Below are 57,671 nucleotides of genomic sequence, written 5' to 3' on the forward strand. Positions count from 1 at the left end.
TGATCGGTAAACACATAATCTTTAAGCGGTTTGTCTTTTAACATGGCTAAAATATTGCCATAACAACGACTTGCCATTTGATGTGCAGATTGTGCTCTTGGTGGAACAAAACCGCCATCTTTTCTTGGGCAAGAAGAACAGTCACCAATCGCAAAGATAGATTCATCTAAGGTTGTTTGTAAGGTAGGTTTAACAACCAGCTGATTAATACGGTTCGTCTCTAGGCCAGCAATCTCCTTCATAAAATCAGGTGCTTTAATACCTGCGGCCCACACCATTAAGTCGGCATCAATATGCTCGCCTTCTTTGGTGTTTAATCCACCTTCATCTGCGCTTGTGACCATAGTTTTAGTCATTACTCGCACACCTAATTTTGTTAATTCTTGATGTGCTGCACTCGAAATTCGTACCGGTAATGCAGGTAAAATGCGTTCTCCAGCTTCAACCAAAGTGATATTTAATGCTGAAGGTGCTAATTTTTTTAATCCATAACTATTAAGCTGACGTACTGCATTATGCAATTCAGCTGAAAGTTCAACGCCTGTCGCTCCCCCACCTACAATCGCAATATTTACCTTACGATTTTCTTCTTGTGCATTGGTATCTGCTGAATATTTTAAAAATAAATTCAACATTTCATTATGGAAACGATGTGCTTGTTGAGGACTGTCCAAGAAAATACAGTTCTCTTTAATACCTGGTGTGCCAAAATCGTTTGATTTACTGCCTAACGCCATCACTAAAATGTCGTAGTCTAATATGCGTTCAGGTACGAGTAGCTCTTGCTCTTCATTATAAATAGCAGCCAGTGTGATATTTTTTTGCTCACGATCAAGCCCTATCAATGAGCCTAATTGGAAATTGAAGTGATGGTTATAACCATGTGCGAGATAACTTAAAGCATCAACACCATCATCTAAAGAACCTGTTGCCACTTCATGTAGAAGGGGCTTCCAAAGATGACTATTGTTGCGATCCACTAAGGTGATTTCTGCTTTTTTGCTACGCCCTAATTTATTGCCTAACTTAGTCGCCAGTTCTAACCCACCAGCGCCACCACCGACAATAACAATTTTTTTTAATGACATTTAACGTCACTCCATAAAGATATTTACTGTTGTTATTTAAATAACCTTAGTGAAATCTACTTAAATAACGACAGTTAAATCGTTTCGGCTGTTATTTTTGTTCTTAAACAAGTTAGCTGGGAAGATGGTCATACCAAAGTTGATTTATATCAAAAATATTTGAATATTCATATCTATTTTTTGAAGAAAATAGTCGTTTTTTGCCATTCAGTGATAAATCAATCACCATTAAAAAACATAAGGATATTTTTTTATCAATTAATACAACGAACTAGAAAACAAGCATATAGAGAATGATTAAAATCAGTCGTGATAATTGAGATGATAAAAAATAAAGGAGCAAAACAAATGTTGAAAAGAGATAGATAGCAGAAGAGCATGCGCATTTTCGCTATGTTAGATAGAAAAATGGATGGAACAAACACCATCCATTTTAAACACATTACTTTAGTCTTACTCTTTACTATAAAACGCTTTAATTTTAAATAGATGCTCAGACAGGCTCTTAAATTTATGCGTTTGCACTTCATCCCAAATGACAGAGTAATAAGGCGATAACTCATCAGCAGAACGCTGGTTATCTAAAGCCTCATCATTACGAGATAAAATCACTAAAGCGTTATCTTTGTTTTTGGAACGAAAATCTTTAATACATTTCGTTGCAATATCTAAATATTCTTCAGGTCTGTCGATTTTGTCTGTCATGTTTTCGTAAGGGAAAAGATTAGGATTAATCATTACCTGACGAATATTACATAAGAAACCAATACGCTCTGCCCAATATCCACCTAATCCTACACCACAAATTAATACGGGTTCTTTCGTGGATTTAATCACTTTATCCGTTTCTTTCAGTAAGTGTTGCATGTCATGACGAGGATGCAACGTACTGTAGCTTAAAAAACGGACATCAGGATCAATAAACTGTAGCTGTAAAACTTTCTCATGATTTCCAGGACTTGTGGAATCAAAACCATGTAAATATATAATCATGCTCGCTCCTGCCATTGCTCCTGTAATTGAGTCAGCAACTGATTCGCTTTTTTCCAACGATCAGAAGTTTGTAGCTCACTCAATGTATAACGACCTCGGTGATGGTACAATGCGGAAATGCGTTCTGCTTTGACAGAGGACAGGTTATCTAACACACTCACTGCCCCTTTTCGGTTATTACACACTAAAATCATATCACAACCAGCATCTAGTGAACGTTGTGCTCTTTCTGCATAACTTCCCATAATGGCAGCACCTTCCATCGATAAATCATCAGAAAAGATAACACCTTGGAAGCCTAGTTGTTCACGTAAGATCGATTTCAGCCAATATGATGAACCACTTGCAGGACGCTCATCGACCTGAGAATAAATAACATGAGCTGGCATAATGGCATCTAATAGCTGACGTTGAATAAAATCTTTAAAAATAGACATATCACGTTGGCGGATATCATTTAAAGAGCGATCATCACGAGGTGTTTCTTTATGAGAGTCAGTCCTAACAGCACCATGTCCTGGGAAGTGTTTACCTGTTGTTTTCATACCTGCAGAGCGCATACCTTTAATAAAGCTCTCTGCCATTGCCATGGCAATCTCTGGCGAATCATGGAAAGAACGCTCACCAATGGCAATACAGTTATGACCTAAGTCGAGCACAGGTGCAAAACTGATATCAATATCCATAGCAATCATTTCTGATGCCATTAACCATCCAGCTTCTTGTGCTAAATGGCTCGCTTGATAACCTTCATTTAATGCCGCATAAGATTGAGCTGCCGGTATGCGTGTAAAGCCATTATGGAAACGCTGTACTCGTCCCCCTTCTTGGTCTACTGCAATCACAAGGCGCTCATGAGATGCATCACGAATTTGGCGAACCAATTCATTTAATTGTTCAGCATCGTGGAAGTTGCGGGTAAAAAGGATTAATCCACCGACAAGAGGATGTTTTAAAATTTCACGTTCTTCACTATCGAGTTCATATCCTTCAACATCAAGCATTACCGGACCCATAACATTCCTCTCTTTGTAATTGTGACAAGATAATATCTTTAATTCGTCAGACTAAAATAGTGACGTAAAGGTTCAGACATTACTAAAAATGATCCATCTTTTGTTTGTTGCCAACGGACTTCATACCACATTAGCATCATATAAAAAATGAATGGCTCTCTTGAAAAAATACGCTCTTTCAACTCCTTCACTGAATAAATGTCTGTCTCTTTGGGTTGAGTATAATGACTATGATACGAACAATAATAATCCAAAAACATATTTTGTTGCGCTTCATTAAGTTGGTTTGTCGCAAAAAACGTCATCAACGAATCCGCTGTATCGATATCGGCCGCATATTCCCAATCAATAAATTTTATACCGGAATCACTAAGAAGAATATTCTCAACATGTAAATCCATGTGAGCAGGCGCGTATTTTATGAGATTGCATCGCGGTTGGCGTAAAAAATGTTGTTGTAAACGTAACCATTTAGCAGATAAACGTTTTCTATCAATACACTGCCAATAGATTAATAATTCATGATTTAAGTTAAGAGGGAAGCCTAACGGTGTGTATTGATGAAGTATTGCTATTTTTTCAGCCAATGGCTTTAAATAAGTACTAAAAAGTGATTGATGAGTAAGATGTTCACCCTGTAACCAGTAAAGAAAAAACCACTCTTTATAACGTGTAGCAACTTTTGGCGATAAATTAGAGCCTGATAACTGTTTTAAAATAGCGTATTCTTTTCTTCCATGTACATAAAGCGCTTTTTTTTCATCACCATAATAGCGAGCAACCCAGTCAATATCTGCACATTGCACGCGAAAAGCACCACCGCCCGATCCTTCTAATGCAATAATTTTCCATTTGCTTAATGCCGTTGCAGGGAAAAGTGCTTGCAAGGCATTAAGCAAACTTGAGTAATGGGGATCACTCAACCTTATGGCGTCCATTCCAAAGAATTTCACCAGAAGAAACCGACATTAACTGCATACTGATCACACGATTATCTTTTTTACCATCAACAGTTGAGAATAAAATATAATCGGCTTTCAAATAGCGAGCTAAGCCAATCGCGGCACTACGAAGCCCTAAGCTATCTTCACCAGATAAACCAAGGGCTTTTCGTGCAGACATCATTTGCGTATAAGGCACAGTTTGCAATGCACTAATACTATTAACTGATTCGATGATAGTATTGGTTGCATTTACTGCTTGGATATTCCCACCTGAATTATTTTTAACATTATCAACAACGATAAGCTTACCCACTTCTAAATCACCAGTCACTGCCATTTCTCTAATTAAAGGGGTGACGGCTGCATTCCAATTAATACTTGTAATTTTAGGTGGCGTCGGCACAATTTCAATTGGTGGCTCTATTGGTTTAGGCGGCTCTACTGGCTCTGTAGGTGTCACTGGCTCTACAGGTACAGGCGGTTGTTGTGGCAACATTGATGGACAACCTGCTAATAAAAATACAGACATCGCCACAAATAAAACTCTTTTCATGCTCGTGTTACCTTATCCTAAGTAAAGAGATAAACTCTGACATAACTAATGGTTTTATCTGGTATATCACCGCTAATTTCGATATCACCATCACCAAGAATAGTCACATCATGTACATTCCCAGCAGGAGAAACTTCAAGTCCTTGTTCGTTATACCAATAAAAACGATAGCGAATAGAGACAGGGTAAGATTGTGTATTTGATAACATGACTGTCGCTTTTGTGCCATTAACATAATGTTCAATGGCTGGCTGACCAGCAACAACACCTACAGCTAATACCGAAGGCTCCATAATAATAGCCTGCTGACGATTGAAATAGAGTTTATTATCTGAATGAGATGAAAAACATCCTGAGAGTAATATCGTCATAAATACAGCAATAAGTAATGAACAAACCGCCTTACCTTGTCTTATCATCTATTATTTCCTATTATCCTGCTGTTAGCATCATATCCATTACAGGCTTAATAATGGCCCTAATGGTTTTCCGCCAAGCAAATGCATATGAATATGGAAAACTTCTTGTCCTCCATGTTTATTACAGTTCATCACTAAGCGATAGCCGTCTTCAGCAATACCTTCTTGTTGTGCAATTTTTGCCGCAACAACAAAAAGGTGTCCTAATACTTGCTCATCTTCTGCAGTAACATCATTTACAGTAGGAATAAGTTTATTAGGAATAATCAAGATATGAGTGGGTGCTTGAGGTGAAATATCACGAAATGCCGTCACTAAATCATCTTGAAAAACGATATTGGCTGGAATTTCACCACGAATAATTTTACTGAAAATTGTTTCTTCTGCCATTTCCATCACCTTATTATTTATTTTAATTCCTGATTAATTCTATTAAACAGGCAAGTTTTGAATATGAAAGAGCTTAGCAAAATTACGTGTTGTTTGTTGCGCTAACTCTTCAACACTCACCCCTTTTAAGACAGCCATATACTCTGCAACATCACGGACATATGCTGGTTGGTTTTCTTTTCCGCGATGAGGTACTGGCGCTAGATAAGGGGAGTCTGTTTCAATTAAAATTCGATCAAGAGGAACAATACGAGCGGCCTCTCTAATTTGTTCGGCATTTCTAAATGTCACAATACCAGAAAAAGAGATATACATTCCAAGATCAAGTAGTGTTGTTGCTGTCTCTTTATCTTCAGTAAAACAATGCAGAACACCACCACAATCTTGAACTTTCTCTTCTTTTAAAATAGATAATGTATCTTCGCGAGCACTGCGTGTATGCACAATAACGGGTTTATTAACTTGGCGTCCAATTCGTATATGCTCACGAAAAATTTCACGTTGCAGAACTGCATTTTCTTGTTGGTAATAGTAATCTAGCCCTGTTTCACCTAAAGCCACAACATCAGGTGCGGTAGCTAAACGTGCTAACGCTTCAACATCATGACCTTCATCTAAATTTAAAGGATGGATCCCACAAGAAAAGGCAATGTTGTCACGTTTACCGATTAACTCACGCATTCTATTAAAACCCGGTAATGTGGTTGCCACTGCTAACATATATTGAACATCACGCTGCTGTGCTTTTTCGACAACATCATCAATATTTTCATGTAATTTTTCATAATCTAAGCAGTCGAGATGGCAGTGTGAATCAACTAAAAACATAACTTACTCTCATTTATCTGGTACGACTTATATACTCGTCATCCTTCAAGTTACAGGGGGTGTTGGCTACGCTCAGCTACCCGGATCACATACATGAGTATGCTCATCCGGATATCTTTGCTTGCCGCCTACCTGCAACTCGAATGAGTTAGAGTATAGGTATTTTTTATTACAGCTAAATCATAATTAATAAATAGCTAATTAATTTTTTGTGGTTAGCTGATTTTCCCAATCTAGTAGCTGTTCTACTAGTAATAATTCTCTATTTAATGCTGGGATGGTCATTAACTGATAACGACACTGTTTCCATCCATCAATAGTGGATAATAAAATATCCGAAGGCCATTGTGATAACGCCATAATCAATGCTTGCTGGTCTTGATTCACACAATACCCTTGTGCATTGGTTTGGTATTTTAATGCATCAAGCAGTAATGATAATAACCAGTATAAGCGACGCTCGGCATTATCTTGATTTAATTGTGGCAAAAATGCATATAAATCATGTTGTTGTATACTTGCATATAAAGCTTGGCAAAAAATCTCTCTTTCTTTCCACTCATCTTTCAATAAGGACAGCGCTAAAACTGGAGCGTTCTGCGATAAATTTAATGCCGTTACACTATTTGCATAAGGTATGTTTGGTAATTGTTGCTGTAACCAGTGCGTTGCGTGTTGAAGATCAGGCGTTGCTAAATGGTAATAAAAACAACGACTACGCAATGTCGCTAATAAAACCTCTGGATGCTGACAATTCAGTAAAAAATAGGTATTTTTAGGCGGTTCTTCTAACGTTTTAAGCAATGCATTTGCCGCTGCTTCTGTTAATGCTTCAACGTCTTTTATCCAAACAACTCTAAAACCACTTTGCTGAGCATGATGCTCCAGCTTTTCAGTGATTTTTCTTACTGCTTCAATACCAATTGTGGATTTCCCCTTTTCACTCTGCAAAATATGCCAATCGGGGTGTGTTTCAGCAAGCATCAAACGACAACTATGGCATTCATTACAACTTTTTAATCCCTGTTTATTCTGGCACATTAACCAACGACTTAGCCCATAAGAGAGCGCTTCTCCTCCCATGCCATCTATCGCATGCAAAAGCAAAGCATGATGACCTCGCCCTTCTTGATACATGCTAATAAGTTGTCGATATGCCTGATTTAGCCAAGGATACCAATTCATAGTGATTTATTTTCCTGCTGAGCTAGCCACGCTGTTAAGATTTGACGGATATCTGCTTGTACTTTATCCATGGTTTGAGATGCATCTATCGTGATAATAGAATCATCCTCTTTAGCCAATGCTTGATAACGTTCACGAGTACGATAAAAGAAATCCATTGATTCTTTTTCAATCCGGTCTAACTCGCCTCTAGCACGCGCTCTGGTAAGCCCAATAACCGGATCTAAATCAAGATATAAAGTTAAATCAGGGCGAAAATTACCAAGCACCGTATTACGAAGTGACAACATAAGATCTTTATCTAAGCCACGCCCGCCACCTTGATAAGCTTGTGAAGAGAGATCATGTCTATCTCCAATAACCCATTTACCTTCAGCAAGTGCAGGCTTTATCACATTTTCTATCAGCTGAACACGCGCTGCATATAGCATCAACAATTCGGCTTTATCCGTAACTTTTTCACCTTCAATGCCTTGCTTGATAAGCTCACGTAATTTTTCGGCAAGAGGGGTGCCACCGGGTTCTCGAGTAAATGCCAGATTGGTGATACCTTTATCTTTAAGTGTATCGATAACCGTTTGGATCGCGCTGGTTTTTCCAGCACCTTCAAGTCCTTCAATTACAATAAATTTACTGTTGTTCATAATTATCTTTGTTGTAAGCGTCGATATTGCGCGACGGCTTTATTATGTTCATTGAGTGTGGTTGAAAACTTATGGCCACCCGTTCCATCCGCAACAAAATAGAAATAACGAGTATCTGCTGGATGTGCAGCTGCTCTAATTGAAGCAACACTTGGCATTGCTATTGGTGTAGGTGGTAGGCCATCAATTTGATACGTGTTATAAGGTGTATAGCCATTTAAATCACTACGATAAATCGTGCCTCTATATTTATCACCTAAACCATAAATAACCGTTGGATCAGTCTGTAATCGCATATTAGTTTTTAATCGATTGACAAACACAGACGCCACTTTTGTTCTTTCAGCATCAATACCTGTCTCTTTTTCAATAATTGATGCCATAATCAGCATTTCATAAGCCGATTTATACGGTAGATCACTATCGCGTTTAATCCATTCTTCTTCTAATGTTTTTTCCATTTGCTGGTAGGCGCGTTTTAAAATTGCGACGTCGGTCGTCCCCGCCGTGTAATGGTATGTATCTGGTGCAAACCAACCTTCCAGATTGCTGATCTCCGGTTTTATTCCTATTTCTTGACGTAATTTATCGCTATCCATCGTGTGTGCGATAGCAGTAAGCTGAGGCGCTTGCTCAAAAATCGCCTGCCAATCTTTTAAACGACTACCTTCAATAAAGCGGATAGAAAACTGAGCTTCTTTACCACTTTTAATAAGCAGTAAAACATCTCGCAGTGTCATTCCTTTTGTTAAGCGATAAGTTCCTGCTTTAAATTGACTTAGTTCTGGTTTGACTTTTAATAAAACCTGAAAATAATCCCCTTCATTAAGCAGATTATTTTTTATTAATAGTTGCTCCATGGCAACACGCCCTGTTCCTGCTGGCACAGTCAGTAACATTTCATCTTGTTTTACAACAATATTTTCCTCTAGGCCTCGAATATGTTGCATCATATACAATGCAACTGCACCAAGGCTAATCAATAAGGCAAAAAAAACTATCCATACTATTTTTTTTATCTTCATTTATGACTCATTAAATTCTATTTAAGTGACAAACTGTGTTGCAAAACAACATGATAATAATCCCTACTAGGATATTGATAGCACTTATCATCTGAAAAAGTGATTTGTGAAACGGGGATCACTGGCATCAACGCATTTGTTAACCATATTTCATCAGCCTGATAAAGTGTTTCTGTTTTTTCTCTCACAATATCAATTTGCCAACGATTTTTCTGAGCTAATTGAAAAATGGATTGACGCATAATGCCATTTACTCCTGAATTAGTCAGATCTGGTGTAAAAAGCCTATCTCCTTTACGCCAAAAAAGATTCGCCGCATTAGCTTCAACTAAATATCCTTCATTATCACACACTAAAACATCATCAAATTCTGTTTTTTCTAAATGATATTTAATAAGGACTTGTTCTAGACGATTGAGATGTTTGATCCCAGCCAATAAAGGATTTTGTCCTAAAGTAACAGGACTTATACCAAGCGATACACCTTCACTTTGCTGGTGGAGATAATGAGTAGGATAAGATGACAGAGATATGATTACCGTCGGTGTTACAAATCCATTGGAAGAGTATCCGCGTCCACCATAACCACGACTAATAATAATTTTAATCACACTTTTTATTTGAACTCGTGAAGCGATATCTATGATCTGCTGTTTAAGTTCAAACCAATTTGGATGCGGTATAAAGAGAGCGTTACAGCCTTGTTTTAAACGATTTATATGTGCAGATAATAAAATGGGATCACCTTGCTCGACAGCCAGTGTTGTGAAACAGCCATCGCCAAACTGTACCGCTCGATCACTGGCATCTACATTTTGTTGCTGTTGTCCATTTACCCAATACATCTAACACACCTTACATCTATGTTATTGATATCAATCTGCACATGATAAAACAACTGGCAGTAAAAGGACAAAATAAAAGACCCAGAATAATCCTGGGTCTTTAGGTATTTTTCAGCTTTCTACAAAAACGGCTTATACGCGTTTAAAGAGAATTGAACCGTTAGTACCACCAAAGCCAAATGAGTTACACAGAGCATACTCCATGTTCTCAACTTTACGGGCTTTATGAGGAACAAAATCAAGATGACAATTTTCGTCTTGATTATCTAGGTTAATTGTTGGAGGTACAATTTGATCTCGTAATGAAAGGATAGTAAAGATAGACTCAATAGCACCCGCAGCACCTAATAAGTGACCTGTCATAGATTTTGTTGAGCTAACTAATACATCAGTGCCTTTACCAAATACGTTTTCTACCGCTTGTGCTTCAGCAACATCGCCTGCATTCGTTGATGTACCGTGTGCGTTGATATAACCCACTTCTGATGAGGCAATACCTGCATCTTTCAGTGCATTTGTCATTGCTAGCGCGCCGCCTTCGCCATTTTCTGCTGGTGAAGTCATGTGATAAGCATCGCTGCTCATACCAAAACCAACCACTTCAGCATAAATTTTAGCGCCACGGTTTTTAGCGTGTTCGTACTCTTCAAGAACAAGAACACCCGCACCATCACCTAATACAAAACCATCACGATCTTTATCCCATGGGCGGCTAGCCGCTTGAGGATTGTCGTTACGTGTTGATAATGCACGAACAGCACCAAAGCCACCTAAACCTAATGGTGTGGTAGCTTTTTCAGCACCGCCTGCCAGCATTGCATCTGCATCACCATAAGCGATAATACGTGCAGCATGTCCAATATTATGAACACCTGAAGTACACGCTGTTGCGATAGAGATTGTAGGGCCACGAAGACCATACATAATGCTTAAATGCCCTGCAACCATATTAATAATGGTTGAAGGTACAAAGAATGGGCTAATTTTACGAGGACCACCATTCATCATAGATGTATGGTTTTCTTCGATAAGGCCTAAGCCACCAATACCAGAACCAATAGCAGCTCCGATACGACTTGCATTGGCTTCTGTTACTTCAAGACCTGAGTCCGCAATGGCCTGCACACCAGCTGCAATACCATATTGGATGAAAAGATCCATCTTACGCGCATCTTTACGCGAAAGATTATAATCTTCATGATTGAAATCTTTTACCAATCCAGCGAATTTAGTCGCATGAAGACTGGTGTCAAAATCTTCGATAAGGCCGATACCACTCTGTCCGGCACACACAGCTTTCCAAGAAGCTTCTGCGTTATTACCGACAGGAGATAACATGCCTAGTCCGGTCACAACTACACGACGCTTAGACACGCTTATCCTCCAAGGAGGGAAAAAGTTTAGGATTAAAAATATAGGCGGTCGAGTGACCGCCTAGATTAGCAAGCTTATTTACCTGCGTTTTCAACGTAATCAATAGCAGCTTGAACTGTAGTAATTTTTTCTGCTTCTTCGTCTGGGATTTCGATATCGAATTCTTCTTCCAGAGCCATTACCAGCTCAACTGTGTCAAGAGAATCAGCGCCTAAGTCATCAACAAATGAAGCTGAATTTACAACTTCTTCCTCTTTAACACCCAGTTGTTCAACAATGATTTTCTTAACGCGTTCGTCGATAGTGCTCATACTATTAAATTTCCTATCAAAACTCGCTTGCGCGATGATTTTCTTAGTTTATAAATACAGGAAAAGATCTAACCAATCCCGACTGTGTGGACTACTTTATTCGCTATATTTTGCATTATATTGTACGCAAAAAGCAAATATAAAGACGTCCCCATAATTAGATCATGTACATGCCACCATTGACATGCAATGTTTCACCCGTGATATAGCTCGCTTCATCAGAAGCTAAGAAAGCTACAGCACTGGCAATCTCTTTGGCATCACCTAAACGGTTAGCAGGGACTTGAGATAAAATACCTGCTCTTTGGTCGTCTGTTAAAGCTCTAGTCATATCAGTTTCAATAAAACCTGGAGCAACAACATTCACCGTAATGCCACGGGAAGCAACTTCGCGTGCTAATGATTTACTAAAACCAATCACACCCGCTTTTGCCGCCGCGTAGTTTGCCTGTCCTGCGTTACCCATGGTTCCAACAACAGAACCAATGGTAATTATACGACCATGACGTTTTTTCATCATAGCACGCATAACTGCTTTAGACAGACGGAAGACTGATGAAAGATTAGTGTCAATGATATCTTGCCATTCATCATCTTTCATGCGCATCAACAGGTTATCACGAGTAATACCTGCATTATTGACCAAAATATCAATTTCGCCAAATTCAGCACGCACATCTGCTAAAAATTTTTCGATAGAGTCGTTTTCTGTGACGTTTAACACAAAACCCTTACCCTTACCGTCTAAATATTCGCTAATAGCTTGTGCACCGTTTTCACTCGTTGCTGTACCAATTACTGTTGCACCGCGTGCAACTAAATCTTCTGCAATCGCACGGCCAATACCACGGCTTGCACCAGTAACTAGCGCTATTTTTCCGTCAAATCCCATGAGATCCCTCAGTCATTTCCTAATGCAACATCTAATGATGCAATATCATTAACTGCTGCTGCGTTCATTTCTTTAGAAATACGTTTAGTTAAGCCAGTTAATACTTTTCCTGGCCCGATTTCTAACAGTTGTGTAATACCTTTTTCGGCAATAAGTTCAACCGTTTCGGTCCAGCGAACTGGATTATAAAGCTGGCGAACTAACGCATCACGGATTGCATTTGCATCAGTTTGCGCTATCACATCAACGTTATTAACAACCTGAATTTTAGGTTGTTTAAATTCGATTTCTTGTAATGCAACCGCAAGCTTATCAGCGGCAGGTTTCATTAAAGCACAGTGTGAAGGCACACTTACTGCTAATGGTAAAGCTCGTTTAGCACCAGCTTCTTTACATAACACACCAGCACGTTCTACGGCTTCTTTGTTACCCGCAATAACGACTTGCCCTGGTGAATTAAAGTTTACAGGCGAGACAACTTGTCCTTGCGCTGCTTCTTCACAAGCTTTTGCAATAGCGTCATTATCTAAACCGATAATCGCATACATTGCACCAGTACCTGCTGGCACGGCTTCTTGCATCAATTGACCACGTAATTCTACTAATTTAATTGCAGCAGCGAAATCAATAACGCCCGCACACACTAAAGCAGAATACTCGCCAAGACTATGACCTGCCATCATTTGTGGCATTTTGCCTTGTTTTTCTTGCCATACACGCCAGATAGCGACAGAAGCAGCTAATAATGCTGGCTGTGTTTTCCATGTTTTGTTTAACTCTTCTTCTGGACCATTTTGAACTAAGTCCCAAAGAGAGTAACCCAATACATCAGATGCTTGAGCGAATGTTTCAGTCACAATTGAATATTGCTCTGCAAGTTCTGCAAGCATTCCAATAGATTGTGATCCCTGTCCGGGAAAAACCATTGCAAAATCAGTCATGTTTATTTTCCTGATAATATTAAAAACGGATAAGTGCAGAACCCCAAGTAAAACCGCCGCCAAACGCTTCCAGTAAGATTAACTGACCACGTTTAATGCGATTATCTCTTACAGCTTCATCTAATGCTGTTGGGACTGATGCTGCTGACGTATTGCCGTGGCGATCTAATGTCACCACTACTTTATCCATTGTCATATCCAGCTTTTTCGCTGTCGCTGAAATAATTCTTAAATTTGCCTGATGAGGCACAAGCCAGTCCAGTTCAGATTTATCAATTTTGTTAGCTTCAAGAGTCTCATCCACAATGTGGGCAAGCTCACGAACTGCGACTTTAAAGACTTCATTTCCTGCCATAGTAACGTAAGCAGATAAATCGTCATTTTCTCTACTCTGATAAGGTAATGCTAAGAGATCACCAAAACGTCCATCAGAATGTAAATGGGTAGAGATAATACCTTCTTCTTCTGATGCGCCAACAACCACAGCACCTGCCGCATCACCAAACAGAATAATTGTGCCACGATCTTCTGGATCTAAAGCGTGAGATAATCTGTCAGCACCAATAACCAACGCTTTTTTAACAGAACCCGCTTTAATAAATTGATCCGCAATACTTAATGCATAAACAAAACCTGAACATGCTGCCGCAACATCAAAAGCAATACAGTCATTAATACCTAATGCATTTTGAATTTGGCAAGCCGCACTTGGAAATGCATGTGAGCCAGATGTAGTTGCAACGATAATCAACCCAATATCTTGTTTATCAATACCTGACATTTCTAGTGCTTTTTTGCCAGCACCTGCCCCCATTACGGCAACCGTTTCTTCTTCCGTTGCAATTCGACGTTCATGAATACCCGTTCTGGTAACAATCCACTCGTCAGATGTTTCAACCATTTTTTCTAAATCGGCATTAGTTCGCACTTGTACAGGCAAGTAACTACCAGTACCTAAGATTTTTGTATACATTCTATCAATCGCTCTTGGGTAATACTGTTGCCAGTCGTGAAGCAATTCGCTCTGGAATTTTTCGCTCAACGGCATGAACAGCCTGTTCTATTGCTGCTGTAAACGCGCTTTCATTTGCGCCACCATGGCTTTTAATGACGATACCGCGTAATCCTAACAGAGAAGCACCGTTATACTGGTCGGGGTTCATATGTCCAAAACGCTTAATTAGCCGTTTTTGCAACCACTTCTTCAATATTTTCATCCACCACGGCGTTTTTTTATTTTCGGTAGTAGAAGATTTAATCAATGAAAGAAAAACTCTGATAACCCCTTCCATCGTTTTAAGAGAGACATTACCTGCGAAGCCGTCACACACCAATACATCAGTTTTGCCTGTCAGTAATTCATTACCTTCAACATAACCAATATAATTAATATTCGGCGTCGATTTTAATACCGTAGCAGCTTCGCGGATATTATCTAATCCCTTACTCTCTTCTTCACCAATATTTAAAAGCGCCACTTTCGGTGAATCAATCCCTGCTATCTCTTCGGCCATAACTGCGCCCATTACCGCAAACTGCACTAGCATTTTGCTATCACAATTTACGTTAGCGCCTAAATCCAGAACAACCGTCTTGCCTTTTTTCTGGTTGGGTAATACCGAAACCAGTGCAGGACGTTCAATTCCATCGATAGCATTAAGTCGAAGTTTTGCTAATCCCATCAATACGCCAGTATTCCCTGCACTGACACAAGCCTGTGCTTCCCCTGTTTTCACCAGATCAAGTGCCACTCGCATTGATGTACCTTTACTTGCTCTGATAGCTTGTGAAGGTTTGGCATCATTGGCGACAATATGTTCTGCGGGTATAACGTGTAAACGGGTGATTAGCTCGGCATTTTGATTTGCAAGCAGAGGAGTAATAGAGTCTGGTTGACCTACCAGCAATATTTTTAAATGAGGATTAGATGCCAGCGCCCGCAAACAAGCAGGCACTGTGATGCGAGGACCGAAGTCCCCGCCCATCGCATCTAACGCTATGGTTAGATTTGTCAAGGTATCAACGAGCTATAAAGCTAATTACTTGTTGATAACTTTGCGGCCACGGTAGTAACCGTCAGCAGTTACATGGTGACGCAGGTGAGTTTCACCAGAAGTTTTGTCAACAGAAACCTGAGTTACTGTCAGTGCGTCATGAGAGCGACGCATACCACGTTTAGAACGAGTTGGTTTGTTTTGTTGTACGGCCATTGACCTTACTCCTTAGTACTTTTCTTTAAACTGGCTAATACGGCAAATGGATTTGGTTTCTCTGATAATTCTTCAGGGAGTTCACCAAACACCATATCCGCGTCGGACACTTCACAGTGTTCAAAATCATGTACCGGAACTACTGGCAAGTTGAGGATTATTTCATCTTCAATCATCGCTAGTAAATCTATTTCACCAAATTCGTTTACATCGACTGGTTCATATTCTTCCGGTAATGCCTCGGCCCGTTCATCACTGACAACAGGGCTAAAACAATATGTTGCGTGAACATGATACGGAAAATGGCCACCACAACGTTGACATTCTAAAGTCACATCCACATCGGAATGTCCTTTAATCACGGCAAGACGTTGATGGTCAATATCAAATGATAAAACCACATCAATATCACTGTCCACACTGACCACCGATTCAGCTAAGCGGCTTACTTGCTCTGGAGAATAATGACCGTCATAGTCTAAATTCTTTTGAGCTGCTCGCAGCGCATCAATGGTCAGGGGTAATTTTACCTTTTGCATAAGGCGCGCATATTATCTTTGTAATGGAATATAGTCAAAGAAAAAGGCGGGTTATCTACACCTTTCCACCAAAATTCGCTTTATCAGCGGCGCATAGTTTAGAATGTCAGGCATCATTTTGCTACGGATTTTAAAAAAAATATGTTGCCACTCGTTCTTGCGTCTACTTCACCCTTTCGAGCTCAGTTGCTGAAAAAGCTTGGGATGCCCTTTATACAGGCATCTCCAGAGATTGACGAAACCCCAATGCCCACAGAGTGCGCTCAAGATCTTGTCAGTCGCTTATCCTATGAAAAAGCTAGCGCTTTACAAGCAAAATTTCCACAACACCTTATAATTGGTTCTGATCAAGTTTGTGTGCTGAATGAAAAGATCACGGGAAAACCCCATAATTTTGATAATGCCTTTGCACAACTAAAGCAAGCTTCAGGACAGTGTATCTCGTTCTACACAGGATTAACTGTATATAATAGCTTAACTTTAGAACATCAAACGCATTGTGAATTATTTCAAGTTTATTTTCGCCATTTAACTGACGAAGAAATTATTAGCTATTTAAATAAAGAAATGCCTTTCAATTGTGCTGGAAGTTTTAAATCTGAAGGGCTAGGTATTACTCTATTTGATAAGTTTGTCGGTGATGATCCAAATTCTTTAATTGGTTTACCACTTATCCGATTGAATAAAATGTTACTCTCACAAAGAATAAACCCATTATTTTTCTCTGATGATCAAAAATAAACCTGATCATCTTCATTTTTAATCTTATGTAGCGATAAAGCGTATTATTATGAATAAATTAGCATCAGTCTTAACAGCTTTAGTGGTGGCAATAGCATTAGTGGGTTGTTCTGATGAAAAAGACACTGAAATTTCAACAACAAAAACAACTAACACTACAAATACTATCCAAGACAGTGTGACTTCAGACAAAAAAGATGACAACGCATCCTTATTTAAAAAGAATTTTGTCAGTAGCTGCATCTTAGGTTCTGGTATTACTGATGATGCGCTAATTGCTCAAATTGCCGAAGTGTGTGAATGCACTTACGACGGTATTATTAAAAATTATGGAATTACAGAATTTATCCGTGTAGATATGGAAATGCGTAAAAACGGTTCAACCTCAATGCCTAAAGAGTGGAACATTGATAAAATTGTTGAGCAATGTATGACAAAAGTGGAAAGTTAACTCTTATTTCTATTCATTTTTTAGTAATTTAAGAAAAGCAATACGCCCAGAAAACTGGGCGCATTGGGTATCCGGATTTTTTGTAAAAATAAAAATTTTAGACTTAAGATTTTTGACTACGTAATACTTGCAAACAATGGCGTAACTGATTATCCATCGGTGCTTCAATACGCATCTGTTCACCTGTTGAAGGATGCGTAAATGTCAAAGAACTTGCATGTAAAAATAGACGATTAAGTTTTGTTCCTGCCAGTTGTGAATCAAAACCACGATCACCATAACGATCATCAAATGCAATAGGATGACCTGCATGTAATGTATGCACACGAATTTGGTGAGTTCTGCCTGTTACAGGACTTGCTTTCACAAGTGTGGCAAATTCAAAACGCTCTTCAACCTTAAAACGTGTCTCTGAAGGTTTTCCTTCATTGCTCACTTTAACCACTCGCTCACCACTTTGAAGAATATTTTTCAATAACGGAGCCTGAACAACTTTAGTGTGAGATTGCCATTGGCCACGAACTAAGGCTAAATAATCTTTTTGCATCTGTTTTAAGCGTAATTGCTCATGCAAAGCACGCAATGCTGAACGTTTTTTTGCAATTAACAACACACCTGATGTATCTCTATCAAGACGATGTACAAGCTCTAAAAAACGGGCTTCTGGACGCAATGCTCGTAAGCCTTCAATCACACCAAAACTTAACCCACTACCCCCATGTACAGCCGTACCAGACGGCTTATTAATAAGCATTAAGTGGTCATCTTCATATAGAATACAATTTGCCAACGCTGAGACTTTATCAAGTTTTGGTGATACAGCGATTTCTTCTTTTTCCGATACTCGCACAGGAGGAATACGGATACTATCACCCGCATTGAGTTTGTATTCAGGTTTAATTCGCCCTTTGTTAACTCTAACTTCCCCTTTACGGATAATTCGGTAAATCATACTTTTTGGTACACCTTTTAAGCGTGCCAGTAAAAAATTGTCGATACGCTGGCCTGCTTCATCGCCATCAATGGTGACGAACTGAACTTGATTAAATGATTTCATAGTGGCGATTCTTTGGCTCTCTTAAAATAAAAATAACAAACTACTTTGTGGTGTACAAAATAACATCAAATCTGTCGTCTATTTTAACCTGAATAATGGGAAAAAGACGAAACATTAGCTAATCTCTCATATTTATACAGAAAAAGTCACCAAAGCAGAAAAGTCATCTTGCTATAACCCTAACACCAATGGAATAATGCAGACTCTCCTGATTATGTTTATCAGGTATATTTATGAAAATTTTGTTTGTTTGATTTTCAAAATGCAGCAATGGCGTAAGACATAGTCGAAAATCAAACAATTTAGTATGCCATAAATACATCGCTTATTGAGTTGAAACATCGTTTTCAATTAAACAGTGCTGAATTTTTGAACTAAAAATCAGACTCACCGACATATTGCATCTCTATACAATCGACAACCGTGAGGTTGACGCATTTGTAAAAGACACGAGGTCATCGGTTATCAATAGTGTAATTACGTATGTTAGTGGCACATTATAAAACGTGAAAATAACGAGTAAGTCACAATATGAAAAGAATGTTAATTAACGCAACTCAGCAGGAAGAGTTGCGTGTTGCCCTTGTCGATGGGCAACGTTTGTACGATCTGGATATCGAAAGCCCCGGTCATGAACAGAAAAAAGCGAATATCTATAAAGGTAAAATTACTAGAATTGAACCCAGCCTAGAAGCCGCTTTTGTTGATTATGGTGCGGAACGCCACGGTTTCCTTCCTATCAAAGAAATAGCCCGCGAATACTTTCCTAGTAATTATCACTCTCATGGTCGTCCTAACATCAAAGATGTCTTAAAAGAAGGCCAAGAAGTTATTGTTCAAGTTGATAAAGAGGAGCGTGGTAATAAAGGTGCAGCATTAACCACTTTTATCAGCCTTGCAGGAAGTTATTTGGTCTTAATGCCAAATAATCCTCGTGCAGGTGGTATTTCTCGCCGTATTGAAGGTGAAGACCGTACTGAACTCAAAGAAGCTTTATCAAGCCTTGAAATCCCTGATGGTATGGGTCTGATTGTACGTACAGCTGGTGTTGGCAAATCTGCCGAAGCGCTACAACAAGACTTAAGTTATCGTCTAAGACACTGGGATGCTATTAAGAAAGCAGCTGAGAATCGCCCTGCTCCATTCTTAATCCATCAGGAAAGTAATGTAATTGTTCGCGCATTCCGCGACTATTTACGTCCTGATATTGGTGAGATTTTAATTGATAACGCAAAAGTCGTTGAAATGGCTCGTAGCCATATTGAAGCGATTGGTCGTGGTGATTTTGCTAGCAAAATTCGCCATTACACTGGTGCAGTACCTCTATTCAGCCATTATCAAATTGAATCACAGATTGAATCTGCATTTCAGCGTGAAGTTCGCCTTCCTTCTGGCGGTGCTTTAGTTATTGATACAACTGAAGCATTAACGGCGATTGATATCAACTCCTCACGCTCAACTCGTGGTGGTGATATTGAAGAAACTGCATTTAATACTAACTTAGAAGCAGCTGACGAAATTGCACGCCAATTACGTTTACGCGACTTGGGTGGTTTAATTGTTATCGACTTTATCGACATGACACCTGTACGCCATCAACGTGAAGTTGAAAACAGAATGCGTGAAGCGGTTCGCCAAGATCGTGCTCGCATTCAAATTGGACGTATCTCGCGCTTTGGCTTATTAGAGATGTCTCGCCAACGTTTAAGCCCTTCATTAGGTGAATCTAGCCATCACGTTTGTCCACGTTGCTTAGGCACCGGCACTATTCGTGATAACGAATCACTGTCACTTTCTGTGTTACGTCTTATCGAAGAAGAAGCACTTAAAGAAAATACACATGAAGTACATGCGATTGTGCCTGTTCAAATCGCATCTTATTTGCTTAACGAAAAACGAAAAGCTGTAACTGATATTGAATTACGTCAATCTAATGTCAAAGTGGTTATTGTTCCTAATGACCAAATGCAAACGCCTCATTTCTCTGTTATTCGTGTGCGTAAGGGTGAAGAAATTACCTCTCTAAGCTACAACTTAGCGCAATTCCATGAAAGTCAGCTAAATGAAGCTGAGGACGATGTTGTTACAGAGCGTAAAACCCCAGAACAACCCGCTATTTCAGCCTTTGGATTGCAAGAAGAAGAGACGATTGAAGCAACAAAAAGCAAAAAAGCACCTCAGCCCCAAGCTAAACCAGTTAAAACAGAACAAGCTCAAGGTACAGGTTTCTTTAGCTCTATTGCCAAATTCTTCTCTAACTTATTTAGTAGCGAACCAGAGCCTGTAGTAACACAAGAGAAACCGCAGGAAAATAAGAAAGAGAATAACGAAAATCGTCGTGAACGTCGTAATAACAATAATCGACGTAACAACAATAATCGCCGTGACCGTGATAACGATCGTAATCGTGATAACGCAAATAGCGAAGACAATCGCAAAAATCGCAATCAAAAACCACAAACAACGCCAACAACTGAAGTTAGCAGTGAACAAGAGATTGCAGAACGCGAAGCTCGTCGTCAGCAACGTCGTGAACAGCGTGCTGAACAACGTCGCCGTCAAGAAGAAAAACGTCAACAACAAGAAGCGGCTAAAGCTCAAGCTGCCCTTGCTGAAAATGACAGCGTTGCAAAAGACAGTGCTAATGAGAAGAAAGAAGAACCTCGTCGCCCTGTTATGCAACGCCGTAATCGTCGTCAATTAACACAATCTGTACGTGTGACTGACAATGATAATGCATCAACAGTTGTACCAACTGCGACCGAAAAAGCAGTTTCTGAACCACCAGTTGCAACAACACAAACTAAAGTTGCACCAACTGAAAAATCAGCACCTAAAGCAGCCACTGTTGCAAAAGTTGAAACTAATGAAGTTCAAGCTGTAAAAGCATTACCTGATGCAACTAAATCACAAGATGACAATAAGAACGAAGATAATAACGGGCAAGATAATGTTATGCCTCGCCGTTCTCGTCGCTCACCTCGTCATTTACGTGTAAGTGGTCAACGTCGTCGTCGCTATCGTGATGAACGAACTTTAACAGTATCACCAATGCCTCTGGCAATGGCGGTCGCTTCTCCTGAACTTGCTTCAGGTAAAGTCTTCATTCACTACCCAATTACACCGGTAAGTGATGCGCCATTTATTGAAAATAATGTTGAAAACAACAATGATGTTTCTGTTGGAAACCACATTATTACTCATAAAGATCCACAAATGGTAGCTATCACACCAGCGGTTTCAGAAGCCATTGCTACTGATATAGCACAGGCAGGATCTACTGAATCAACTTATTCTGTCACAGTGAGTACTGAATCAACCACAGAGGCTGTTGCAGAAATTATTGCGGTAGAACCTCAGGCTGTGCCTGCTGAAACAAACAACAGCATTGAAAACAATGTTATCAGTGATGTAATTAATGAAGTAAATGCAGAAGAGCACGTTACTCGTAAAGAGAATATTTCAGCGGTATTAAATACCACTGAAGCTTATATGCATGAAGCTTCACAACAAGCAGAAACTAACATTGAGTCAGAAGAAGTTGTACAAGATACGCTTGCAACAGTAGAGAATGAAATATCAACACCTGAACCTCAACCTGTTGAAGCTGTAATAACAACTGAAGAAACAATTGAACCACACAAAGAAGTTGCTGTTGAAACTGTTGCTGATCCTATCGTTGAAAGTCAAGCAGAAGAAAACGCAATCCTTGCTGTGGAAATTGAAGCGGTAACTGAAAGCAAACCAACTGAAGTCGTTATTCGTCAAGAGCCTGTTGCAATTGCACGCCAACTGCATGCAAGCTCGCCAATGACAAAAGCACCTGCTTCTGATGAAGCGCCTGTGGCAATTGAAATCAAAGCATGGGAAGCACGTCCAGCTTTTGATAAGAAAGGCCGAACTGGTGCAGGTGGACATTGTTCTACTAATCACGCTTCTTCAAAAATGACTAAAGCTGAAAGTCAAAACTGATAATACGACTAAACTGAGAACCCACTTTTTAGTGGGTTCTTTTTTTAGGTAGCTATTAGCAAATTAACTTAGTAATTAATAAAATAAAAAAAGCCCCTGAACTTTCGATTCAGAGGCCTTCAATTTCTTGTTTTTAGTAAAGTAATCAGTCTTTTAGATCAGGAAGGTTTTTAATTTCACCCATCGCTTTTAACTGCTTAGATAATTCACGGCGCTCTTTAGACAGATCGGCATTTTTAATAATGTAATCATCAACACGATCGTCATAGTCACTACGCATATTAGCAATAATACCCAGTACATCTTCAATCGACATACCTGGTTTAATGTATTCACTTAAGTTGTCTAACAAAAGAACACGTTTTTGATTATCACGGATCTTTTTCTCATTGTCAGTGATCTCACGACGGATTTTGTTTTTACGACGATACATACGCACAAACTCCAGTACGTTTTGGAAAGACGGCTTGTTTGCGTTATCCATTTCCTACACCTTTACAATTGATATTTAAGATAAATAGTTCTGTTTAAGATTATCGCTTAATCGTGTCAATAAACAAGCAAAGTTTACAAATTTAATTGATTTTGCTTAATTAACAATTAATTAGGATGATATATATTAATAAATATAGTCAACATTCTTTAACTCGTAAATGTTCACTTAATTTAATGATAAAAAATGGCTACACATTTTTACTGGTAGCCTAATCGACACTACAAAGGATAAATTAATGAGCGACTAAATAGGTTGTGCTTTATTTTTATCTTCATGTTGTAAGCCATCAAGTGGCTGTAATGCTTTCGCATCTGAACGCAAAAACACAGCTGAGAGAAGTGTCGTTCCTATCACAATACATCCCATCACCATATAAGTTGGTGCAAAACCATAATGATCATAACCATAACCAGCCAATGGAGATAATAATGTCGCGACAATAGAACTCACACATTGGAAACCGACCAAATAAAGCGTTGAAGATAAACGTTTATCAAAGTGTTGACTGTTATATTTAAAAATTGAAATTAATAAAATAGGCAGTTCAACAGCATGTAATAATTTCATACAAGAGATCAAGACAGGCCCTTCGACTAATCCTGAACCAATAATACGAGCTGCCATAACACTACTTGCCAGTAATAAGCCGTTTTTAGCACCAATTTTATTTACAAGGAAAGGTGCAATAAACATACCACCAGCTTCTAAGAATACCTGCAATGAATTCAGATATCCGTACATCTCATTACCCTGCTGTAAGGTCGCAAATTGCGATGAGAAAAAGACGGGAAATTGTTGGTCATAAACCCCATAAACACAAGTGCCAATAACAAACAAAATAAGTGCCCAAAAACGAGGCAATGAAAGCAAATTCAACGCATCTTTGATAGTAATAGCTGATGTTTTTCCATGCTCTAATTGATTAAACGCGTCTGATTTATCCGTTTTTAACAGTGCTAAAAGAATTAAGAACACAACACCAGAAATAGAAGCCATCACAAAATTGTAATTAGGATCGATATTTATATTGTGTCCGGCAATAAATGTTGCGGAAGCCCAACCCAATGATCCCCACATTCTTGCCCTACCATATTCAAAACCACGAATACGGCTAACACGCTCTGTATATGATTCTAATACGCCAATCCCCGCATTAAATGTCATACCAACATATAAGCCCCCTAGAATGGAACCTACAAAAATATTCCAACGTAATATTGATGCGAAACCTAGAAAAAAGGGGCCAGAAAGAATAAGTAATACTGCAATTACTAATAATAAATTCTTTCTTAACCCGAGTTTATCTTGAATAAAGCCATATAAAGGTTGGGCACATAATGCAATCAAAGAAATTGCCGAGAATATTAATCCTGTGTCAGTCGCTTTTAATCCTACATACTGATTTAACCAAATAGAAACTAATGAAAATGATGAAGACCAGGTAAAAAAGAAGAAAAATAGCAGCGCACTTAAAATCGCATAGTATTTTTTTGAGTCTTTGTTCATTGGTTGAGCGCCTTATAAAGTCATTTCACCTCTAAATGTTAACGTTAACTTTTAGATTCACAAACAATAATGTTGCTTTAATGTGATATAAAGCACACAAGTTAACGTTAACAATTTGAGTTATGTGTTCTGGATCTACTTTCCTTTTATCGTAGTGGCTTAGTGCTAAAAATACAAATAAGTACTCTTTTAGAAAAAGGCCTACATTTATTTTAAATAACATTCTATTACTTTCAAATAAAACCATTTGCATAGGATATTTCACGTTTACTGCATTATGGTTTACCATGGTCTTAATTAAATCCAATACAACTCATTGAGTAATGATTGAAAAAATCATCAATAAATTTATGGTAGAAAACCTTGTCTAATTCAGCAAAAACGCCCACATTTTACGTTCATGACTACGAAACCTTTGGCACAAACCCAGCCTTAGATCGCCCTGCTCAATTTGCAGGCATAAGAACTGACATGGATTTCAATATTATTGAAGATCCTCTCGTTATTTATTGTAAGCCTAGTGATGATTATCTACCTCACCCTGAAGCGGTAATGATCACAGGAATAACACCACAAATTGCGGCAAAAAATGGGGTGATTGAAGCGGAATTTACTCGTCAAATTCATCACGCTTTCAGCCAACCCAATAGTTGTATTATGGGCTATAACAACCTTCGATTTGATGATGAAGTCACTCGTAATATCCTTTATCGTAATTTTTATGATCCTTATGCTTATAGCTGGCAAAAAGGAAATTCACGTTGGGATTTACTTGATGTGTTGCGTGCCTGCTATGCACTGCGCCCTGAAGGTATTGTTTGGCCTGAAAATGAAGACGGTTTTCCAAGCTTTCGTTTAGAGTTATTGACTAAAGCAAATGGCATTTCTCATGAAAACGCGCATGATGCAATGTCTGATGTTTATGCCACCATTGCGATGGCAAAAAAATTAAAGCAAGCTCAACCGCGTATGTTTGATTATTTCTTTAATTTACGCGATAAACGTAAAGTTCAGGCACTAATTGATATTCCGGCAATGACACCGATTGTGCATGTTTCAGGTATGTTTGGTGCTGCGCGTTCTAATTTAAGCCTTGTTGCTCCATTAGCGTGGCATCCTGATAATCGCAATGCAGTGATTGTCTGCGACTTAGCCGCAGATATCTCTCCTTTATTAACACTTAACTCAGAGCAATTGCGTGAGCGTTTATATACACCACGTAGTGAATTATCCGTTGATGAGCCACCTGTTCCAATTAAATTACTGCATATTAATAAATGTCCCATTGTGGCACCGCAAAATACATTAAGACAGCAAGATGCAGATAGAATTGGTTTAGATGTTGATAGTTGTTTAAAAAACCAAGCAATCTTGTTTTCTCATCCTGAAATACGCAATAAAGTCGTGGAAATATTTGGACAACAAACGCCTTTTATTGTCTCTGATAATGTTGATTCGCAAATTTATAATGGTTTCTTTAGTGAAAATGATCGTAGTGCGATGGAGATTATTCGCTCAACACAACCACAGAATTTACCCGCTTTAGATTTAACGTTTGAAGATGCAAGAATGGAACCGCTGTTTTTCCGTTATCGAGCAAGAAATTATCCTTCAACACTTACCTATGACGAACAACAACGCTGGTTGGCACATAGAAAAGAGATATTATCGCCAGAAAAACTAACCGAATATATTAATACCATTCAGTTATTAGCTGAAGAACATGCCGATAACGAGGAAAAATTAAAACAGCTACAAGCGCTTTATTTATATGCTCAAGAGATTGCGAGTTAATTGACAAAATAAAGGCAGGTTTTATCCTGCCTTTTAATACACACAATATACAACAGTTATTCTTTATTCTCTGTATTCGTGTCATTATGTGTACGTCCACAACCACACTCTTCTCCCCAATATTTTAGTTTTGAGGTTTTACCAATACCTGGGTTCATACTATTGGTTGGATCGTTATGTTTATAAAATGCTTTTAATTGAGGCTTAGCATAATACATATGACCTACATTATGCTCTGCGGGATATTCCGCACCACGTTGATCTAATAATGCCAGCATTTCTGCTTTTAATGCCTTAGCATCAACACCTTTTTTAATAATATAATCTTGGTGCATAACATGACACATAAAATGTCCACAATAGAGTTTATAAAGTAATTTACTCTCTATTTCAGGTGGTAATTTTTCAAACCAATCTTTGTCATTACGGCGCAATGCAATATCTAATGGCAATACATCTTCTACGTCATTAACATGAACGGCATGATAACGCACAGCTGCACCTGCAGCGGCAAAACGATGCAAAAAGGCTTTATTTCCCTCTTCTTCAGTACATTCGAAATAATCGCCTGATGCTAACTTAAAGTATTCTTTTAAATAAGTTGCCGCTTCTTCAATTCCATCATCTGCCATTCTTAACATGAGATGATGTTCATATTTATCACGAAAATCTGTCATACGTGCTGGTAAATGAGCTGGCCATAGTTTGCTCATAAACTGCATGGTTCTATCCACCATATTTTTAGGCAAAAAAGGCACTTTATTTAATACCGCATCTACTCGCCCTTTTACGGCAAATAATATTGGCATTTTATCTGTGCCTAATTTATCAATCACCAAAAACGTATCTTTTCCATACACTTCAGCCATTTTATAATAGCTTCTATGCATATATTCACCAGCAACAGGCAACTTTTTAAAATGGCTTAAAATATGACGACGAATTTCTTCAAGCTCGTCAGGATTATTAGTACCAATATAAAAAACCTGAGTACGATGATCTGCGGGAAAAGTATCTAATCTCACAGCAAATACAGATAATTTCCCTGCACTCCCAGCAGCTTCATATAAACGTCGTTCATCATTGTTAAAACGAGAAGGAGTATTAGCATCAACATCACGTATACGCTCATGATATTCATGGTCAGAGGCTAATTTTTCTGTCGTTTGTATCTGTTTCTCATGATAATGACGATTATCTAAATTGGTTAATATTTCTTCTGGCGTTTCACCTAAATCAATGCCTAAATGGTTAACTAATTCAGCCTCACCTTTTTCATTAACGCGAGCATAAAGTGATAATTCAGTATATGCAGGTCCACGGCGAACTAAAGCACCACCGGAGTTATTACAAATTCCACCAATAACAGAAGCACCAATACAAGATGAACCAATAACAGAGTGTGGTTCACGCCCTAAGGGCTTTAATACTTTTTCTAAGTGCCACAACGTACTGCCGGGAAAAGCAATGACTTGATTATGTTCTGAGAGAACCTGTATTTTATCTTGACGTAATGTACTAATAATCACGATATCTCTATCATAATCATCACCATTAGGTGTCGACCCCTCTGTTAATCCCGTATTCGCCGCTTGCATAATAATAATTTTATCAGCTTCAACACAGGTTTTAAAAACTCGCCATTGTTCTAATAAATTAGCGGGAAAGACAACAGCTAGTGCCTTGCCTTGCCCTGAACGAAAACCTTTTCGATAACGTTCTGTTTTATGTGCTTGAGTTAATACTTGTTTTTTACCTACGATACCTTCAAGTTTGCGAATAAAATGTTGATTTGCAGAACTATTACTCTCATTCATTATTTTCCCTATCCTATTCCTGTACTCTCTGATTAATCTTTTATTTACCTATTTTTATTATTACTCATAAGACTATGTGCAAAATATAAACTTATCATTTATATAACTACTTTTATACTTCTATCTGCACTTCTTGAAAAATAATATTTATTTTTAATCACTTTTATTATTTAAAGATAATTTCAATATTTATTTCTTAAATAAAATATAAATAATCACTAGCTTAATATTTTATTCTATAATTAGCTTTTTTCTTGCTAACTGATCCCATGCTTGGCAACTTCGGCTTTTATAACCATCTTTATTATTGGCTAGTGCTATTTGATATGACAATGTAGGCTCCACAACGGGAAGAACAATCAAATCATCAATAGGATTTTTATTACACATACTATTTGGTAAAAGCGTTACTCCTACCCCTGCTTTGACCATTGCAATTATTAAATCTAAATGGTTACTACGCCCTGCAATAATAGGCTCTTTATTGTAAATACCACAAGCACTATAAATTAAATCATTAATACGAAATTTTTCAGAAAATAAGATAAAAGGTTCATTAATCAACTCATTAAAATGAACTTCTTTTTTTATGGCTAAAGAATGGGATGGCGACATTAATAGCATTAAGTGATCTTCTGAAAAAGGTGTTAATTCAACAGTATCTTCATTAAAAGGTAATACAACTGCTGCAGTTTCAACTATTCCTTCTCTCATAGCATCAGCCATTTGCTTAGTGCCCAATTCAAATATTTTTAGTTCAACCTGAGGATGACGAGAACTAAAAGCCATAATAATGTCAGCAAAATACGTCGAAGCTATTACAGGTGGTAATCCCACATTTAATGTTCCTGTTAATGGTCCAGATTTGTCCTGTAATGCTTTATTCATATCATTAAATTGTGCAAGTATCTGTTTTGCATGCTCAAAAAGTATTGCACCATCATCTGTTAACCTTACACCATTAACTTCCCTTACTAATAAAATAACACCTAATTCATCTTCTAATTTTTTAATGCTACGACTAATTGCAGGCTGAGTAATACATAACACATCCGCAGCTCGGCTAAAGCCATTTAATTGAACAACCTCAACGAAATAGCGCAATACACGAATATCCATAAATTATTTTCACCTTATTACTTTTAGTTATACCCCCAATGATAATAAACCATTTCATATTAGTTAATATCCGAGATAAAACATTAAGCATAATGTAAAAGCATTACTATACTTTTACAGATTATTATTCTATTTTTTTGGAGATAAAATGAATAAGACTGTCGTTGAATATACTTTAAACCGCTTATATGACTTAGGAATAAGTGATGTCTTTGGTGTTGCTGGCGATTATGCATTTCCTATAGAAGACACCATTTGTAATAGTAGCCACATGCGTTGGATTGGGAGTTGCAACGAACTCAATGCAGCTTACGCTGCTGATGGTTATGCCCGGATTAAAGGTATGGCCGCATTATCAACAACATTTGGTGTTGGGGAATTAAGTGCAATTAATGCTATTGCTGGCTCTTATGCAGAAAATCTACCTATTTTCCATTTAGTTGGTATGCCTGCAAGCGGTGTACAAAAAAGTAAGCGCCTTGTTCATCACACATTAGGTAATGGTGATTTTGATATTTTTTATCAATTAGGCCAACGTCTTGCTTGCGCTCATTCAATATTAACACCAGAAAACTGTATTTCTGAAATGGAACGTTTAATTGCTATTGCATTAAAAGAGCGCCGCCCTGTTTATATTGGCTTACCCGCTGATTATGCCGTAATGCAAGTGACGGAGCCATTACCTGTTACCACACCGAAAAAATCAACAAGTGATAAAAAAACATTAGAAAAGGCAGTATCAACAATAATAGAGAGACTAACTCACAGCAATAATGTCTGTGTATTACCTGGTATTTTATCCACACGCTTAGGGTTATCAGATAATGTTCAAGCTCTTATCAATAAAACTGGCTTGCCTTATGCCACTATGTTTATGGATAAAAGTATTTTGAGTGAATCTAATCCCCAATATGTTGGTATGTATGATGGCAAATTAATGACACCTGAAGTCAGAGAATTAGTGGAAAATAGTGAGTACATATTAGGAATTGGTGCAATGATGACCGACTTCAATACAGGAAGTTTCACTGCCAATATTAAACCAAAACAATTTATCAACATCATGTCAGACTATGTTGAGATTGATTCTGTTATCTACCCTTCCGTTTATATGGAAGATATTCTTTCTGAATTAACAAAACGTCTACCAAATAAAACTTATCATCAGATAAAAGCCAGAGGATTAGGTAAACCTGTTATATCAGATAATGGTAAAATTACAGCGCAATATCTCTATCCACGATTAGAGCGGTTTTTTAAACCTAATGATATTATTATTGCAGAGACTGGTACGTCATCAATGGGATTAGGTTTTGCCCTATTACCAGAAGGTGCACAATTTCATAACCAAACATTATGGGGCTCTATTGGCTGGGCGACACCAGCATCATTTGGTGCCGCACTTGCAGCGCCTAACAAACGCGTTATTTTAATTACTGGTGAAGGTTCACATCAATTAACCGTACAAGAGATTAGCCAATTTGTTCGCTTTGGATTAAAACCGATCATCCTTATTTTAAATAATGATGGTTACTTAATTGAACGATTATTATGTGATTATCCCGAAGCTTATTATAACGATCTTGCCCAATGGAATTATCACCAATTACCTAAAGCTTTTGGCGCAACAGATTGGCATTGTGAGAAAGTCACAACCATAGATGAATTAAATAAAGCCCTTGAAGTAGCCGGATCAACAGAGAGTGCCTCTTATATCGAAATAATAACCGCACGATATGAATCATCTGAATTAGCACAAAAATTAAAAGAATCGAAGAGTTCGCTATATTCATTCTAAAATAAATGGATGAAGTGATAAATAAAGTCTTTAAGCAGAATAAAATAGATAAAATCTTAGCTTTTTTTATTTATTAATTTTGCCATGACTTAAATATTGGGCATGGTCTGATTTTTATTTTAAATATACAGACCATGTCATTTTTTATCATTATATTGCTCACATTCCATTTAAATGATTACGCATTGTTATTAAAGCAAAATAAAAACATTCTTAAACAGATCAAAACCTTGATTACCTGCAAATAAGCCTGATGAAATAACAATTTAATACAAAACCATGTGGGAATACGGTTTTCCAACATGGTTAAACTGGATAGTTGATTATCTGGTTGTCAGTGACACTGTAAGCTAAATACACAGAATTATTTACAGGGTCGGATCTTAATATCATCTACGTAACTTATATTCTGCAAACCAAGTCCCTATTCCAGCTATTGGACCTATGATCAAACCTACTCTGAAAGCCTTTTTTACATACTCATGTGAAAAAGTAAACTCTCCACTGACAAACCACCAAATTAGGCATTTGCCAATAAAAAAGAATATTATAATCATTAGAAACGTGGCAAGCCCACATATAATGCTCATTATAACCACGAACATTAGTTGATCATTTTTTGCTCTCATCCATTTTTTCCTTAATCTCTTTAATTTCCTCTTGCATAAGAGCATTTGTTGTTTTAGTTAGACCCGCAGCCCCCATATTTCCCCAAAAACCAGGAACGGAACTATGCTCGGTTTCAGATCCTTCGAAAGTCCATATAATCCGTTTATAGCTCCATCCTGCAATTGATGTACCCTGAGAGGCTTAATAGCTATATCAATTGATCCCCCTGTAACTTGAGCATTAATTTTATTGCCCATTTTGTAAAACCATACTAACGCCTTTTATATTCTAAATAGTTAACTAAACAAATTACTACTCCTAAAAATAATCCCATTACTCCTCCTATTTTTAATGCCTCAATAAAATCATTTAATTCCCAAATAAACGAATTTTTTTCAAAATATAAAATTAGTTTAATTAGAAGTTTAATTAAGATTATTGTTAAAAATATAGTTACACACATACTCAAAGACCAAAATAAAAAATATATAAATAGTTTCATTTCTCATCCTCTGGTTTTAGTTCTTCTGTAATTATTTTATTTGCTGATTCAGAACCAATAGCTCCAATTGTACTTCCAACAATATTTGGTACTACTGATACACTCGGCGGAGCTGTAATTGATAGCATTACAACTAATGGGCGCTCTTTAAGTCCGCTAGACCAAGGATTAAATTTATTATCCAGACGATGAGTTAGCCATTTTGTGCCTCCATAGCCGAATGTTGAACCAGCTAATGCGCCTCCCATGGAGACCCAAGGTGATACTACCCAATCACATATATTCAGTATTATGTCTTGCGCCTTTTGGTGATAATAATTACAGACTGATGTCTGGCTGGACACTACAAATTAATATCTATTTAATGATTGAATTAGCCATTCAATGTTTATTTTCCCAATAATTCACAAATAGATGAATACCACTAAAACTCAAACCAAACACTCCCCCAAAAACAATCGGTTTTTTTAAAAAAAATATATCAATATAAAAAACACCTAATTTCATATAATAAATAAATTCAACAATAAAACCAAGCAATAAGAATGTAATAAAAACCAGTGCAAAGTAACAAAAAAATAACATTAAAAAATAATTAATTACTTTCATTTTCGTTCTCTATTGTGATTTCCTTCAATACTCCGCTAGTCTCTTTATTTAAATACTCTGAACCAGTGGATCCAAGGAGGTTACCTATAATTCTAGGCATTGGCGATACCTGCGCTATTATCGCTAATTAACCCACCGGCAATGCCGGAAGCTAACGTTGCCCATGCACTTATATTCTGCTTTTCAAGCTCGGTAAGTTCTTCGGGGTTTTGCCATAAAGTGAATGCGATAAAATACCCATGGTTTCGCCGGTCATCGCGCCCGTGGCTTGTGCTGCCGCATTTTCGCCTTTTGCTAATGCAAGACCGGCATTCACCAAACCGTGGGCAAGGGTGCGCTGAATATCACTTTCAACACTGTTACCATGAATTTGATTTTTCACTTCATTGGCAAGATAAGGTGCAGAGCCATTGGCAATCGCGGTGACAATATTGCCACCCATAATGCCTTGCGTAAATGCCGTGACTTCTTGAATAGCTCGGGTATATTTACCGCCCGTGCCAAAGTCAGGCTGGTTGGTGTGACCTTGTAATACTTGCTGAAAATGACAAAATTTTTGGCTGGGTAGCTGGTGCAGGTCTGTGCATTGACTACAGGCAATTAATTATCCGGATTATTGAAGCAGAGTGGTAGCTAAAAGGAAAACCCCAGCACTTAGACTAGGATCTTAACATCATCTACGTAACTTATATTCTTCAAACCAAGCCCCTATTCCAACGACTAACCCAGCCCATAGACTTGCTTTAATAATTTTCTTTAAAAACTCGATCGAAAAAAGAAAATCTCCACCAAAAAATAACCAAATAATACACTCACCTATGCAGTATATAAACAGTCCCATAATAAACAGGGCTACCACACACAAAATAGTCGTAACAAGAAAGTATTCAAATTGATTAATTTTTCGATTCACTATTTTTTTCCTTAACTTCTTTAATTTTATTTTGCATCAGAGCGTTTGTAGCCTCTGTTGTAAAAGCAGAACCTACACCTCCCAAAAGACCAGGAACTATACTCGGTTTCATATCCTTCGAAAGTCCATATAATCCGTTTATAGCTCCACCCTGCAATTTAGGATTGTATTTGGGATCCCAACCTCCTGTTTTCCACAATCTATATTGATTCCATCCATAACTTATAGGTTTACCCGCGAAACCATACCCCATACTAGAACCGAGACCTGCAGTAGTGGCATTTGTAAAAATTGTAAAAGGGTCATCACCCTTAAACATACTTGCAGCCCCCCCCATTCCTGCATTCCAGGCAACAGTTCCACCAAATTTCGTATACGCCGTCATGGTGCCTGTCCCAAAAGCAAACACCACATCCACCGGGTTGACATCTCCTGTAAACGCATATTGAACTCCAGCATTTGCTGTGGCTCCTATTGTTCCTGTTGTAAGCATCATTTTGCCTACTCCATCCCCCAAAAAATATGTTGTCATTCTGCCTGCCCCACCCAATAACGGCGCCATAACTTTGCCTGCCAGCCCCCCCTGCAATACCTGAAGAGGGGCATCACCGATAGCCGCATTATCTCTGTGGTAGCCATATGTATTGGCTAGATTATCGGCTTTTTTGAACAGTTTTTCTTCTTCGGTTTGTGTGCGCGTCCAGTTCAGAGCACCCAGCCATCCGTCTTGCTCATACGCCAGTTGCCTTTCCCGATCCGCCCAAGCATTTTTCACTTCGGTACTGCCCGCGTATGGGAAGCCTTTATTCGGGATCAGCGACGAGTCTCCTTCTTTTAACAACAAAATGACCAACTGTTCAGCAGTTTCTGCACCGTACAACTGAGTTTTTTCATAGGCATATTGCTGTAATTCCTGCCGGAATCGCTGTTGCTGCTCCGGCGTCAGGGACGCAGGATCTTTCCGGTACTGATTTAGCAGGTCATCGCTAATTTGGTCACGGACTTCCAGCGCCAGTAACTCACGAACATCCCGCTCCGTATATTTGTTTTCCCGCAACGCCTCACGATTTTTATCCAGTGCCTCGCGTGAAATATCCCCCAAAAAGTTATTCTCAACCACCACTTTCCCGGCTTGGGCGGCATTGGCAACGCCTGAGCTATTATCGCTGATTAACCCACCGGCAATGCCGGAAGCTAACGTTGCCCATGCACTTATATTCTGCTTTTCAGGCTCGGTAAGTTCTTCGAGGGTTTTGCCATAAAGTGAATGCGATAAAATACCCATGGTTTCGCCGGTCATCGCGCCCGTGGCTTGTGCTGCCGCATTTTCACCTTTTGCCAGTGCAAGACTGGCATTCACCAAACCGTGCGCTATTGTGCGCTGAATATCACTTTCAACACTGTTGCCTTGAATTTGGTTTTTCACTTCATTGGCAAGATAAGGCGCTGAGCCATTAGCAATCGCAGTAACAATGTTGTTACCCATTATGCCTTGTGTAAAGGCCGTAACGGCTTGAATAGCTCGGGTATATTTACCGCCCGTGCCAAAGTCAGACTGGTTGGTATAGTCCTGTAAGCCTTGTTGGAAAAGGTAATTTTGAACATCACGTTCAGTGACGTTATCTTTGGTTTTTGAAAGGGCTTGGTAGAGATTGGTCGTAATTTAGATTTGAAAAAATATGCTAATAAAATGATGCCAAAGGATTAGTACTAAATCACGAGCCCAAAACTGACTATTGAGAGAGGAGATGGCTAAATGAGTTTGATATTCCCCCCTCATCCACCAAATCAAACTGTTAATAATCCAGTTGGCTGAGGAGTGAAATAATCATACAAAACTTAGTGTAGTGCTAATTTTTTCTTTATAAGAATATTAATGTCTTTTATGTTCAAGATAACTGACTAAACAAGCAACTATGCTAAAGAAAAAACCAAATCCTATTCCCAAACATATATAATCTATAACATTCTCTTTAGTAATAGAGAAAAAACTACCTTCTATTAAGAAATAGAATATTAATTCTATTAGAGCTTTTATTATTAATAAAATAAGGAAAACCATAAAAGAGAATGCAACCCAAAATAGAAGAAAATATTTAAGCAATCTCATTTTTATTCCTCGTCATTCAATTTTTTTATTTTATCTGTAACTATTTTATTCGCACCTTCGGAACCCAGAGCACCAGCACCACTTCCAACAATATTTGGTACTACTGATACACTCGGCGGAGCTGTAATTGATGGCATTACAACTAATGGGCGCTCTTTAAGTCCGCTAGACCAAGGATTAAATTTATTATCCAGACGATGAGTTAGCCATTTTGTGCCTCCATAGCCGACTGTTGAACCTGCTAATGCGCCTCCCATAGAGACCCAAGGTGATTGCCCATCAATTAAACTTGAAATACCTGCACCAGTTGTATTGGTTGTGAGCGTTCCCCAATATCCCATTCCTGGTGTTATTCCTCCTGTTAATAAAGAAGAACCGAAGCTTGCATAACTAAAGCTCGTTTCTGGATCTGTGTAAATATTATACCCTTGCATGCCTAAATTTGCTGTACCCGTAGTTGTTACACCTATCACACGGCTAGCGACAGTTGTGCTACCTAACCAACTCGATACATAAGGGCTAATAGCCTTACTCATTATTGGTAAACCTAATGTTGTCGTTGCAATAACGGCTCGTGGAATATTATTACCACGCTGTAACTCACTATAATGTTCAATGATAGGATCCAGTTTTTTGATACTATATTCAGCAATTGATTTACAATGAACATCACATTCTGCTGATTGAATAAGTAAAATTAATTCATCTTGCTGTTGAACCAAATGTTCTTTAGTGATCCTAGTTTCCATCGCTTTTTGCTGTTGTTCCATATCGACTTTATTTCCTAAGCCAACTAAATGTTTCTTTTCTTCATCCGTAGAAGCAAGATAATACTTTTCAAGCCATGAAATTATTTGTTTAGCTGTTAAATAATTATTCTCAACCACCACTTTCCCGGCTTGGGCGGCATTGGTAACGCCTGCGCTATTATCGCTGATTAACCCACCGGCAATGCCGGAAGCTAACGTTGCCCATGCACTTATATTCTGCTTTTCAGGCTCGGTAAGTTCTTCGGGGGTTTTGCCATAAAGTGAATGCGATAAAATACCCACCGTTTCACCGGTCATCGCACCAGCGGCTTGTGCTGCCGCATTTTCACCTTTTGCCAGTGCAAGACTGGCATTCACCAAACCGTGCGCTATTGTGCGCTGAATATCACTTTCAACACTGTTACCTTGAATTTGATTTTTTACTTCATTGGCAAGATAAGGCGCTGAGCCATTAGCAATCGCAGTAACAATGTTGTTACCCATTATGCCTTGTGTAAAGGCCGTAACGGCTTGAATAGCTCGGGTATATTTACCGCCCGTGCCAAAGTCAGACTGATTGGTATAATCCTGTAAACGTTGTTGGAAGAGGTAATTTTGAACATCACGTTCGGTGACGTTATCGTTAGTTTCTGAAAGGGCTTGGTAGATATCATCATAAGCAGTGTCTGAAAGGCGATTTAGTGTTGACTCGTCTTTAGCAATATTGGTGCCACGAATAGTATCAACCGTGGTTGCCAAATCGATAATCTGTGCACCAATTTCACCCACTAACTGCTGTTTCTGTTGGCGGTTTTGCTCTTTCTCTTTATCGAAGATTTTATTTAACGTACTGTGGGCGTTATCGGTATCTTGGCTTAATTGAGCGATATCTTGCTGCTGATTATCGCTATCACGCACTGTCCATGTGCCTTGCGATACCGCAGATTGAGTGGTATTTTCAGCGCTGTCACTGTGGTTGCCTGCCATGGCTAATGCATGCCCCATATTCGCCAGCATATTGCCCTCAACACCCCCTGAAGTACTCACACCACCAGATTGATGCTCAACTTTATATTCTGCGTAGTTATAGATATCACTAAAGCCTAATGTACCTGTATCGAGCTGATTATTTTTAGCTTCTGCGGTACTGCTAATCACCGCGCCATCAAGCTGGGTATGTTTACCCACGCTAATATCAAACCCTTGATTGCCTGCAAATAAGCCCGTTTGTTCTTCTACTGAACGGTATTTGCTGTCCATTTTATCGCGGCTAAACGAAATATTTGCCGAACCACCCGGTGTGCCCATCACATTGACACTACCACCGACACTTTCACTCGATTGCTTCGATTTGTAGTCATCAATCGCTTGCTGGCTTTCAAGATGTAAATTCCCCCCCACCTTAGCAATGACTTTATCGCCTTGCGCTTGAGCGCCTTTTAAGGTCGTATCTTGGCCACTTTGTAATGTGAGCGTTTGTCCTGCATTTAATGTGCTATTGGTGTAATAGGTGTGATCGCCCTCTTCAAAGCCTTTCGCTCGGCTACCATTGGCATTAATATTTACCCCGACTCCACCCGAGCCCACTGTAACGCCAACACCAACAGAGGCGCTTTTGCTGCTGTTTTTGCTGTCTATCGTCTCTTGGTTTTGTGCTGATTGTAATGTGATATCTCGCGTAGCACTTAGGGTAAGATTACCACCAGCCTGTAGCTCACTGCCTGTAATAGTGATATCACCCTGCTCTTTTCCTGTTGCTGTAATAGCAAGATTTTCACCTGCACTTAAGCTACTGCCTTGGGCAATATCTTGTTGCTGTATACGTTCCGATTCAGAGGCGCTTTTACCATAAGCGACATTAACACCAATTAATGTTGTGCTCTCATTATCAGTGCCAGATTGCGCATTATCTAATGCAACCGCACCAGCGGCTTGAGCACCCGAAAGCCCCGCTTTAATGCCTTGAAGTGTGCTAATTTGGCTATCATCAGCTTCTTTAGATGCCTTATAACCTGAAATAGCGCCATTGATTGCACTTCCTGCAGTACCACTTAGTGCGACGGTAAAACCGCTCTGCTTAGTTTTGGTTTTGCTTAGCTCGGTATAACTGTTTTCGGTAGCCAGAATATCAACAGAATCCCCTGTAAGAGATATCTCCTTTTTGGCTATCATTTCACTGCCATCAATGGTGAGATTATCCCCTGAAGTGATGCGAATATTGCCATCCGTACTGCCAATCACACTGCCTTTTTGAGTCACCGCATTACTATTATTAAGCTGCTCAAATGCAGATTTACCTACAGTAAAGCCGATACCACCAGTACCACCAATGCCTGATTTTTTAATTTTTTCTTCATAAGATTGGAAAGCAAGCTCTTCTGCTGTGGTAAGCGATAATTGATTACCCGCCTCAAGATTGATATCTTGTGTAGCAATAATCTCACTGCCCTGTGCAATTAAATCATTGCCGGCAGAAAGAGAAATTTCATTTCCTTTTAGCTGCGTTCCCGTTGCTTGTTTATTATGAATTTCAGCATGCGTTGTTCGCGTTTCAGAAGAGCCAAACGATTTATCTTTCGTCACACTGTGTGCGATTTGGTCAATAGAGGAATAACCACTTTGTAATGAGACATCATTACCTGCAGTTAATCCTAGCGAGCCTGTTGCTTGAATATCCGTTGCAGTAAGATGAAGATCTTCGCCCGAAGTTATTGATATATCACCCGCATAAAGATGAGATCCAATCTCCTCTTCAGTGGTTTTATGCAGATAGTTATTACTATCCCAATCAATATTCTCTTGACGACGCGTATGAATAGTACCTAATTCAATATTTTTACCTGCGGTTAACGCCAATTGGCTGTTATCACCACTTGCTAAAATATCTGTTGCTGTTAACGTTAAATTGCGCGTTGCTTTTAATGCCATCTCACCATCGGGTGATTCTAAATAAATGGCGGCACCACGGTTTAGCCATTGGTCGGTACTATTATCCGATACGGTTGCTGTACTAATAATGTCATTACCTGCTTGCAGATTAATCCGGTTTTGTCCTGCAATTTGTCCGCCTTCATTTTTAATATCTTGCAACGCAAGCAAATCTACCGTTTGTCCTTTAATTAGCCCTTGGTTAATTAAATTATCAGTTGAAGCTTGTAAGCCTGTTTTACTTAAAATCGTGCCTTTGTTTTTTAACTCAGGAATATTATTTAAAATAACTTCACTACCTGAAAGCAATGCACCATTATTTTGTAAATCACCGGGTAGAACACGCGCATAAACCTGAGGCACTAATACTTTTTCAACGGAGCCATTAGGTAATGTGATCTCTCTATTGGTTAATAACACCATATCCGTTGTGATCATTGCCATCTGTTCAGAGGTTAATGTCACTCCCGGTTTAATGCCAAACTCTTCACTAAAGCGAATACCCGCATCCATTAAAGCGTGATATTGCTGTTCATTATCATTATGCCCATCTAGATATTGATTACCGGTTAGCTGAATAATTTGATCACGGACTATGCGTTGTTCATAGAAACCATCGCCAATACGTTTATGGGTATTATTGTGATCAACCGATAATGCATTCTGCATATAATCTGAGCTTAACCACTCTCTTTTATTGGTAAAACGAGAGTCTGTTTCAACAATATATTGGCTATCGGTTCCTTTATTGACATTAAATAAACGGTTTTCAGGAAGCTTTAATATAGGCGCTACGGTCTGAATTTTAACTTCTATTGTTTTCTCTTCTGCTGGTTTTTCTAATTGAGGAACAGTAATTATTTTGCCAATAGGAAGCTCAGGGTGTTTTTCTGACCGTTTTATTTCCGGTAATACGCTATTAGGCTGTGTAATTACCGTTTTTTCAGCGTTAAATGTAGAAACAGTATCACCACTTTCTAATACGATTTCTGTCGATTGATTACCATTAATCGTATCATCAAGTTTTTTCGTAGTTATTTTATCAAAGAGAGCAAGATCACTTTGGTCTGTTAATAAGCTCTCTTTATATCTTGTTAATGAGAGATCATTGCCCAAATCATAATCTGTTTTTTCAGGCGTGAGCGGGGTTAGCTCCGCAGTATCAACATCAACTTGATTATGATGAGCAATTAATCGACCGAATCTTCGTGTCGTAAATACTTTTATTTCACTCTGTTCACTTAATTCAGGGCGTTTATCTGAGGTTAGATCGGTATTTTCTTTATATTCCAATAAACCTAATGGTAAATCAGTAACCACCTCAAACGGCCCATATTGGGAATGTGAAGTTGAGCTACTTTTCTTCTTACGACCCGCTTTACGTTTACCCGGTCTTTTATGCTTTATTGCTGTACCTTCATGGTATTCAATACGCTGACCTGCAGTTTCCTGATTATTAATATGCATACCATCAATAATCAGTTTACCACCTGCAATAATATGGCTATCAATATTGTTTAAATTATCACCTTTTAAAGTGATATCTTTACCCGCCAATATTAATGCCGGATCACGATGTAATAATTTTGACTCTTCTGTAATTATCTTATATTTAAACTCATAGAAGTCTTTATATTGACGACCATTAATATTTAATAAATGCTCACGCGTATTAATGTTGTACCAAATTCGCTCATCATCAGAATCAAATTTATCGCCACTATGATCAACACCAAATTGATACATTGGTACTTCAGAAACTTTTTCCGGATCACTGATTTTTAAATAGAGGTCACGATTATTAATTTCTGAAACATGAGCAAATAAATTTCCACTCGCTTCAATTGATGCGCTTTCATTATTTAATACATCAGCGGCAACACTTTCTGGCAAGTTTTCTGTTTCAAAACCCGCAATAGCCATATCACCACCACTGTAAATAAGAGCGTGATTACGGTTATTTATTGTATTACTGAATAGCTGTAGGTTTTCTCGAGAGGCTAATACTGGAGCAATATCTTTAAGCTGTGCATAATTATCAAATTGGTGACTTTTTAGCTGGATATTATCACCATAAATTCGTCCACCTGCTTGGTTATAAATTGTATGAGCTACTAATGCGAGTGTGCCACCAAAAGCATCAATCAATCCTGTATTTTGCAATTTTTCTGAAATAGTTAATGTCAACTGTTTAGCACTAATTTCGCCATTACGTTTTTCATTATCATCAATACTTCTTTTGCTACGAGTCGTCACTAAATCATCACTTTCTACCGGGATTACTGACTCACTGTTATTTAAGTTCGTCGCTTGAAGTGAAATCTGCTCACCCGCATAAATAAATCCAGCGTTATGTATTTCATCATCTGAAAAGAGTGTTAAAGCGTTCTGCGATTTAATTGTGGCATCTTGTTCTAACTTAAAAGCGGTTTTTAATTGAATTTCACTATCACCAGCCGAAATAATTTCGCCATTACCACTCAGCTTTTCAGCCCATAAACGGAGCTGTTGTGTCGCTGCTAACAGCCCCTTTTTATTATCAATAGCTAATTTATTTTCATTTTTACCTTCAATAGCCAACATTGCAGCAGATATCAAGCCATGTTGATTATTAAGGTTTTCAACAGGGATTAATTTGAGTTGTTCACTGGCTTGGATAACACCTTGATGATTAAGCAAATCATTCACTGCAATATGAATATTATTGGCTTTTAAGCCTAGATTTTCATCGTCTGTTTGCTGATTATCAAGCTGTTGAGCCGTTACAGTGAGTTGTTCTTGAGATTGGATCTGTCCTATCTGGTTATTTAATCTCTGACTGAGCGTAATTTCAGTATTGTTACCCGCAAGAATAACACCTTGTTGGTTATCAATACTCTTACCGTTAATCAGTAAGTTATTTGCTGATAAAAGTGTTCCTTGCTGATTATCTAACTCACTTTGATTTAACTGAAGATCCAGTTTGTCAGTAGCTTGAATATGCCCTTTTTGGTTATTAAGCCCTGCAACGTTAAGTTGGGTTTCTGTCGTACCAATAACTTTACCATTTAAATTGATCAGATCATTTTGCCTGGTATTTAACTTAAGCTGACTATCTGATTGCAATAATCCATCAGTATTAACCAATTCTTGAGAATGGATATTTAACTCTTTTTTGGCGTATATGGTACCTTGATTATTCTGCAACTCGCCACTGTTAATGGTGACTGCATTAAGTGCGGTTATTTTCCCTTGCTGGTTATCAATATCACCACTATTTAATGAAATCGCACCAGAAGATACAAGCGTCCCTTCACGATTAATAAGTGGCGTATTGGAGTGGCTAATTGTTAATAAATCGCCAGAAGAGATTTTTCCTTGATAGTTATTTAACTGTTCTGTTTGTAGGTCTGCTTTTTGACCCACCGTTATTAGACCTTGCTGATTATTTAATTTTTCAGGGCTAATTAGTTTCAGCATACCAGCAACGGAAATTAACCCATTCTGGTTGTCTAGCTGCTTAACCGTGGCGTTCAGATTATGTTGAGTAATGATGCCCGCTATCGCGTTGTTATCCGCATTCGTTAGCTTGCCATCTGCATTAATGGTGAGCGCTTTAACGGCATAAATTAGCCCTTTCGCATTATTTATATTATTGGCATTAATGGTTAATTGATGGCTATTACTAGCGATGCTACCTTGTCTATTATCAAGATCGGCAGCAATAATAGTTGCTTGCTTATTAGTGGTTATTTTGCCTGCTTGATTAACCAAGTGCCCACTATAAATAGTCAGGTTAGCTAATGCGCTTATTAGCCCATTTTGGTTATTAATATTCTGTTTCTGCGTGTTAATAACGACATTTTGACTCGCACTAATCACACCTTTTTTATTATCAATTTCAGCTGATTTTAAATTTAACCCACCCTGCTTGCTGCCTAGTTGTGCTTGGTTATTAATCAGTTTTGCGCTAGAGATATTTAAGTCGTCATCAGAAATAACTTGCCCTTGAGTATTATTAAGCTCACCACTTTTTAGGTCTAATTTTCCTTGGCTAATAATGCCACCCGATAGCGTTTGACTATTGTTTAATTCATAACCTTGTGTATCTAAAGTGAAATTACTGGCTGAATAGAGTGTGCCTTGCTGGTTATCTAACGTTTGAGTTGTTAATTTAAAGCCGTTTGCCTGACTAATAACTTCGCCACCACGGTTGTTCATTCCTAAGTTATTAAGCAATAAGGATTTAGCAGAAAAGATATAGCCAGATTGATTATTTAAATTACCTGTTACAAGGTTTAATACCCCATGACTAATAATCCCTGCTTGAGACAACGTGTTGCTATTATCTAATTGATTATTTTTCGTTGTGATATCTAATTGCGTTTTGGCTGTAATAAGACCATTTTGGTTATTAATAGCACCACTTTCGATCAATACCCGTTCTTCTATGCTACCAATCTTACCTTTCTTATTATTGATATCTTCAACAAACAGTGACTGTTTAGCCGTTGACGTGATTTTACCTTCAAGGTTATCAATATTACCGGCGTTAATTTCTAATTCGCCTTTACTTATAATACCGCCACTTGTTGCCGTATCACTATTATCAATGCGCTGCTTGTCAGTGCTAATATTTAATGCTGTATTCGCCGTGATCAACCCTGCATGATTTAATAGTTCATGGCTGGCGATAATTAACTTGCCTGTTTGGCTGGCTAATACACCTTGCTGGTTATCCAATAACTTGGCTTTTATTTCGATATCATTATGGCTGATGACACCAAGGTCATTTAGTGTATTGTTATTACTAAATTGATCAGATAATTCTATTTGCAGTTTTTCTGACGAATAGATCAACCCCTCATCATTATCAAGTTCACGGCCTTCTAATACTAAGTTTTGCTTAAGACTTGCTAGTTTGCCTTGTTGGTTATTTAACCGATTGAAGGTAATTTTGCTACCATTCTCAGCCGTTAAATTCCCTTTATTATTGTTAATATCACCTGCATTAAGCGTTAAATTAGCTTTGGTTAAAATACCCCCCTTATTTTTGCTGTTGCTATTATCAATAACATTTCCGTAGGTATTAATTACCATCTCTTTTAGGGAGTAAACTAACCCAGAAATATTTTTGATTGAGGCTGAATCAATAGAAATTGTGCCATTATCAGCGGAAATAACACCGTTATTATTGATAATTTGTTGCTGATGCGTATTGATTATTGCATTGTATTTTGCAATTAGCTGACCATCTTGATTGTTGAGTTCGCCACTATCAATGGTGATATTTTTTTGGCTAACAATTCCGCCACTTTTCAAGGTTTGCGAGTTATCGATAGCATATTTATTTGAATCTAAATTAAGAGAACCTTGAGCAGAAATAACTCCACTACGGTTGTCAATTTGATGTGTATTTAAAGTCAGTGATGACTTCTCACTTCCTAAACGACCTTGATAGTTAATTAAATCGCCATAAGATAAAATATTCGCACTATTGCGTGCAATTATTTTACCAAGTGTATTATCTAATTTTCCTTGTGTTTCAATGGATAATGCATCGTGGCTAGTGATTTTTCCTTTAGTATTATTTAACTCACTCCCCATTATAAGCGTCATTAATTTATTAGAGACAAGTGATCCTTGCGTATTATTTAACGCTTCTTTTGTCTTAATTTCTAACGTCTCAAGAGCACTTATTTCTCCTTGGATATTGTTTAATTTGCCATTAGTTAAAATATTTACTGAAGTATTACTAATCAACTTGCCTTTGGTGTTATCTAATTCACCCGTTGTAATATTGAGTGTATTTTTACTAAAAATCTGACTATTGGTTTTCGTACTTTGGTTACTTAAACGCTCACTTTGAGTATTTATGGTGATGTTATTAGCACTGATTGAACCATTATCATTAATCAGTTGTTTACTGGTAATTGATAAATCGCTATTTAGGCTGCCTAATATGCCTTGTTGATTAATTAAGTTACCACTTTTAATGGCTAGCTGATTAGCGGAAACAATACGACCTTGCGTGCTATCAATATCACCACTATTAATAGTTAATGTCCCTTTTGTTTCGATACCTTTATTACCCTCAATTGTTTGACGATTAATCAGGTTATCACGCAAAGTTAATTGTAATTGTTGAGGAGAAAACAGATGTCCTTGGCTATTATTTAGCGATATTCCTTTTAATGCTAAATTCGCTAACTCACTAAGGATCCGGCCTGATTGGTTAGTCACCGTGTTAGTTTGTAAATCAACTTGTTGCTTGGCTAGGATCTGTCCTTGTTGATTATTAAGGTCGCCACTGTGAATATTTAATCCACCTTGGCTAACTATTCCGCCACTTTTTTGTGTTTCACTATTCGTTATTTTTTGCTGGTGGCTATCAATAATGAGATCTTTACCGGTAATAATCAGTCCAGCGTGATTATTTATCGCACCTGTTTTTAATGTTGCATTATCAGATAAGGTTAATCGACCTAATTGGTTGATAAAACCGGCTTTGGCTGTACTTAATTGCAATTGACTCGCGCTAATATCACCTTGGCTATTATCTAATAATCCCGTATTCAGTAGTAAGTTTTGTGTTGCCTGAATACCTTGAGCTTTTTGTGTATCACGGTTAATTAACTGCTGGTTATTTGAGTTAATGGTGATATTAAATGCTTGTATTAACCCTGATGTATTATTCCAATCTTGAGTATTAGCAGTAAAATCGCCTTGCGTAACAACTTTACCCTGTTGGTTATTAACCGTTTTACTTTGCAGATCAATACTGTTTTTAGCATTGATAACCCCATGGCTATTGTTAATATCACCAACGTCTAGATGCAATTCTCCTCGGCTAATAATACCGCCAGATTGATGCGTATTTTGGTTATTTAACTCGCCACCTTGAGTCGCCAACCTCAAGGATTTTTCTGATTGAATAACCCCTTGGCTATTATCAATTTTATTTGCCATTAATCGCAGTCTGTCTTGCGAAACTATGGCACCTTGTTGGTTATCTGCATATCCCGTTAAAGTGATATTTAACCCATTAGCGCCAATTTCGCCTTTGGCGTTATTTAATATACTCGCTTTTATTTCGCTATTGCTTTTACTGACAATTTTCCCAGCCGTATTATCAAGCTTATTGTTCAGGGTAAGAGCAATGGCTTTATCAGCATGAATATTGCCTTGCTGGTTAGTTAATATATTGGCATTAAGTTTAAGAGTGTCCGCTGATATCAACGTACCTTTATTATTAATAATGGCGTCTTTGGCGGTTATATCTAGGCGATTTTGATTTAAGGTTCTTACCTCACCTTGTGTATTATCTATCTCTTGAGCATTGAGTGTTAATGCGCCATGTGTCTGAATATTACCGCGTTGGTTACTGAGTGTTTTTTCTACGTTAATTGATGTTAGTTCAGTACCTGTTTGCTTTAAATTAGCATCATTATGGTTAAGATTAACTGCATTAATTTCTATTTTTTTCGCCTGAGTTGTGGCTTTTTCTAAATCTAAATTTTGCCCTTGTAGAAAAAGCTGCCCCGTTGTTAATAAGGAGCCTTCTTTACCTAATAACGTGTCGGTTTTTAGGGTGATAACACCTTGTTGAGGCAGTGAGATTGTGCCTTGTGGATTATTTAGTGCCGTTGTTTTAATGATTAATTGACGACCAAGACTTTGAATATCGCCACGTTGATTATTCATATTTTGATGATTTAAAGAGAGATTTCCGGCGGTATTAATCTCTCCTTTTTGGTTATTGAGTACAACGGAATTAAGTTTTAAATCATGACTACCTGATTGGCTTAATTTACCCTCACTATTATCAATCAGGTTCGGCGCAATAAGTTGAAGCTTATCACTGCTGATCTCACCTTTACGATTAATAATCTCTGTTTTAGCATTAAGCATGACTGTATTGGCATTAACTTCGGCTAGCTCTGTTTTAACTTTCCCTACTGATGCCGTAATGTGTAGATCTTTACTTTGTGTTTTGCTGTTTGAAATATCAACATTTTTGGCAGTTAAATTAATTTTATCGCCACTTAAATGCTGACCAGCAGAAATAATGTCATCCGTTATATTCAAAGTTAGCGAGGCAGAATTAACGGCATTACCACTATTATCAATACCAGCACCGAGTTGGCTCTTTTGTGTTGCCAAATAACCTTTAGCATCAATTTGAATATTCTCTTGAGCGACTATTTTGCCTGATGCGGTTTGAGAAACGTTTTCTGTTGCTTTTAACTGAATATTATTTTTAGCTTGCAGTGTGCCACTATTAACAAGATCACCTGTGGTATTTAGCGCTAGGTTTTTATCGCCGGCAATCACTCCTTGGTTATTTACACTTACCGTATTAATTTGTAATTGTGCTTTAGACTGAATTAGTCCGGTATTTATTAACTGACCGTTTTGATTTAGTGTTAAACCACCGGCTTCAGCACCAATTTCGCCTGCATTGCGCACACCAATACCATGCTCTGTGCCAACCAGTTTAATTTTGTTGGCATACATACCACCCACCAGTGCGACATCAATGGTATAATCATTTTGTTTCGCTACCGAATTATCTTGGTTAATCACATTGCCATTATTATCTAATTTATTTTTACCCGTCGTAATTTCTAAGTTATTAGCTTGAATACGTGAGTTAACTTCTACAGCACGCGCTAAAATACGCGTGTAATCACTTTGGCTATCATTTAGACCACGTCCAGAAATAACTATTTTTCCGTTATTTATTTCATAACCAGAAATTGCGCCGTCGTGTGTTAATGCATTACCTGCAACTAACGTGGTATTTACGGCATTAATAAAGCCACAGCCTTGGCAACTAATACCCGCTGGATTAGCGATAATAATTTCCGCTCGTTTACCAGCAACTTCAATAAAACCATTAAGTTGACTAGGATTTTGGCTATTAATTTCATTTAAAATAACATTCGCTTCGCCTTTAACCAGCCACGGATTTCCCGTCACCATTCCAGCTAATTGTGTTTGTGTATCTTGTAAGCTGTTATTGAGGATCGCACCTTTATTATCAACATCAAATTGCGTAAATTGGTTTCGTGAAACACCATGTTGATTAGGTTGCTGAATATTAACCTGTGCTATGCCATTACTGGTTTGTAATACCGTTGCTTGTTGGTTATTTGGCGCATGTTGATCTGCAATAATTTGACTGGCTTGCACAGAAAAACTGACCATGCCTTGCATCAATAATAAAATAAATGCCACGCTATTTAGCGAACGTTTAATGGATGATGAAAAAAGAGTATTACGCTTATTATTTTCACCACAAGATTTAGTTAATTCAGAAACAACAACCATTGATTGTCGAGTACGATTATAAATAACGCGATAACATAATTTATTCATGTGTAAGATCCTTGCCTAAAAGACAATATAAACTTCATTTAATTATTATTTTTTATTTAATATTTTAGTTAATGCTATATTTTAGTAATTAAAGTGAATGCTAAATCCTAAATTAACGTGATCCGTTTTAAAACCATCAGGTTTTGATAATGGCGTACCAATAAAAGTGTCATATTTTATTTTTGATGAGAATAGTGAGCCTTTTATTCCTATAACGCCACCAGCAAGATGTTTACCTAATAAACGAGGATTGTCCGTATTATCAGTTAATTTACCGTAATCAATACCTAAATAAGCAAAATGCGCTGTAGAAGGATATTGCCAACTTAACGTATTTTGCACATACCAACCTTCATTGGCACTTAAAGTTCGTTCACCATCAAAACCACGAATTGTCCAGCGGTTACCAATAGCCAGTTTATCTATTGCGGTTAATAGATCATGGGTCACTTGTCGGCGATAGTGCCCTTGATAACGAAATGCTTGTTGTCCTATTAATATAGGAATTTCTAAATCCGCTCGCCATGTCAAAATATCCGCTTTATCTGTTGCATAATAATTATCTAGGTAGGCTTCTTCATAAGCAGGAACAGAACCAAACCAACGCGTTCCTCGTTGATAATTCACGCTACCTTCAAAAGTCGCAAAAGAGAAATATTGGCGATGCGATAAATTAATTAACCAGGAGCTTACTCTTCGACGCTGTATTTCAATTTCAGTATTATCAACATAGTTACGTAATACTTTAGCTTGAACACCATAGCGCAATGCGGTTTTACTGCTTTGATTACGAAAAAGTGTATAAGATAATCCCATATTCACATTTTCACTTTCACCCGAATAGAGAATATCTTTTAAATGCCCTGCAACGGTTTGTGAGTAATCATAACGCAACGCATTGATATCAAATAACCAGTAACCAAAAGGTACGGAATAGTGCACCATTACGTTCTGATTATTTTTATTACCAGCAAAATCTAAGTCACGTTCAGTAGAAACATAAAATAGATCACTAAGAGAGAGTGGATTATCGAGTGATAACATCACACCACCTTGATAGCGTCCTGTTGCTGGTGATCCTGCATCATTGAACCACAATGAAGTATGCCAGAAACGTGATTGTTTTCGTTTTATCACTATATCGCTTTCACCCGCATTTTCGCCTGGCTTAATTTCCATTTCAGCACTAACAACGGGTAAGCGCTGTAGGTTTTCTAACCCTTGTTCAATATCTCGCAAATCGAGTAATTGTTTTTTATGCGCAGGCATACTGGTATATAGTAAGGCGTATTTATCTGAGTCATCAGTAAACTGAACATTACGAATAATACCTGGGACTATTGTTAAATATAATGTTCCACGACTAATATCTTGTTCAGGTACAACAATACGCGTGGTGATCCACCCATGCGTTAATAGGCGATTTTGCATACGAGTGACGACGGTATTTATTCCGTTTATCCCCAAACATTGCCCGATAAATTCAGACTTAAAAAGAGCCAAGTTAACCCAATGAGGAATAACCTCTGCATTAGTTATCTCAATGTGTTCGATTGTAAAACAGCGCTTTTCTTTTGTTCTATTCTCTTTTTCTTCATATTGGCTAATATCAAAATAGATATTAGGTATTTCTGGTGTTAATTGCTGATAAAGCGCTTCTTGTTGGCTTTGATTATGCTGTTGTTGTTGATTAAATATTTCCGTCGCTTTTTCAGAAGCGTCGGCTGAAGATATGGGAATATTAAATAGTGTAAAAAACACCCATAACTTTAAAAAAAGTATAATTTTTTTCATATTATGTAATAAACAGGGGCTGTGATTTTAATTGTATTTATTTAGGATATATCTAATCTTTAATATTATTGATATTAAAAAATGTAAAGTAAATATTAAAAATTGAATAACAAATAAAATAATGCAATTTTATTAATATAAAGATTAAAAAAAGCAACCTATGTTAAAAAATCAGCTTTATATAACAACAAAAATCACTTAATAAATTCATTAATATTAATGAATTATAAAAATTAAAATGAATTACAATTAAATTATAATTATTTATTTAATTAAAAATTAAATTAAGAAATTTATTTATTATTGAAATATTTATTCGATATATAAAATGCTATATTTATCTTTTGTTATTCAATTCTTATTGATACTGTTAATTTAATACTGACCATTTAACATACAAAAAAAATGGCTTCATTACTGAAGCCATTTCTACACTAATTTTTATAACTATTTTTATAGCTTTACTTTTCTGGCATTTGTGGCATTGGTCGACGGAAACGGCGAGTGAGCCACACCATATAAAGTATACCAATTGCGCCCCAAATAAGGCCTAATTCCATAGAGCCTGGTTCAAGGTTTATCCACAAGACACCCATTGTCGCAGCACCAATGAGAGGTAATATCAGGTAATTAATGTGATCCATTAATCCTTTATTACGGCGCTCACGAATATAGAACTGTGAGATAACAGACAGATTCACGAAAGTAAACGCCACTAACGCACCAAAGTTAATTAATGCCGTTGCTGTCACTAAATCAAAGAACACTGCACCTAAGGCTAAGAAACCGACTAATAGCACGTTAAATGCCGGTGTACGCCATTTAGGGTGTACATAACCAAATGTTTTCTCTGGGAATACTCCATCGCGACCCATAACATAAAGTAAACGAGCAACACCTGCGTGAGCCGCCATACCTGATGCTAATACAGTCACACATGAGAACACTAAAATAATAGACTGGAATAAAGCACCAGCAACATACAGCATTATTTCTGGTTGTGACTCTTCTGGATTTTTGAATCGTGAAATATCTGGGAAATACAATTGTAAAAAGTAAGAAACAGCAATAAAGATGATCCCACCAATTAGCGCAGTTAAGAAAATCGCTTTAGGGATAACTTTACCTGCATTTGGTGTCTCTTCTGACAATGTACTGATACCATCGAATCCTAAGAATGAGAAACAGAGTATTGTCGCTCCGGTTATCATAGGTATCAATTCAGCATCCACAGATGCAAACGGTCTAAAGGTCCATAACTCCCCTACACCTTCTCCGTTATAAACACCGTGAATAAGTAATCCAACAAACACAACCATTACTGCAACTTGTACAATAACAATTGCTGTATTTAAGTTAGCAACAACGTTAATACCACGCAGGTTAAAGAACGTCATTAAAGCAACTAAGCCAAATACAAAGATCCACGGTTCAACGCCCGGGAATATTGCTTGTAAATAGATTTTCGCCAATAAAATATTGATCATTGGCATAAATAAATAGTCGAGTAAAGATGACCAACCTACCATAAACCCAACATAAGGACTCATGGATTTTTGAGCATAAGTATACGCAGAGCCTGCTGAAGGAAAACGCTTAACTAATTTTCCATAACTTACCGCTGTAAATAAAATGGCAATCAATGCAATCGCATACGAAGTTGCTACGTGACCATTCGTAATGCCAGAAACGATACCAAATGTATCGAAAATAGTCATAGGCTGTAAAAAAGCAAGCCCCATCATGACTACTTGCATTAGAGTCAAGGTTTTACGTAATTGAACTCGATTGTTAGCACCAGTTTGGTTAGTGCCGATAGAGGAGATAACGTTATCTGACATTAGCGAACCCTCCCATAACTTCGGTGTGAGTATTAGATAAACTCAACCGACAGTTACTGGGAAGACTTCGCATCTGCCTATAAACAGAATAGAATGAAGTTTTTAAGGATGTGTATGTGTTTAGGAGACGCCGTGCTCCGTAGTCATCGTTGCCCGCAGTGCCGTTAGGCCCGACTGCGAAAGAGAATAATTGTACCATATTAGCATTCCTCTATCATGACAACCCTTTCTCTAAGGGGCTGGCTGCTAATCAAATTATGTTATCTATTCAGACTCAAATGAATCTGACCTCTTGGTGTAGTAATAAGTAAAAACGCAAAAAAAAACCGATGCACTTTAAACGCATCAGTCATATTTTTAGTGGGCGCATTTTGCACGTCTCAGACTTAAATAGCAATACATTTTCATCAAAAAACCCCCTTTTTTTACGATCTTTTCAATTCTCAAACTAAGTCAACATGTAACGCTACATTTTATTAACAAGAATTGTGCTTTTATCACAATTCTTATGTTTTAAACATTTCAAATTTCATTACTTCACAAAAAGAAAACTAAATGTAATTTATTGATAAATAAGAATTAAATATCATATTAAAATTAATATTGTCAACAAACCATCAAAATAAAACATTTAAAATACATTAATAAGATTAATGCTAATATTTTGTTAACTCATACTTCTTTTGTACTCTAAAAATAGACTTTTAATAAAAAGTGTCTATTTTTTAACAGCCTGCTTTATATAAATTAAAAATAAGAGAATAAATTAAGAAAAAAATGGCTGGTAATAAGTAGAAATAACAATCTAATTGTCTGAATAAAGCGATGAATAAGATGAATTATTGAGCTAAATATAAACCTCAATACTTAAACTTTCCAGTATTAATTCTGAGCAAATGATAGAAAGTTAGAGATAAAAAAAGACTCCACATGTGGAGTCTTAATGACACAAACTGAGGGAAATAAATTAGAAGTTGTAGTTCAAACCGATATTGTAACGACGACCTTCTAATGTGGTATTAAAATGCTCTTGGTCAATGCGACGATCTAACACATTATAAACACCACCAATCACATTGAGTTGTTTGGTTAAGCTGTAGCTGGTTCCAATATCAACAAATGCATACGAAGGTGTACCATGTGACATCGATGTACGTGATAAGTAATCAGAGGTTTTACCACGGAAGTTAATACGCGCCCATGTTTCCATCTCTGGAGTGGTTTCCCAATTTAAGGTTGCATTCGCCATATGACGTGGCTGTTTATTTAATGGCTTACCTTTGAAATCACCACTTTTTTGCTCAGTATCCGTAAAGGTATAGTTAGCGGCTAAATTCCACTCTGGTGATATTGTCCAATTAAAGGTCGCTTCAATACCACGCATATTGGCTTTATCAACGTTAGTTCTATCACTCACAAAGTCATATGCATCACCACCATTACTCACACCATCACTTAAATTACAGTCACGGATCCCCGGCGCCATTTTAGAACCGTCTTTATTGGTACGGCTATCACAACGGCGAACTTCCATAATCTTATCTTTAAAATCGGTATTGAAAAGACCTAAACTCGCCGTCAGATTTTCACGGTTATCCCAGATAATCGAGATCTCTTCAGTGACTGATTTTTCAGGTTTTAAGCTTGGGTTACCATAAATAACAGCATCATAATTACCGCCACCAGTGCCTTGGCCCCATGAAGCCGTTGCTTGGCGTAAATCTGGTGAACGATAACCGGTAGATACCCCACCTTTTAATGTCCACTCATCAGTAAGATGCCATACACCATAAACTCGAGGTGTCCAATGCGTACCAAAGTTTTCATCTTTGTCCATACGCAGGCCGCCTGTTAAAGCAAAATCATTGGTCATAGCCCATTCATCTTCAGCAAATAGTGCCCAGCTATAACGGTCTAATTTATTACTAGCTTTAAGTTTATTGCCTTCATCTTTTAACTCTTCGTAACGATATTGAGCACCGACACTTAAAGTATGATCTCCGAACATTAAAACAGTCTGATTACGCACAGTTGTGTCGTCATAATCCATTTTGCGGGATAGATTACGGTTTTCATCACGCTGAACATAAGTATTCATGGTTCCAAAATCATAAATACCATCATGAGTCAGTGCATAGTGTGTTAGTTCATAATCAGTAAAGCTACTTTCAGGGGTTCTTCCTCGGCTAGGTAATCCTGATTTAGAATACCAAACACGAGAATCACGATGTTGCTTATCTTTTTTAAACTCAAAATCAATCGTGTTTTGCTCATCAGGCGTCCAACTTAAAGTACCGCCCCCTGTTGCAGTGATCTGGCGGTTATAACCATTCACGATTTTATCTTCACTACGATGTGAATATTGCCCTTGAATTTTTAAGCCCAGCACATTATCAATTAATGGACCACCAGCATAAAAACTACCTTGATTAGTATTACCGGAGTCTTTACGCTCTGTGATAGTGCTGTCTGCACGTACACTAAAGTTCCACTCTTTTTGCGCTTTACGGGTAATAATATTAATAACCCCACCCATTGCATCTGAACCATATAAAGAAGACATTGGGCCACGTACAACTTCAATACGTTCAATAGCAGGCAACGGCGGTAACCAACCTTGTTCGATACCAGCATTATCACTATTAGGGCGCGTTTCACGCGATGCAACACGCTTACCATCAACCAAGATCATGGTATATTTTGCATCCATACCACGAATACTAATATCAGAACTACTTCCACCACCTGTGACTAATACACCTGGTACATCTTTTAGTGCATCTGTAACATCACGGTAAGATTTAGTTTCTAATTGTTCACGAGTGACAACAGAAACCGATGCAGGAGCATCTTCAACAGTTTGTTTAAAACCAGAAGCAGTTGTAACAATCAATTTTTCTACATTTTCTGCTGTTGCAGTCATAACAAAACTTGATGCAATAGCAGCAACAACGCCAAGCGCAATTTTATTTTTATTTAACACGACCATTCCCGATTCTCCAAGAATATATTCTTTAAGTTTTATATAGATGGATATATCGACAGTTGCTCAAAAATTAGGGTAATAAATTTAATTACCCTTGTTTATTTTAATATTATTTTTATATCCCTATTTACTGCATCCCTATATTTACTTCTTCTCTCTTTCTTTTTTACTTCTCTATATTTTATCCACTAAACCATCAATAATAATTTGAGGTATTCCTTGTGAACAATATTCCAATCTACCTTGAACACCATAAACATCAGCAAGGCTTTGTGCCGTAATAACCTTATCTGGCGCACCTTGTGCAATTAACTGTCCTTGTTTCAACATTAATATATGTTCGCCATGTCGTAAGGCGATATTAATATCGTGAACAACTACGACAGTAATAATATTTCTGCGATGTGTTTCTTTAGCGACTAAATCCATTACATGATATTGGTAATTAAGATCTAGCGCGCTTAATGGCTCATCCAATAATAATAAAGAGGGTTGTCTAATTAATGATTGAGCAAGCCCAACTAATTGTTTTTGACCACCCGATAATTCATCTAAATAACGTAGTGCTAAATGCTCAATACCTAATTGACGCAATAAGTGCATCACTTGAGCTTCACTATGTTCATTATGTAATCCACCTGAAGCACGTTGCGCCACAATTATGGATTCTAATACATGTAAATGAACACCAGCAGGTAATGTTTGTGGCAAATAGACTACATTTTGAGCTCGTTGTGCAAAATTCATCGACGCAAGATCGTTGCCATCTAAACTGACAACACCCGATGATTTATTTAATCCAGCCAGCGCTCTTAATAATGTTGATTTTCCACTACCATTTGGCCCCAACAATACAGTGACCTTTCCTTTTGGTAATGTCTCAACATCCAGCGCCTTAATAATAAGATGTTTAGCATATCCGGCATTAAAGCCTTGGATCTTTAATCCTTCCATCATTAGATATTCCCCTTATGACGTAAAATCATACTGAGGAAAAATGGCACTCCCACCAGCGATGTCACAATACCCACAGGAATAATTACACCAGGTATTAAATTTTTAGAAGCAATAGACGCCAATGATAAAACTAAAGCACCAATTAATGCGCTTCCTGGCAGATAGAACCGATGATCTTCACCAAACATCATGCGAGCAATATGGGGGGCAACTAAACCAATAAAAGCAATTGGCCCAACAAAAGCAACTGCGAGCGCTGTTAAAATACTGATACGCAGTAATGAGCCTAATCTTAAACGCTTTACATCAATACCAAAGCTAATCGCTCTATCTTCACCTAATCGTAATGCAGTTAATTTCCATGAGCTCACCCATGAAATCACCATAATGACAGCAAAAGCACTCGCCATAACACCGAGTTTTACCCATGTTGCACGCGTTAAACTTCCCATAGTCCAGAAAACCAGACCTTGGAGCGTATCTTCTGTTGCAATAAATTGCATCATTGAGACTAATGCATTAAAGGTAAACACCATAGCAATACCAAAAAGCACCACTCCAGATGTAGGAACACGAGTCCAACGGGTTATCCCGTCTAATAATAAAGCGGATAATAGTGCAAAGAGAAATGCATTCGCCGAAATAAACCATTGGTCAGGAATACCCGGAATACCAATACCTAAAACTATTGCTAATGCAGCACCAAATGAAGCTGCATTTGATAAACCGAGTGTGAATGGGCTTGCTAACGGGTTATTTAGAATAGTTTGCATTTCTGCCCCCGCGAGTCCTAGCGACATCCCTACCACAACTGCCATTAAGGCATAAGGTAAACGGATATCCCATACAATCACTCGCGAACCTGCATCAACAAGCTCAGGTTGAAAAAGGGTTGTTAATAATTTATCAAATGATAAGCCTGAAGGCCCCATGGTAAAATCTAACACCACTGAGCCACAAATAATTAAAGCGATAATTCCCAACCATAGCATGCGTTTATTCATCATTTTTCGATAATGGGTTTTTACATTATCTGATGCGTTTTTTTCATGCTCTTGTGTAGTAAGTCTCTCTGATATAATGCTCATATCAATTGTTGTACCTAATTTTTTTTCTACGCTTTTCTGCTCCTGCCAACACGTTCAATAGGCAAAAACACACCGTACAACTCATCAACTGTATTTTATGTATAAAAAACCAATTATTAATTTGAGACATTTTATTCATCAAAGAGGTGAGTCGTACAATAATTACACAGTGAAAGATATTCACTGTATAACTGATTATATTTCGATAAGTTATTGGTTGGTGGTATTGAGCACTAGAAAAACTAATTCTTATTAGAGCCATTACATTAATCATATA

Annotated in this window: 42 protein-coding genes (1 of these 42 running past the window's edge); 5 read left to right on the forward strand and 37 right to left on the reverse strand. The window is 37.8% G+C overall.

The genetic code is table 11. The annotated features are described in order from the left end of the window. From QSH13_RS01630 to yceD, 20 genes are all read right to left on the reverse strand, one after another. On the reverse strand, positions 1-1,088 hold the 5' portion of the coding sequence (locus QSH13_RS01630; protein ID WP_109396130.1) for an NAD(P)/FAD-dependent oxidoreductase. The gene continues 220 nt to the left of window position 1, outside the view; the window shows 1,088 of its 1,308 coding nt (coding positions 1-1,088); the start codon lies at positions 1,086-1,088; the stop codon falls past the left edge of the window. A gap of 453 nt (positions 1,089-1,541) precedes the next feature. After that, positions 1,542-2,081: an alpha/beta hydrolase YcfP gene (gene ycfP, locus QSH13_RS01635; protein WP_196544050.1), complete on the reverse strand. Its 540-nt coding sequence runs from the start codon at positions 2,079-2,081 to the stop codon at positions 1,542-1,544. Next, positions 2,078-3,097, reverse strand: a complete 1,020-nt coding sequence (nagZ, locus tag QSH13_RS01640) for a beta-N-acetylhexosaminidase (RefSeq protein ID WP_109396132.1) — start codon at positions 3,095-3,097, stop codon at positions 2,078-2,080. The genes ycfP and nagZ overlap by 4 nt, the downstream gene beginning before the upstream one ends. A 38-nt stretch (positions 3,098-3,135) precedes the next feature. Further along, positions 3,136-4,035, reverse strand: coding sequence for a phosphotransferase (locus QSH13_RS01645; RefSeq protein WP_196544051.1), 900 nt, complete (start codon positions 4,033-4,035; stop codon positions 3,136-3,138). Beyond that, positions 4,013-4,594, reverse strand: a complete 582-nt coding sequence (locus tag QSH13_RS01650) for a penicillin-binding protein activator LpoB (protein WP_109396134.1) — start codon at positions 4,592-4,594, stop codon at positions 4,013-4,015. The genes QSH13_RS01645 and QSH13_RS01650 overlap by 23 nt, the downstream gene beginning before the upstream one ends. A 17-nt stretch (positions 4,595-4,611) precedes the next feature. Continuing rightward, positions 4,612-5,013, reverse strand: a complete 402-nt coding sequence (locus QSH13_RS01655; protein ID WP_109396135.1) for a YcfL family putative periplasmic lipoprotein — start codon at positions 5,011-5,013, stop codon at positions 4,612-4,614. Positions 5,014-5,052: 39 nt separating this feature from the next. Next, complete coding sequence (gene hinT / locus QSH13_RS01660; protein ID WP_109396136.1) at positions 5,053-5,403, reverse strand: purine nucleoside phosphoramidase; 351 nt, start codon at positions 5,401-5,403, stop codon at positions 5,053-5,055. Between the two features lie 42 nt (positions 5,404-5,445). Continuing rightward, positions 5,446-6,231: a metal-dependent hydrolase gene (locus QSH13_RS01665; protein WP_286038718.1), complete on the reverse strand. Its 786-nt coding sequence runs from the start codon at positions 6,229-6,231 to the stop codon at positions 5,446-5,448. Positions 6,232-6,432: 201 nt separating this feature from the next. Further along, a complete protein-coding gene (gene holB / locus QSH13_RS01670) occupies positions 6,433-7,416 on the reverse strand; it encodes a DNA polymerase III subunit delta' (RefSeq protein ID WP_109406397.1) in 984 nt (327 codons plus the stop codon). Continuing rightward, a complete protein-coding gene (tmk, locus tag QSH13_RS01675) occupies positions 7,413-8,060 on the reverse strand; it encodes a dTMP kinase (protein WP_109396139.1) in 648 nt (215 codons plus the stop codon). The genes holB and tmk overlap by 4 nt, the downstream gene beginning before the upstream one ends. A gap of 2 nt (positions 8,061-8,062) precedes the next feature. Continuing rightward, complete coding sequence (gene mltG, locus QSH13_RS01680; RefSeq protein WP_109396140.1) at positions 8,063-9,085, reverse strand: endolytic transglycosylase MltG; 1,023 nt, start codon at positions 9,083-9,085, stop codon at positions 8,063-8,065. A 17-nt stretch (positions 9,086-9,102) separates the two neighbouring features. Beyond that, positions 9,103-9,930, reverse strand: coding sequence for an aminodeoxychorismate lyase (gene pabC, locus QSH13_RS01685; protein ID WP_109406398.1), 828 nt, complete (start codon positions 9,928-9,930; stop codon positions 9,103-9,105). Between the two features lie 132 nt (positions 9,931-10,062). Next, positions 10,063-11,304 (reverse strand): beta-ketoacyl-ACP synthase II, encoded by a 1,242-nt coding sequence (fabF, locus tag QSH13_RS01690; protein ID WP_286038719.1) that lies wholly within the window; start codon positions 11,302-11,304, stop codon positions 10,063-10,065. 74 nt (positions 11,305-11,378) lie between these two features. Then, a complete protein-coding gene (gene acpP / locus QSH13_RS01695) occupies positions 11,379-11,615 on the reverse strand; it encodes an acyl carrier protein (RefSeq protein WP_004247087.1) in 237 nt (78 codons plus the stop codon). Positions 11,616-11,772: 157 nt separating this feature from the next. Then, positions 11,773-12,507, reverse strand: a complete 735-nt coding sequence (gene fabG / locus QSH13_RS01700) for a 3-oxoacyl-ACP reductase FabG (protein WP_088493190.1) — start codon at positions 12,505-12,507, stop codon at positions 11,773-11,775. Between the two features lie 8 nt (positions 12,508-12,515). After that, positions 12,516-13,448, reverse strand: coding sequence for an ACP S-malonyltransferase (fabD, locus tag QSH13_RS01705; RefSeq protein WP_286038720.1), 933 nt, complete (start codon positions 13,446-13,448; stop codon positions 12,516-12,518). Positions 13,449-13,467: 19 nt separating this feature from the next. Continuing rightward, entirely contained in the window at positions 13,468-14,421 is a 954-nt protein-coding gene (locus tag QSH13_RS01710; RefSeq protein WP_109396144.1) for a beta-ketoacyl-ACP synthase III, read from the reverse strand. A gap of 4 nt (positions 14,422-14,425) precedes the next feature. Beyond that, positions 14,426-15,463: a phosphate acyltransferase PlsX gene (gene plsX / locus QSH13_RS01715; protein ID WP_109396145.1), complete on the reverse strand. Its 1,038-nt coding sequence runs from the start codon at positions 15,461-15,463 to the stop codon at positions 14,426-14,428. A 24-nt stretch (positions 15,464-15,487) separates the two neighbouring features. Continuing rightward, the gene (gene rpmF / locus QSH13_RS01720) at positions 15,488-15,658 is read right to left on the reverse strand and encodes a 50S ribosomal protein L32 (RefSeq protein ID WP_006537252.1); all 171 of its coding nucleotides are present in this window, start codon (positions 15,656-15,658) and stop codon (positions 15,488-15,490) included. Between the two features lie 5 nt (positions 15,659-15,663). Further along, positions 15,664-16,197, reverse strand: a complete 534-nt coding sequence (gene yceD / locus QSH13_RS01725) for a 23S rRNA accumulation protein YceD (protein WP_006537253.1) — start codon at positions 16,195-16,197, stop codon at positions 15,664-15,666. A gap of 141 nt (positions 16,198-16,338) precedes the next feature. Between yceD and QSH13_RS01730 the strand changes: the two genes are divergently transcribed. Both QSH13_RS01730 and QSH13_RS01735 read left to right on the forward strand, forming a co-directional pair. After that, positions 16,339-16,938 carry a Maf family protein gene (locus tag QSH13_RS01730; RefSeq protein ID WP_109396146.1) on the forward strand — a complete coding sequence of 200 codons (600 nt, stop codon included), beginning with the start codon at positions 16,339-16,341 and terminating at the stop codon, positions 16,936-16,938. Between the two features lie 49 nt (positions 16,939-16,987). Next, positions 16,988-17,389: a hypothetical protein gene (locus QSH13_RS01735; RefSeq protein WP_109396147.1), complete on the forward strand. Its 402-nt coding sequence runs from the start codon at positions 16,988-16,990 to the stop codon at positions 17,387-17,389. Between the two features lie 103 nt (positions 17,390-17,492). On the opposite strand, the gene rluC is transcribed toward QSH13_RS01735, so the two are convergent. Further along, positions 17,493-18,446: a 23S rRNA pseudouridine(955/2504/2580) synthase RluC gene (rluC, locus tag QSH13_RS01740; RefSeq protein WP_286038721.1), complete on the reverse strand. Its 954-nt coding sequence runs from the start codon at positions 18,444-18,446 to the stop codon at positions 17,493-17,495. A 531-nt stretch (positions 18,447-18,977) separates the two neighbouring features. Between rluC and rne the strand changes: the two genes are divergently transcribed. Beyond that, positions 18,978-22,418, forward strand: a complete 3,441-nt coding sequence (gene rne / locus QSH13_RS01745; protein ID WP_235376098.1) for a ribonuclease E — start codon at positions 18,978-18,980, stop codon at positions 22,416-22,418. Between the two features lie 145 nt (positions 22,419-22,563). On the opposite strand, the gene tmaR is transcribed toward rne, so the two are convergent. Further along, entirely contained in the window at positions 22,564-22,902 is a 339-nt protein-coding gene (gene tmaR, locus QSH13_RS01750; protein ID WP_036937771.1) for a PTS system regulator TmaR, read from the reverse strand. 255 nt (positions 22,903-23,157) lie between these two features. Further along, positions 23,158-24,420: an MFS transporter gene (locus QSH13_RS01755; protein ID WP_109396150.1), complete on the reverse strand. Its 1,263-nt coding sequence runs from the start codon at positions 24,418-24,420 to the stop codon at positions 23,158-23,160. Between the two features lie 363 nt (positions 24,421-24,783). Here QSH13_RS01755 and sbcB point away from each other — a divergent pair, with 363 nt between their 5' ends. Continuing rightward, positions 24,784-26,214 (forward strand): exodeoxyribonuclease I, encoded by a 1,431-nt coding sequence (gene sbcB, locus QSH13_RS01760; protein WP_109406401.1) that lies wholly within the window; start codon positions 24,784-24,786, stop codon positions 26,212-26,214. 56 nt (positions 26,215-26,270) lie between these two features. On the opposite strand, the gene dld is transcribed toward sbcB, so the two are convergent. Continuing rightward, positions 26,271-28,031: a D-lactate dehydrogenase gene (gene dld, locus QSH13_RS01765; protein ID WP_109396153.1), complete on the reverse strand. Its 1,761-nt coding sequence runs from the start codon at positions 28,029-28,031 to the stop codon at positions 26,271-26,273. A 231-nt stretch (positions 28,032-28,262) separates the two neighbouring features. Further along, on the reverse strand, positions 28,263-29,150 hold the full coding sequence (locus QSH13_RS01770; protein WP_286038722.1) for a LysR family transcriptional regulator: 888 nt from the start codon (positions 29,148-29,150) through the stop codon (positions 28,263-28,265). 148 nt (positions 29,151-29,298) lie between these two features. On the opposite strand from QSH13_RS01770, the gene QSH13_RS01775 reads away from it, so the two are divergent. Next, entirely contained in the window at positions 29,299-30,948 is a 1,650-nt protein-coding gene (locus QSH13_RS01775) for an alpha-keto acid decarboxylase family protein (RefSeq protein ID WP_286038723.1), read from the forward strand. A gap of 1,107 nt (positions 30,949-32,055) precedes the next feature. Here the strand turns inward: QSH13_RS01775 and QSH13_RS01780 are convergent. From QSH13_RS01780 to QSH13_RS01830, 12 genes are all read right to left on the reverse strand, one after another. After that, positions 32,056-32,307, reverse strand: a complete 252-nt coding sequence (locus QSH13_RS01780) for a hypothetical protein (protein WP_286038724.1) — start codon at positions 32,305-32,307, stop codon at positions 32,056-32,058. A gap of 133 nt (positions 32,308-32,440) precedes the next feature. Continuing rightward, on the reverse strand, positions 32,441-32,668 hold the full coding sequence (locus QSH13_RS01785) for a hypothetical protein (protein WP_109391033.1): 228 nt from the start codon (positions 32,666-32,668) through the stop codon (positions 32,441-32,443). Positions 32,669-32,760: 92 nt separating this feature from the next. After that, entirely contained in the window at positions 32,761-32,898 is a 138-nt protein-coding gene (locus QSH13_RS18520; protein ID WP_349816256.1) for a VENN motif pre-toxin domain-containing protein, read from the reverse strand. Continuing rightward, the gene (locus tag QSH13_RS01790) at positions 32,838-33,110 is read right to left on the reverse strand and encodes a hypothetical protein (protein WP_286038725.1); all 273 of its coding nucleotides are present in this window, start codon (positions 33,108-33,110) and stop codon (positions 32,838-32,840) included. Before QSH13_RS01790 ends, QSH13_RS18520 begins: the two co-directional genes overlap by 61 nt. A 231-nt stretch (positions 33,111-33,341) precedes the next feature. After that, positions 33,342-33,581 carry a hypothetical protein gene (locus QSH13_RS01795; protein ID WP_109406409.1) on the reverse strand — a complete coding sequence of 80 codons (240 nt, stop codon included), beginning with the start codon at positions 33,579-33,581 and terminating at the stop codon, positions 33,342-33,344. Then, positions 33,565-35,067 (reverse strand): VENN motif pre-toxin domain-containing protein, encoded by a 1,503-nt coding sequence (locus QSH13_RS01800; protein WP_286038726.1) that lies wholly within the window; start codon positions 35,065-35,067, stop codon positions 33,565-33,567. The genes QSH13_RS01795 and QSH13_RS01800 overlap by 17 nt, the downstream gene beginning before the upstream one ends. 626 nt (positions 35,068-35,693) lie before the next feature. Further along, positions 35,694-48,728 (reverse strand): two-partner secretion domain-containing protein, encoded by a 13,035-nt coding sequence (locus QSH13_RS01805; protein ID WP_286038727.1) that lies wholly within the window; start codon positions 48,726-48,728, stop codon positions 35,694-35,696. Between the two features lie 81 nt (positions 48,729-48,809). Then, positions 48,810-50,489, reverse strand: a complete 1,680-nt coding sequence (locus tag QSH13_RS01810; protein ID WP_286038728.1) for a ShlB/FhaC/HecB family hemolysin secretion/activation protein — start codon at positions 50,487-50,489, stop codon at positions 48,810-48,812. A 494-nt stretch (positions 50,490-50,983) separates the two neighbouring features. Next, positions 50,984-52,363 (reverse strand): APC family permease, encoded by a 1,380-nt coding sequence (locus QSH13_RS01815; RefSeq protein WP_109397921.1) that lies wholly within the window; start codon positions 52,361-52,363, stop codon positions 50,984-50,986. A gap of 967 nt (positions 52,364-53,330) precedes the next feature. Beyond that, positions 53,331-55,352, reverse strand: coding sequence for a ligand-gated channel protein (locus tag QSH13_RS01820; RefSeq protein WP_286038729.1), 2,022 nt, complete (start codon positions 55,350-55,352; stop codon positions 53,331-53,333). Positions 55,353-55,523: 171 nt separating this feature from the next. Beyond that, positions 55,524-56,306: an ABC transporter ATP-binding protein gene (locus QSH13_RS01825; protein ID WP_109397923.1), complete on the reverse strand. Its 783-nt coding sequence runs from the start codon at positions 56,304-56,306 to the stop codon at positions 55,524-55,526. After that, positions 56,306-57,394 (reverse strand): FecCD family ABC transporter permease, encoded by a 1,089-nt coding sequence (locus QSH13_RS01830; RefSeq protein ID WP_109406414.1) that lies wholly within the window; start codon positions 57,392-57,394, stop codon positions 56,306-56,308. The genes QSH13_RS01825 and QSH13_RS01830 overlap by 1 nt, the downstream gene beginning before the upstream one ends. Between the last annotated feature and the right edge of the window lie 277 nt (positions 57,395-57,671).

It is taken from the genome of Proteus faecis (assembly GCF_030286765.1).
In the GTDB taxonomy this organism is placed as follows: Bacteria; Pseudomonadota; Gammaproteobacteria; order Enterobacterales; family Enterobacteriaceae; genus Proteus; species Proteus faecis.

Bases quoted from the DNA above. Each gene is read 5' to 3' on its own strand.
- ycfP (WP_196544050.1), bottom strand. From the start codon at position 2,081: ATGATTATATATTTACATGGTTTTGATTCCACAAGTCCTGGAAATCAT.
- nagZ (WP_109396132.1), bottom strand. From the start codon at position 3,097: ATGGGTCCGGTAATGCTTGATGTTGAAGGATATGAACTCGATAGTGAA.
- QSH13_RS01645 (WP_196544051.1), bottom strand. From the start codon at position 4,035: ATGGACGCCATAAGGTTGAGTGATCCCCATTACTCAAGTTTGCTTAAT.
- QSH13_RS01650 (WP_109396134.1), bottom strand. From the start codon at position 4,594: ATGAAAAGAGTTTTATTTGTGGCGATGTCTGTATTTTTATTAGCAGGT.
- QSH13_RS01655 (WP_109396135.1), bottom strand. From the start codon at position 5,013: ATGATAAGACAAGGTAAGGCGGTTTGTTCATTACTTATTGCTGTATTT.
- hinT (WP_109396136.1), bottom strand. From the start codon at position 5,403: ATGGCAGAAGAAACAATTTTCAGTAAAATTATTCGTGGTGAAATTCCA.
- QSH13_RS01665 (WP_286038718.1), bottom strand. From the start codon at position 6,231: ATGTTTTTAGTTGATTCACACTGCCATCTCGACTGCTTAGATTATGAA.
- holB (WP_109406397.1), bottom strand. From the start codon at position 7,416: ATGAATTGGTATCCTTGGCTAAATCAGGCATATCGACAACTTATTAGC.
- tmk (WP_109396139.1), bottom strand. From the start codon at position 8,060: ATGAACAACAGTAAATTTATTGTAATTGAAGGACTTGAAGGTGCTGGA.
- mltG (WP_109396140.1), bottom strand. From the start codon at position 9,085: ATGAAGATAAAAAAAATAGTATGGATAGTTTTTTTTGCCTTATTGATT.
- pabC (WP_109406398.1), bottom strand. From the start codon at position 9,930: ATGTATTGGGTAAATGGACAACAGCAACAAAATGTAGATGCCAGTGAT.
- acpP (WP_004247087.1), bottom strand. From the start codon at position 11,615: ATGAGCACTATCGACGAACGCGTTAAGAAAATCATTGTTGAACAACTG.
- fabG (WP_088493190.1), bottom strand. From the start codon at position 12,507: ATGGGATTTGACGGAAAAATAGCGCTAGTTACTGGTGCAAGCCGTGGT.
- fabD (WP_286038720.1), bottom strand. From the start codon at position 13,448: ATGACTGATTTTGCAATGGTTTTTCCCGGACAGGGATCACAATCTATT.
- QSH13_RS01710 (WP_109396144.1), bottom strand. From the start codon at position 14,421: ATGTATACAAAAATCTTAGGTACTGGTAGTTACTTGCCTGTACAAGTG.
- rpmF (WP_006537252.1), bottom strand. From the start codon at position 15,658: ATGGCCGTACAACAAAACAAACCAACTCGTTCTAAACGTGGTATGCGT.
- yceD (WP_006537253.1), bottom strand. From the start codon at position 16,197: ATGCAAAAGGTAAAATTACCCCTGACCATTGATGCGCTGCGAGCAGCT.
- QSH13_RS01730 (WP_109396146.1), top strand. From the start codon at position 16,339: ATGTTGCCACTCGTTCTTGCGTCTACTTCACCCTTTCGAGCTCAGTTG.
- QSH13_RS01735 (WP_109396147.1), top strand. From the start codon at position 16,988: ATGAATAAATTAGCATCAGTCTTAACAGCTTTAGTGGTGGCAATAGCA.
- rluC (WP_286038721.1), bottom strand. From the start codon at position 18,446: ATGAAATCATTTAATCAAGTTCAGTTCGTCACCATTGATGGCGATGAA.
- rne (WP_235376098.1), top strand. From the start codon at position 18,978: ATGAAAAGAATGTTAATTAACGCAACTCAGCAGGAAGAGTTGCGTGTT.
- tmaR (WP_036937771.1), bottom strand. From the start codon at position 22,902: ATGGATAACGCAAACAAGCCGTCTTTCCAAAACGTACTGGAGTTTGTG.
- QSH13_RS01755 (WP_109396150.1), bottom strand. From the start codon at position 24,420: ATGAACAAAGACTCAAAAAAATACTATGCGATTTTAAGTGCGCTGCTA.
- dld (WP_109396153.1), bottom strand. From the start codon at position 28,031: ATGAATGAGAGTAATAGTTCTGCAAATCAACATTTTATTCGCAAACTT.
- QSH13_RS01770 (WP_286038722.1), bottom strand. From the start codon at position 29,150: ATGGATATTCGTGTATTGCGCTATTTCGTTGAGGTTGTTCAATTAAAT.
- QSH13_RS01775 (WP_286038723.1), top strand. From the start codon at position 29,299: ATGAATAAGACTGTCGTTGAATATACTTTAAACCGCTTATATGACTTA.
- QSH13_RS01780 (WP_286038724.1), bottom strand. From the start codon at position 32,307: ATGGGAGGCGCATTAGCTGGTTCAACATTCGGCTATGGAGGCACAAAA.
- QSH13_RS01785 (WP_109391033.1), bottom strand. From the start codon at position 32,668: ATGAAAGTAATTAATTATTTTTTAATGTTATTTTTTTGTTACTTTGCA.
- QSH13_RS01790 (WP_286038725.1), bottom strand. From the start codon at position 33,110: ATGGGTGGCAATATTGTCACCGCGATTGCCAATGGCTCTGCACCTTAT.
- QSH13_RS01800 (WP_286038726.1), bottom strand. From the start codon at position 35,067: ATGGGTAACAACATTGTTACTGCGATTGCTAATGGCTCAGCGCCTTAT.
- QSH13_RS01805 (WP_286038727.1), bottom strand. From the start codon at position 48,728: ATGAATAAATTATGTTATCGCGTTATTTATAATCGTACTCGACAATCA.
- QSH13_RS01815 (WP_109397921.1), bottom strand. From the start codon at position 52,363: ATGTCAGATAACGTTATCTCCTCTATCGGCACTAACCAAACTGGTGCT.
- QSH13_RS01820 (WP_286038729.1), bottom strand. From the start codon at position 55,352: ATGGTCGTGTTAAATAAAAATAAAATTGCGCTTGGCGTTGTTGCTGCT.
- QSH13_RS01825 (WP_109397923.1), bottom strand. From the start codon at position 56,306: ATGATGGAAGGATTAAAGATCCAAGGCTTTAATGCCGGATATGCTAAA.
- QSH13_RS01830 (WP_109406414.1), bottom strand. From the start codon at position 57,394: ATGAGCATTATATCAGAGAGACTTACTACACAAGAGCATGAAAAAAAC.